Annotated in this window: 55 protein-coding genes (2 of these 55 only partly in view); 22 read left to right on the top strand and 33 right to left on the bottom strand. The window is 60.7% G+C overall.

Annotated elements, in window-relative coordinates; all coding sequences use genetic code 11:
* The 3 genes from ACZZZU_RS12415 to lhpI all read left to right on the top strand — a co-directional run.
* Nucleotides 1-666, top strand: partial view of an ATP-binding cassette domain-containing protein gene (locus tag ACZZZU_RS12415; protein ID WP_163016485.1) — the 3' portion only. Its footprint begins 174 nt before the window's first position; the window shows 666 of its 840 coding nt (coding positions 175-840); its start codon lies beyond the left edge, outside the window; it ends in the stop codon at nt 664-666.
* Nucleotides 663-1,379: an ABC transporter ATP-binding protein gene (locus ACZZZU_RS12410; RefSeq protein ID WP_463550758.1), complete on the top strand. Its 717-nt coding sequence runs from the start codon at nt 663-665 to the stop codon at nt 1,377-1,379. The genes ACZZZU_RS12415 and ACZZZU_RS12410 overlap by 4 nt, the downstream gene beginning before the upstream one ends.
* 152 nt (nt 1,380-1,531) lie before the next feature.
* Complete coding sequence (gene lhpI / locus ACZZZU_RS12405; protein ID WP_463550757.1) at nt 1,532-2,470, top strand: bifunctional Delta(1)-pyrroline-2-carboxylate/Delta(1)-piperideine-2-carboxylate reductase; 939 nt, start codon at nt 1,532-1,534, stop codon at nt 2,468-2,470.
* Between the two features lie 1,330 nt (nt 2,471-3,800).
* Here the strand turns inward: lhpI and ACZZZU_RS12400 are convergent.
* The 5 genes from ACZZZU_RS12400 to fabR all read right to left on the bottom strand — a co-directional run bounded on the left by ACZZZU_RS12400 (nt 3,801) and on the right by fabR (nt 8,684).
* On the bottom strand, nt 3,801-4,181 hold the full coding sequence (locus tag ACZZZU_RS12400) for a hypothetical protein (RefSeq protein WP_463550756.1): 381 nt from the start codon (nt 4,179-4,181) through the stop codon (nt 3,801-3,803).
* A gap of 248 nt (nt 4,182-4,429) precedes the next feature.
* On the bottom strand, nt 4,430-5,608 hold the full coding sequence (locus ACZZZU_RS12395) for a hypothetical protein (protein WP_463550755.1): 1,179 nt from the start codon (nt 5,606-5,608) through the stop codon (nt 4,430-4,432).
* A gap of 111 nt (nt 5,609-5,719) precedes the next feature.
* Complete coding sequence (locus ACZZZU_RS12390) at nt 5,720-6,355, bottom strand: hypothetical protein (RefSeq protein ID WP_122491921.1); 636 nt, start codon at nt 6,353-6,355, stop codon at nt 5,720-5,722.
* Nucleotides 6,356-6,433: 78 nt separating this feature from the next.
* Nucleotides 6,434-7,654, bottom strand: coding sequence for a glycerophosphodiester phosphodiesterase family protein (locus tag ACZZZU_RS12385; protein ID WP_463550754.1), 1,221 nt, complete (start codon nt 7,652-7,654; stop codon nt 6,434-6,436).
* Between the two features lie 400 nt (nt 7,655-8,054).
* Entirely contained in the window at nt 8,055-8,684 is a 630-nt protein-coding gene (gene fabR / locus ACZZZU_RS12380; protein WP_122491919.1) for an HTH-type transcriptional repressor FabR, read from the bottom strand.
* Nucleotides 8,685-8,855: 171 nt separating this feature from the next.
* Here fabR and ACZZZU_RS12375 point away from each other — a divergent pair, with 171 nt between their 5' ends.
* The 3 genes from ACZZZU_RS12375 (at nt 8,856) to ACZZZU_RS12365 (ending at nt 13,198) form a co-directional block, all read left to right on the top strand.
* The gene (locus ACZZZU_RS12375; protein WP_463550753.1) at nt 8,856-9,941 is read left to right on the top strand and encodes a ferredoxin reductase; all 1,086 of its coding nucleotides are present in this window, start codon (nt 8,856-8,858) and stop codon (nt 9,939-9,941) included.
* Between the two features lie 10 nt (nt 9,942-9,951).
* Nucleotides 9,952-11,037, top strand: coding sequence for a fatty acid desaturase family protein (locus ACZZZU_RS12370; protein ID WP_463550752.1), 1,086 nt, complete (start codon nt 9,952-9,954; stop codon nt 11,035-11,037).
* Nucleotides 11,038-11,131: 94 nt separating this feature from the next.
* Nucleotides 11,132-13,198: an AsmA family protein gene (locus ACZZZU_RS12365; RefSeq protein ID WP_463550751.1), complete on the top strand. Its 2,067-nt coding sequence runs from the start codon at nt 11,132-11,134 to the stop codon at nt 13,196-13,198.
* A 100-nt stretch (nt 13,199-13,298) separates the two neighbouring features.
* Here ACZZZU_RS12365 and ACZZZU_RS12360 read toward each other — a convergent pair whose 3' ends face one another.
* Nucleotides 13,299-14,576: an MFS transporter gene (locus ACZZZU_RS12360; protein ID WP_463550750.1), complete on the bottom strand. Its 1,278-nt coding sequence runs from the start codon at nt 14,574-14,576 to the stop codon at nt 13,299-13,301.
* Nucleotides 14,577-14,705: 129 nt separating this feature from the next.
* Here ACZZZU_RS12360 and ACZZZU_RS12355 point away from each other — a divergent pair, with 129 nt between their 5' ends.
* A complete protein-coding gene (locus ACZZZU_RS12355; protein ID WP_463550749.1) occupies nt 14,706-15,623 on the top strand; it encodes a LysR family transcriptional regulator in 918 nt (305 codons plus the stop codon).
* A gap of 178 nt (nt 15,624-15,801) precedes the next feature.
* On the opposite strand, the gene ACZZZU_RS12350 is transcribed toward ACZZZU_RS12355, so the two are convergent.
* Genes ACZZZU_RS12350 through ACZZZU_RS12250 form a run of 21 tightly spaced genes read right to left on the bottom strand, consistent with a single transcriptional unit; the run spans nt 15,802 to nt 34,374 of the window.
* Nucleotides 15,802-16,245, bottom strand: coding sequence for an excinuclease (locus ACZZZU_RS12350; RefSeq protein WP_122491913.1), 444 nt, complete (start codon nt 16,243-16,245; stop codon nt 15,802-15,804).
* 42 nt (nt 16,246-16,287) lie between these two features.
* The gene (locus tag ACZZZU_RS12345; protein WP_463550748.1) at nt 16,288-17,514 is read right to left on the bottom strand and encodes a beta-ketoacyl-ACP synthase; all 1,227 of its coding nucleotides are present in this window, start codon (nt 17,512-17,514) and stop codon (nt 16,288-16,290) included.
* On the bottom strand, nt 17,514-18,242 hold the full coding sequence (gene fabG, locus ACZZZU_RS12340; RefSeq protein WP_463540314.1) for a 3-oxoacyl-ACP reductase FabG: 729 nt from the start codon (nt 18,240-18,242) through the stop codon (nt 17,514-17,516). The genes ACZZZU_RS12345 and fabG overlap by 1 nt, the downstream gene beginning before the upstream one ends.
* Entirely contained in the window at nt 18,235-18,690 is a 456-nt protein-coding gene (locus tag ACZZZU_RS12335) for a hotdog family protein (protein ID WP_122491910.1), read from the bottom strand. The genes fabG and ACZZZU_RS12335 overlap by 8 nt, the downstream gene beginning before the upstream one ends.
* On the bottom strand, nt 18,687-19,892 hold the full coding sequence (locus tag ACZZZU_RS12330) for a beta-ketoacyl-[acyl-carrier-protein] synthase family protein (protein ID WP_463550747.1): 1,206 nt from the start codon (nt 19,890-19,892) through the stop codon (nt 18,687-18,689). The genes ACZZZU_RS12335 and ACZZZU_RS12330 overlap by 4 nt, the downstream gene beginning before the upstream one ends.
* Nucleotides 19,889-20,380 (bottom strand): DUF3261 domain-containing protein, encoded by a 492-nt coding sequence (locus tag ACZZZU_RS12325; protein WP_122491908.1) that lies wholly within the window; start codon nt 20,378-20,380, stop codon nt 19,889-19,891. Before ACZZZU_RS12325 ends, ACZZZU_RS12330 begins: the two co-directional genes overlap by 4 nt.
* Entirely contained in the window at nt 20,377-21,132 is a 756-nt protein-coding gene (locus ACZZZU_RS12320; protein WP_122491907.1) for a class I SAM-dependent methyltransferase, read from the bottom strand. The genes ACZZZU_RS12325 and ACZZZU_RS12320 overlap by 4 nt, the downstream gene beginning before the upstream one ends.
* A 16-nt stretch (nt 21,133-21,148) precedes the next feature.
* Nucleotides 21,149-22,387, bottom strand: coding sequence for an NAD(P)/FAD-dependent oxidoreductase (locus ACZZZU_RS12315; RefSeq protein ID WP_463550746.1), 1,239 nt, complete (start codon nt 22,385-22,387; stop codon nt 21,149-21,151).
* Nucleotides 22,374-23,540 (bottom strand): sodium:proton antiporter, encoded by a 1,167-nt coding sequence (locus tag ACZZZU_RS12310; protein ID WP_463550745.1) that lies wholly within the window; start codon nt 23,538-23,540, stop codon nt 22,374-22,376. Before ACZZZU_RS12310 ends, ACZZZU_RS12315 begins: the two co-directional genes overlap by 14 nt.
* Complete coding sequence (locus ACZZZU_RS12305; RefSeq protein WP_463550744.1) at nt 23,537-25,873, bottom strand: MMPL family transporter; 2,337 nt, start codon at nt 25,871-25,873, stop codon at nt 23,537-23,539. Before ACZZZU_RS12305 ends, ACZZZU_RS12310 begins: the two co-directional genes overlap by 4 nt.
* Entirely contained in the window at nt 25,857-26,450 is a 594-nt protein-coding gene (locus ACZZZU_RS12300; protein WP_463550743.1) for an outer membrane lipoprotein carrier protein LolA, read from the bottom strand. Before ACZZZU_RS12300 ends, ACZZZU_RS12305 begins: the two co-directional genes overlap by 17 nt.
* Entirely contained in the window at nt 26,447-26,872 is a 426-nt protein-coding gene (locus tag ACZZZU_RS12295) for an acyl-CoA thioesterase (RefSeq protein ID WP_463550742.1), read from the bottom strand. The genes ACZZZU_RS12300 and ACZZZU_RS12295 overlap by 4 nt, the downstream gene beginning before the upstream one ends.
* A complete protein-coding gene (locus tag ACZZZU_RS12290; protein ID WP_463550741.1) occupies nt 26,865-28,409 on the bottom strand; it encodes an HAL/PAL/TAL family ammonia-lyase in 1,545 nt (514 codons plus the stop codon). The genes ACZZZU_RS12295 and ACZZZU_RS12290 overlap by 8 nt, the downstream gene beginning before the upstream one ends.
* The gene (locus tag ACZZZU_RS12285) at nt 28,402-29,325 is read right to left on the bottom strand and encodes an LpxL/LpxP family acyltransferase (protein WP_463550740.1); all 924 of its coding nucleotides are present in this window, start codon (nt 29,323-29,325) and stop codon (nt 28,402-28,404) included. Before ACZZZU_RS12285 ends, ACZZZU_RS12290 begins: the two co-directional genes overlap by 8 nt.
* Nucleotides 29,322-30,080: a glycosyltransferase family 2 protein gene (locus tag ACZZZU_RS12280; RefSeq protein ID WP_463550739.1), complete on the bottom strand. Its 759-nt coding sequence runs from the start codon at nt 30,078-30,080 to the stop codon at nt 29,322-29,324. The genes ACZZZU_RS12285 and ACZZZU_RS12280 overlap by 4 nt, the downstream gene beginning before the upstream one ends.
* Nucleotides 30,067-31,749: an AMP-binding protein gene (locus ACZZZU_RS12275; RefSeq protein ID WP_463550738.1), complete on the bottom strand. Its 1,683-nt coding sequence runs from the start codon at nt 31,747-31,749 to the stop codon at nt 30,067-30,069. Before ACZZZU_RS12275 ends, ACZZZU_RS12280 begins: the two co-directional genes overlap by 14 nt.
* 24 nt (nt 31,750-31,773) lie before the next feature.
* Nucleotides 31,774-32,319 carry a COG4648 family protein gene (locus ACZZZU_RS12270; RefSeq protein ID WP_122491897.1) on the bottom strand — a complete coding sequence of 182 codons (546 nt, stop codon included), beginning with the start codon at nt 32,317-32,319 and terminating at the stop codon, nt 31,774-31,776.
* Between the two features lie 22 nt (nt 32,320-32,341).
* Nucleotides 32,342-32,599, bottom strand: coding sequence for an acyl carrier protein (locus tag ACZZZU_RS12265; protein ID WP_122451522.1), 258 nt, complete (start codon nt 32,597-32,599; stop codon nt 32,342-32,344).
* 11 nt (nt 32,600-32,610) lie between these two features.
* Complete coding sequence (locus ACZZZU_RS12260) at nt 32,611-32,871, bottom strand: phosphopantetheine-binding protein (protein ID WP_122451521.1); 261 nt, start codon at nt 32,869-32,871, stop codon at nt 32,611-32,613.
* Nucleotides 32,852-33,661, bottom strand: a complete 810-nt coding sequence (locus tag ACZZZU_RS12255; RefSeq protein ID WP_122491896.1) for a lysophospholipid acyltransferase family protein — start codon at nt 33,659-33,661, stop codon at nt 32,852-32,854. Before ACZZZU_RS12255 ends, ACZZZU_RS12260 begins: the two co-directional genes overlap by 20 nt.
* A complete protein-coding gene (locus tag ACZZZU_RS12250; protein WP_463550737.1) occupies nt 33,634-34,374 on the bottom strand; it encodes a beta-ketoacyl synthase chain length factor in 741 nt (246 codons plus the stop codon). The genes ACZZZU_RS12255 and ACZZZU_RS12250 overlap by 28 nt, the downstream gene beginning before the upstream one ends.
* Nucleotides 34,375-34,682: 308 nt before the next feature.
* Here ACZZZU_RS12250 and ACZZZU_RS12245 point away from each other — a divergent pair, with 308 nt between their 5' ends.
* The 6 genes from ACZZZU_RS12245 to ACZZZU_RS12220 all read left to right on the top strand — a co-directional run bounded on the left by ACZZZU_RS12245 (nt 34,683) and on the right by ACZZZU_RS12220 (nt 41,695).
* Nucleotides 34,683-35,456 carry a ParA family protein gene (locus tag ACZZZU_RS12245; RefSeq protein ID WP_122491895.1) on the top strand — a complete coding sequence of 258 codons (774 nt, stop codon included), beginning with the start codon at nt 34,683-34,685 and terminating at the stop codon, nt 35,454-35,456.
* A gap of 341 nt (nt 35,457-35,797) precedes the next feature.
* Nucleotides 35,798-36,406, top strand: coding sequence for a hypothetical protein (locus tag ACZZZU_RS12240; protein WP_122491894.1), 609 nt, complete (start codon nt 35,798-35,800; stop codon nt 36,404-36,406).
* Between the two features lie 188 nt (nt 36,407-36,594).
* A complete protein-coding gene (locus ACZZZU_RS12235) occupies nt 36,595-37,677 on the top strand; it encodes a DUF6160 family protein (RefSeq protein WP_463550736.1) in 1,083 nt (360 codons plus the stop codon).
* Nucleotide 37,678: 1 nt separating this feature from the next.
* Entirely contained in the window at nt 37,679-38,716 is a 1,038-nt protein-coding gene (locus ACZZZU_RS12230; protein ID WP_463550735.1) for a hypothetical protein, read from the top strand.
* Entirely contained in the window at nt 38,706-39,323 is a 618-nt protein-coding gene (locus tag ACZZZU_RS12225; protein ID WP_463550734.1) for a hypothetical protein, read from the top strand. The genes ACZZZU_RS12230 and ACZZZU_RS12225 overlap by 11 nt, the downstream gene beginning before the upstream one ends.
* A gap of 11 nt (nt 39,324-39,334) precedes the next feature.
* Nucleotides 39,335-41,695 (top strand): DUF6160 family protein, encoded by a 2,361-nt coding sequence (locus tag ACZZZU_RS12220; RefSeq protein WP_463550733.1) that lies wholly within the window; start codon nt 39,335-39,337, stop codon nt 41,693-41,695.
* A gap of 273 nt (nt 41,696-41,968) precedes the next feature.
* Here ACZZZU_RS12220 and ACZZZU_RS12215 read toward each other — a convergent pair whose 3' ends face one another.
* The 5 genes from ACZZZU_RS12215 to ACZZZU_RS12195 all read right to left on the bottom strand — a co-directional run bounded on the left by ACZZZU_RS12215 (nt 41,969) and on the right by ACZZZU_RS12195 (nt 45,928).
* Complete coding sequence (locus ACZZZU_RS12215) at nt 41,969-42,766, bottom strand: Crp/Fnr family transcriptional regulator (protein WP_463384013.1); 798 nt, start codon at nt 42,764-42,766, stop codon at nt 41,969-41,971.
* 105 nt (nt 42,767-42,871) lie between these two features.
* On the bottom strand, nt 42,872-43,144 hold the full coding sequence (locus tag ACZZZU_RS12210; RefSeq protein WP_122491889.1) for a TfoX/Sxy family protein: 273 nt from the start codon (nt 43,142-43,144) through the stop codon (nt 42,872-42,874).
* 36 nt (nt 43,145-43,180) lie between these two features.
* Nucleotides 43,181-43,933 carry a class I SAM-dependent methyltransferase gene (locus ACZZZU_RS12205; protein ID WP_463384012.1) on the bottom strand — a complete coding sequence of 251 codons (753 nt, stop codon included), beginning with the start codon at nt 43,931-43,933 and terminating at the stop codon, nt 43,181-43,183.
* On the bottom strand, nt 43,930-44,280 hold the full coding sequence (locus ACZZZU_RS12200) for a pentapeptide repeat-containing protein (protein ID WP_122491887.1): 351 nt from the start codon (nt 44,278-44,280) through the stop codon (nt 43,930-43,932). The genes ACZZZU_RS12205 and ACZZZU_RS12200 overlap by 4 nt, the downstream gene beginning before the upstream one ends.
* Before the next feature lie 85 nt (nt 44,281-44,365).
* Complete coding sequence (locus ACZZZU_RS12195; RefSeq protein ID WP_463550732.1) at nt 44,366-45,928, bottom strand: bifunctional aminoglycoside phosphotransferase/ATP-binding protein; 1,563 nt, start codon at nt 45,926-45,928, stop codon at nt 44,366-44,368.
* Nucleotides 45,929-46,045: 117 nt separating this feature from the next.
* On the opposite strand from ACZZZU_RS12195, the gene mrcB reads away from it, so the two are divergent.
* From mrcB to ACZZZU_RS12180, 3 genes are read left to right on the top strand one after another with little or no spacing between them, the layout of a single operon-like run.
* Nucleotides 46,046-48,373: a penicillin-binding protein 1B gene (gene mrcB, locus ACZZZU_RS12190; RefSeq protein ID WP_463550730.1), complete on the top strand. Its 2,328-nt coding sequence runs from the start codon at nt 46,046-46,048 to the stop codon at nt 48,371-48,373.
* A 15-nt stretch (nt 48,374-48,388) separates the two neighbouring features.
* Entirely contained in the window at nt 48,389-49,138 is a 750-nt protein-coding gene (locus tag ACZZZU_RS12185; protein ID WP_463550729.1) for a tetratricopeptide repeat protein, read from the top strand.
* Entirely contained in the window at nt 49,138-49,470 is a 333-nt protein-coding gene (locus ACZZZU_RS12180; protein WP_463550728.1) for a YqcC family protein, read from the top strand. Before ACZZZU_RS12185 ends, ACZZZU_RS12180 begins: the two co-directional genes overlap by 1 nt.
* 25 nt (nt 49,471-49,495) lie before the next feature.
* On the opposite strand, the gene ACZZZU_RS12175 is transcribed toward ACZZZU_RS12180, so the two are convergent.
* Complete coding sequence (locus ACZZZU_RS12175; RefSeq protein WP_122491882.1) at nt 49,496-49,942, bottom strand: DUF4124 domain-containing protein; 447 nt, start codon at nt 49,940-49,942, stop codon at nt 49,496-49,498.
* A gap of 408 nt (nt 49,943-50,350) precedes the next feature.
* Here ACZZZU_RS12175 and ACZZZU_RS12170 point away from each other — a divergent pair, with 408 nt between their 5' ends.
* The 6 genes from ACZZZU_RS12170 to msrQ all read left to right on the top strand — a co-directional run.
* Nucleotides 50,351-52,075 (top strand): acetolactate synthase 3 large subunit, encoded by a 1,725-nt coding sequence (locus ACZZZU_RS12170; protein WP_463384007.1) that lies wholly within the window; start codon nt 50,351-50,353, stop codon nt 52,073-52,075.
* Nucleotides 52,076-52,077: 2 nt separating this feature from the next.
* Nucleotides 52,078-52,569 carry an acetolactate synthase small subunit gene (gene ilvN, locus ACZZZU_RS12165; protein WP_108099957.1) on the top strand — a complete coding sequence of 164 codons (492 nt, stop codon included), beginning with the start codon at nt 52,078-52,080 and terminating at the stop codon, nt 52,567-52,569.
* 48 nt (nt 52,570-52,617) lie between these two features.
* On the top strand, nt 52,618-53,634 hold the full coding sequence (gene ilvC / locus ACZZZU_RS12160; RefSeq protein WP_122451504.1) for a ketol-acid reductoisomerase: 1,017 nt from the start codon (nt 52,618-52,620) through the stop codon (nt 53,632-53,634).
* Nucleotides 53,635-53,783: 149 nt separating this feature from the next.
* Entirely contained in the window at nt 53,784-54,599 is an 816-nt protein-coding gene (gene pssA / locus ACZZZU_RS12155) for a CDP-diacylglycerol--serine O-phosphatidyltransferase (protein WP_122491881.1), read from the top strand.
* Between the two features lie 64 nt (nt 54,600-54,663).
* Nucleotides 54,664-55,671 carry a protein-methionine-sulfoxide reductase catalytic subunit MsrP gene (gene msrP, locus ACZZZU_RS12150; protein WP_463550727.1) on the top strand — a complete coding sequence of 336 codons (1,008 nt, stop codon included), beginning with the start codon at nt 54,664-54,666 and terminating at the stop codon, nt 55,669-55,671.
* Nucleotides 55,671-56,212, top strand: partial view of a protein-methionine-sulfoxide reductase heme-binding subunit MsrQ gene (gene msrQ, locus ACZZZU_RS12145; RefSeq protein ID WP_122491879.1) — the 5' portion only. 52 nt of this gene lie beyond the right edge of the window; 542 of the gene's 594 nt are visible here — the first part of the coding sequence; it begins with the start codon at nt 55,671-55,673; its stop codon lies off the right edge, out of view. Before msrP ends, msrQ begins: the two co-directional genes overlap by 1 nt.

Raw genomic sequence — 56,212 nt, 5'->3', positions numbered from 1 at the left:
CTCACCAGCGTGGGCAAAATCATGGGCGAACCGTTCCAGGTCACTGACTTCGTGTCGCCGCCGAAATTTGCCAGCCGCCTGTTCTACAAAATGTTCGGCGGCACCCACCTGGTCAACCGCGCCGGCCTTGCCCGGACGTTCCAGAACATTCGCCTGTTCAAAGAAATGTCCGTGGTGGAAAACCTGCTGGTGGCCCAACACATGTGGGTTAACCGCAGCATGATCGCCGGCGTACTCAACACGCCTGGCTACCGCCGCGCCGAAGAAAAGGCCCTGGACACCGCGTTCTACTGGCTGGAATTGGTCGACCTGGTCGACTGCGCCAACCGCCTGGCCGGTGAGCTTTCCTACGGCCAACAGCGCCGTCTGGAAATCGCCCGCGCCATGTGCACGCGCCCGGAAATCGTCTGCCTCGACGAGCCGGCTGCCGGCCTCAACCCCGCCGAAACCGAAGCCCTGAGCGGCATCATTCGGCGCTTGCGCGAAGAGCACCAGATCACCGTTCTGCTGATCGAACACGACATGGGCATGGTTATGAGTATTTCCGATCACATCATCGTGCTCGACCACGGCGCGCTGATCGCCGAGGGCAACCCGGAAGAAATCCGCAACAACCCGAAAGTGATTGCCGCCTACCTGGGCGCCGACGAAGAGGAAGTGGCATGAGCAAGCCGATCCTCGAATTCAAAGACGTAGACGTGTTCTACGGGCCGATTCAGGCGCTGAAGAAGGTCAATCTGCACATCAACGAAGGCGAAACGGTGAGCCTGATCGGCGCCAATGGCGCGGGTAAGTCCACGCTGCTGATGTCGATCTTCGGCCAGCCGCGCGCCACCGGTGGCAGCATCGTCTATGGCGGTATCGACATCACCGACAAGTCCTCGCACTTCGTGGCGTCCAACGGCATCGCGCAATCGCCGGAAGGTCGCCGGGTGTTTCCCGACATGAGCGTGGAAGAAAACCTGCTGATGGGCACCATTCCGATTGGTGCCAAGCACGCCGACGAAGACATGCAGCGCATGTTCGACCTGTTCCCGCGTTTGCTGGAGCGGCGCAACCAGCGCGCCATGACCATGTCCGGCGGCGAGCAGCAAATGCTCGCCATCGCCCGGGCACTGATGAGTCGGCCGAAGTTGTTGTTGCTGGACGAACCGAGTCTTGGCCTGGCGCCGATTGTGGTTAAGCACATTTTCGCCACCCTCAAGGAACTGGCGAAAACCGGCATGACCATCTTTCTGGTGGAACAGAACGCCAACCACGCCCTGCGCCTCTCAGATCGCGGCTACGTGATGGTCAACGGCGAAATCCGCATGACCGGCACCGGCCAGGAACTGTTGGGTAACGAAGACGTGCGCAACGCCTACTTGGGCGGGCACTAATAGCGCGCCTCTTCTGAGGCGCTTTTTGAATCTCGATACTGCCCTTTGCAGCGTCGCCTGCATCGCGGCTAAAGCCCCTCTACAAAACTTGTAGGAGCGGCTTTAGCCGCGAGCTCTTAGCGTCCACACAAGGGCACCAGGAGCACCGTCACATGCACACCCTCCGTTTCTTCACCAACGCCGACGTCGCTCGCGCGCTGGATTACGCCCCGCTCATCGAAGCCCTGCGCACCGGCTTGGCCGTTGCCTGCGAGGCGCCCGTGCGCAGCTGTCACGACCTGCCGCACGATGCCAGTCTGTTGCACATGCCGGTGTGGCAGAAAGGGCAGGGCATTGGCGTGAAGCTGGTCACCGTGTTCCCCCACAACAGCGCCCGCAAACTGCCCTCGGTTGCGGCGGTGTTCACCTTGTTCGACGACGAAACCGGGCAGCCGCTGGCCTTGTTGGAAGCCTCGGAAATGACCGCCCGCCGCACCGCGTGCACCTCGGCATTGGCGGCCGACTATTTGGTACGTAACGACGCCGAGCGATTGCTGATCGTCGGCAGCGGCACCCTGGCTGCCCATATGGTCCGCGCCCATTGTTGCGTGCGGCCTTACTGCCACATCGAAATCTGGGGCCGCAGCCCGGAGAAGCTGGCGCCCCTGGTCGCGCAGCTGCAAGGCGAGGGCTTCCCCGTCTCCGCCAGCGGCAATCTGCAAGCCAGCGTCGAGCAGGCCGACAGCATCACCTGCATCACCACCTCGCGCGAACCGCTGGTGCTGGGCGCCTGGCTAAAACCGGGAACGCATTTGGACTTGGTCGGCGCCTTTCTGCCGAGCATGCGCGAAACCGACTCGGCTGCCGTGGGTCGGGCGCGGATCGTGGTCGACACCCGTGAGGGCGCGTTGGAAGAAGCGGGCGATCTGCTTTTCGCCCTGGCCGACGGTGTCATCAGCGAGCAAGTGATTGCCGTGGAGCTGCGGGATTTGCTCAATGGGCGCGGCCAGCGTCTCAACGCAGACGAAATCACCCTGTTCAAATCCGTCGGGTTTGCGCTGGAAGACCTGATCGCCGCCAAGACACTGCTGGCTCAGCAGCCGGCCCTGTGAACTGTCTCCAAAACCTGTGGGGCATTCTGTGGATAAGGTGGGTAAAGGTGGCAAGGAGCCTCTGTTCATGGGCTCTGGCGACTTCTGTGGGTTTTTTGTACAGCGCTGCGTTTTGCGCCAATTTCGACCTTAAAACAACGCCTTAGCGCGAATTTCACGGTTTGCAGTGCCAAGGTCGTCTTCGTCGCACAACTTGCCCCCAACAACTGTGGGCAGTGCTGTGGATAAGCGCGGGAGCAATCTGTCCAGACCACGGGGGACAAGCCCTCCAGCGCTTTGCGCAGTTATTGACCAATCCTCCGGAACCGCCCGTTACGGCATATCCACAGCCCTGGAACAAGCTGTTTCCAAGCTGCGCCCCCGCTTTTGCACATCGTCGACTTTTGGCTGTGGACTGACCGAAATATCTTGCGCCTTTGCCACAGATTTGTACGCGCCATTGGTGACTGAAATAACTGTCCCCAAAACCTGTGGATAATTCTGTGGGCAAAATGGGGAAAGCTCTGGCTTAGCGTGAAATCGCGCGGGCTGGCGGGAATTGTAGATTTTTTGATCGCCGTAATTTATTCCCGCAAAACAGCGATTTACCTGGCTTTCCGAGCGTCAGTGCAGTAGTTCAGTCGGTTTTTGTGCGAAGCTGTGGATATGTACAGTGGTTTTCGCCAGCTGTGAATATCGGGCGACAATACGGGCAAAAATCAAGGGCTTTTCGACGATCTATCCACAGCTTCGTCGGGACGCTGTTAATACTGTCCCCAAAACCTGTGGGGCTTTCTGTGGATAAGGTGGGTAAAGGTGACAAGGAAGGCCATTTGACGGGGCCTGTGGGAAATAGGCTATTTTTTGATCAGGCGCGTTTGTTTCGTAAAAACAAGAAGTTATTCACGCTTCGGCGGAGCAACTCGCCGTTTGGCGAGTTTCCCCCAATCTCTGTGGGTAGGGCTGTGGATAAGCATTGGAGCGTTAGCTGGCGTCGAGGAGTGGCGTGGCCTGGCGGGATTTGTACGTTTATTGAGCGGGTCGCCGAGCGCCACATGTCGCTCAGTTATGCACAGACACTGTCAACTGATATTCGCGCATTTTCAGGGGTTTACGAGAAATGGAGGCGCGCCTGTGGAGAAGTTATCCAGCCAGGCTGTGGATTGACTTGTGGATAAGCTGGGGAGCGGCCGCCGTGAGCCTATTCGGCCGTGGCCTGGCGGCAATCGTATGTTTTTTCACCATAACGAGGCCCCACCATGTTTAAACCTTGGGCGGCCTCGTACGGCCTCCTATGTTTGATGAGCTCGGTCACCGCGCTTCAGCGGCTCGGCGACTGGCCCGTCCTTAATTATTCCAACGTGAGGCCGTTCCAACCCCTCACCCACACCTGTTTGTTCAGTGTGTGCGTGTTGGTGCATATATCAACGACGCCTACGCGCACTCGGGACTGAGCCACCAGCGCCGTAGTTGCCTGCTGCAAAAGAGAGCGAACCACCGCGTCATCCAGAGCGTGGAAGCCATGGGTGTTGTAGTACCGGGTCTGGCCGTCATCGTGCTGCACACGGATGCCAATGACACCCTTGTAATTGAAGTCGGCAAGGTTGGTATAAACGCTTTTTATATATCCGGTTGTAAAACAGGTCTGCGATGCATAAACAGTATTCGGCAGTGAGAGAGCAAGTAGTGGGAAAATCATGCACTTTAGGCTGACACCAAACATAGGTTTCATGAGATAACTCCAAGAGGTTATAGCGACCCGTTGTGGCCATTTTGTTAATCGTTGCTGGTTAATAGGCGAGCTAATTGCGAGTTTTTTTGTTGGTTATATAGGCACTCAGCATAAGAAAACAATAAAACTGAAATTTGTATTCAAGTGTCGAGTCGTCTCCATGTTCTCTAGGTGTGCACTTGGTTGTCCATTCAGGTGCAGGGCGGTGGTTTACTGATAAAACGCTACGGACTTTTAGCTTATGAATATCATCGTGGAGTTGGGCTTTCCGTCATCTCTATGTACCACTCCGGCCGGTCGCTAATAATCGCCAGATGCGTCGCGAGCTTGTAGCTAAGGTTTCGCCATGGATTGCCGCGGGTATCTTCCGACGTGTTTGCCCAGAAATTCCAGGTGTAGTCGCTGTGTAGCCAGCCTTTATCGCCCATGGTAGTAAGCGCCCACATGCTGGTGCGTTTACCCGTAGGGTTGAGTTGTTTTATATAGTCAATAAGATTGATGTAATCGCGCCCCTCGTCAACAAGCGGCCGTGTGCTCCAGTGTGTGTCGCTGTATAAATAGGCTTGGTATGCAAGCACCTGTCTGGACTGCGAGGTATTAACGTGCCATTCCTTAATGAGTGTTTTGGCACTATCCCAGCTAACGTTGACGGCGGAATTAACTTGCGGCTGCCATAGAAAACGGCCTTCATACACAGAATATAAATTTGGCAAATGGCCTTCCAGATCCATCAGGGTCTTCCGGTAACCTTGAACATCCGGTCGAACTGCAATATTGGCCAGGGCGCCAGTTGATCGCGCATGTTCCAATATCTGCGCCCTGGCATACCCGGTAACCGGGTCGATGATCAATAGAACCTGATTATCCACCGCCCATTTAAGAAGGTCCGCAAACAGAACGAGATTTTCGTCAGTTCCAAAACTTAGCGATTGATCCCGCTTGCGCATCCGGTACGTGGTCAGCACGTCCTGCGGATAGTCCCACACGTATTTTCCCGCTGGCCCGCCATAAGCGACCATAGGCACGTGGCGTCCGGTGAGTAGCTGATGGTTACCCGTTTTGTCGAGTCCGGTAAAAAATACGTTGAACCGCATGATCCTGTAACCAGCGTTCAACGCTTCTTTGGCCGCTTTAAGCGTGCCCTCGGGAGCGTTATTAGCGGCTGCACGCCCCCAGTAACCACGCTCTGGAATGCCAACGATATCCGCTGTCGCTGACCAACGCGGCACCATCATTCGATTGATCGCGCCGCAGAGCAGAGGCTTCTCGCGTTGGCCTGCACAGGTTCCGCATTGATGACGATCGTCGTATACAACGACCGGATCAAATTGAATACCTGCGCTGGTTGCGCAATTGTTTGCTGATGCCGGGTTGAAGAGTAGAAACAGTAAAAACGCTGCGAATGACTTTAGGGTCGGCGAAACCATCAGCTGAATCTCGATGTGGGAATGTTATGGCGCCGCTTATTGCCTCGCGGATCCGATACTGTCGGTCTGAACAATAGTTACGTGCGCGATTGAAGCGACACGCCTTTCAATTCAACGGGTGCGCAAAAGCATGTTTGTAAGAACGGCGTTGCGCCCTGCGACGGGGTACTGGATCAGGTTGATAAAGTCCGGATTGTATTTGGATGCGTAATTTTTCTGTATGTCATCCACTAATTCTTTCTGATTGGCGTATCGGGTTCCGCGGGTATCATGGCGTTGATAGTACTCGTAGGTTTCGCGATCTGACCCCGACAGCTGATATGTGCTTCTTACCGGCGCGGTTTTGCTGCCGCTTGGCCAGACTTCAATCCACATGAAATCTTCGTTGAAGAAGGCCCTCATGTCGTAGGTCTGCCCATGCTCTTGGCCCACCCTGAGGTCATGCAGTTTGTCCAGTGAATCAATATCGGAAGCCCTTTGAACTAACCCTGGCAAGTTCAGCGGTTTTCGCCTAAATCCTAGTGAATAATCGACCAGATGGATGTTAAAGCTGTTGCCCATCTGCTCGGTTATGAACCACTGTGGGTCCCTGCTGCCATTGTTATATGTTTCGACGACAATCAAGTCGTCTGATGGCAGTTTGTTGGAGTACGATCTTAGGGCCACGTTTGCCTGGTAGGCCAAGGCCGGTGGCAAGAAACTTGTGGTCAATAATATTGCTACTGCAAGAGTTTTGAGATTAATCACCTAGGTCTCCCCGGCAAGCTTGAAATGTATTCACGGATAGTTCCGATAGGGTTTTATATGTTCAGGGCCAATGCGCGGCTAGTTGTTCGAACCCTTGATGACCGCGCGCTCGTACCACTCTGGTCGGTCGCTAATCACGAGAAGGTGTGTGGCGAACTCGTAACTTAGGTTGCGGAACGGATTTCCACGGGCGTCGGTGCTTGAATTGGCGGCAAAGTTCCAGGCGTATTGGCTATTGAGCCTGCCTTTGTCGCCCATCGAGTCCCTTGACCAGATCGCCGCACGTTTGCCCAATGGCGTTAACTTCCTGAACCGGTCAATGAGGTTGATCCACGTGGCTGCCGGTTCCAGCGTGATGGTCTCCGAATATGACTTGGTGCTCCAATGGTTGGGGCTATACAAGTTAATGTTATAGGCCAGTATTCCTTTGGATTCGCTGGTTTCTCTGTGCCAGCTCCCGATCACAATCTCTGTGGAAATTGCGGCAAGCTCAGGGGTTTCGTTTATGGTAGGTAGCCAGAGAAACCGGCCTTCGTAATGTGCGTAATACGGGTACCAAGTACCAGCGCTTATTGAGACTTTCAGTTGTCTTGCATAGTCGCCCCCTCCACTATTTGGCGCCCTCAAAACAACGTTACCCAGCGCGCCAAGATAGTGTGCTCGATTGAGGACCGCGGCGAATGCTTTTACGTCGCGGCCGTAGGGGTCGATAATAAGAAGTACCTGATGGTCCATGGCCCATTGGAGCAGATCATCTATTAGCAGCAGATTATTTCCTGGCTCATGGTTCCTTGTTTGGTCGCGGTTACGCATATAAAGCTTGTGAAGTTCTTTTTCTTCATAGTCGTAGAAGCGCTTGCTATTCGGTTCGCCGGCGGCACTGGCTGATGTGTAGCGACTCAAAAGCGCTTTCTCGTTAATCGCTGTGTTTTCATCCAGGACGAGCGCGTCGAACTCCATTACCCGGTAGCCGGCGTCGTATGCCGCCTGAGCCGCTGCAAGGGTGTTTTCCGCAGCGCCGTGTCCTGGAAGACGTCCCCAGAGGCCTCTATGGGGAACGGCCACCAAATCGGAAGGGGCTGACCAGTTGGGCACCATGATGTGATTAATGGTCGCGCAGAGCTGCGGCTTTTCGAGTTGTCCGGCGCATGTGCCGCATTGATGGCGGCTGTCGTATATCTGGGCGGGATCAAGTTTCTTTCCTGCAGCTAAAATGCACTCGGCGGCATGCAACAGGGAAAGTGGTGAAACAACAAAGCAAAGTGAAGCCATTAACAAAGAAGTCTTGAATCTCGACATTTACAATGCTCCTGCTCTTTCGCGTTTAGGCTCGCGACTTCCTGTTTAAGGGATGACGGTCAGTAATGTTGTTTTGCTGAATTAAAGTTAAAGCGGGGCTGGTCTTTTGTCGGCATTTACAATTCAAACAAGAGTGTTTTTTCGATGCGAAACAGGTTGCTCTTAATTGCTGCGGCGATCAATGCTAAAGGGGCGCGGTCGGAAGTTGCCTGCGTTAAGAAGCGCAGTTTTTTACAAGAGTGATGGCGAGGCGATTACTGAACGTTTCGCTGATGTTCGGAATAACGCGTTTATGGCGGCTTACACTTGGGTTTAGTTAGGATTTTTCTATTCTTATTTTGGATAGTTTCTCGCCGGTGATTTCGTATTTTCAAGCGAAATTGCACCAGCCTGGCATCTGTTAAACGCTACCCAGCCCCTGCCAGTGCTTCGAGCCAATAAAGATAAAGCGCAATTGCTGCGTCATCTTGGCTTGTGGGGTGAGGTGTTCAGGGAGTTCCAGTGCTAGCGGGTCGATCAGTTCGGGCAGGGTGGCGAAAACGGTTTTCACCACCAGGTCGGCAATCACCGCGTGCGCGGCTTCGTCCAGATGCGGCAGTTTCGGCATATGGCCCAAGTCGCTGACCAGGTCGGCGGTGATGCCTTCGCGTAGTGCACTGATGGCTTGGCGCACGTTCTTCGAGCCACCGTACTGCTCGCGGGCCAGAAACAGGAACTGCGAGCGGTTGGCTTCGACATTGGTGAGAAAGATGCGCACCGAGGCGTCGATGACGCCGCCCATTTGCATCTCGTTGTGGCGCACCTGGCGGATGGCTTCGCGGAAGGTTTCGCCCACCTCGGTTACCAACGCCAGGCCCAGTTCATCCATATCGCTGAAGTGCCGGTAGAAACCGGTGGGCACGATACCCGCGTGCCGCGCCACTTCGCGCAGGCTCAGGCTGCCGAAGCCACGGCCGCTTTCCATCAGGAACCGCGCGGCATCCAAGAGCGCTTGGCGCGTCTGCTGCTTCTGTTCGGCACGAGGTGACATGCGTGGCGCGGTTCCCTGCGGTGGTGTGCCGCGCACTCTAGCAAAAGCATTTACGTGGCGTCGAACGAGGCGGCCATCCGCTCGTTCAGTGCACGACTGTTGACTGAGATTCGCCGCTCTGGCAGTTTGGTGCACGCTTGTGCACTCAAAGCTCTTTCCTTAGGTAAGTCCATGACCCTAATTCCTTTTGTCGTTGCGCGTCGTAGCGCTCGCCTGTTGGCGCCGCTGCGTGCGTTGGTCGCGCGCGGTTGGCTACGCGAGGCCAGCGTCGACGCCGTGCTGGCGCAGCTGCATCCGGCATGGCGGCTGAACCGCGTCTTCTCCCGCTTAGTGAGCAGGCGCTGGGTGGCTGACGACATGCTCGCCCTGACCCTGCAACCGAACGGCAACTGGCGTGGCGCCGAGCCCGGCCAACACATTCAGGTGTACCTGGAAGTGGACGCCGTCCGCCTGAGCCGCAGCTACAGCCTCACGGCAGTGATGGCAGACGGCAGTGTGGAGATCGCAGTCAAACGCCAGCCTGGCGGGCGGCTGTCAAATCGCCTGCTTGACCATCTGGCCATCGGTGACGCCGTGGAGCTTGGCGAGCCCTTCGGCGAGCTGACCTGGCCGCATCAGGCGCAGGCCGTGCTGTTGCTGGCGGCGGGCAGTGGTCTGACGCCCCTGCTGGGCCTGTTGCGTAACGCGCTGGAAAAAGGCTTTGGCGCGCCGGTGGAGTTGTTTCACTACGTGCACGACGCCGGCCAGCACGCGTTCGCCCGCGAGCTGCACGCGTTGCAGCAGCGCCACCAGAACCTGCGCGTGCGACCGATGTTGACCACCGAGACCGGGCGCTTTTCGCCTGCTCATCTGCACGCGTTTACCGCGAGCGATGTGCTCACGTGCGGCCCGTTCGGGTTTGTGAATGCGGTGAATGAATGGTGGAGCAGCACGGCAGCAGAAACGCCGCTGCAAGCCGAATCGTTTAGCCCGCCCGAATTAAACAGCAACGCCAGCCACCGCCCTGTGCTCATGCGTTTCGCCCGTGCCCAGCAAGACGTGCTCGGCAACACAGCCACCTCGCTGCTGCAACAAGCCGAAGCTGCCGGACTGCGGCCCGCGCACGGCTGCCGGCAGGGCATTTGCGCCAGCTGCACCTGCCTGCTGCTCAGCGGCACGGTGCGAGACCAGCGCAGTGGCATGGTGCTAAACGAGCCCGGTCAGGCGATTCGCCTGTGCGTCAGCGTGCCCATGGGCGACGTGGTTGTGGATATTTAAGGAGAGCGCCATGCGCAATGATCGCCCGTTAACCGACAGCGAGCTGTCCGCCTTCGCCGCTGAACTCGACGACCTCGGCCGCCGCACGCGGGCCGACCTGGGCGCCGTTGATGCCCGCTACATTCGCCGCCTGCGCAACGTTATTCGCCTGTGCACGGCCGCCGGGCGCGGCCTGTTGTTGCTGGGCTGGTTTCCGCCGACGTGGCTGCTCGGCACCCTGTTGCTGGGGCTGGGCAAGATTCTGGAAAACATGGAGCTGGGCCATAACGTGATGCACGGCCAGTACGACTGGATGAACGACCCCGAATTCAGCGGCCGCACCTACGAATGGGACATCGCCGGCCCTTCGGACTTCTGGCGCCACACCCACAACCATATCCACCACACCTACACCAACGTGCTGGGCATGGACGACGACATTGGTTACGGCGTGGTCCGCCTGTTCCCTGAACAACGCTGGAAGCCGTTCTACCGCTGGCAGCCGCTGTGGGTGGCGTTGCAAGCGCTGCTGTTCCAATACTCCGTGGCGGTGCAGCACCTGCGGTTGGATAAAGTCTACAAAGGCAAGATGAGCCGCGACGAGTTGCGACCTTTGCTTCGCGTATTCACCGCCAAAATCGGACGCCAATGGTTCAAGGATTACCTGTTCTTCCCTGCCTTGGCCGCGCTGATCGGTGCCAATGCCCTGGCGGTACTGGCTGGGAATGCCGTGGCGAACCTGCTGCGCAATCTGTGGACCTTTTTGATTATTTTCTGCGGGCATTTCACCGAGCGAGCGGCGGTTTTCCCGCGAGAGGTGGTGGAAAACGAAATCCGCGGGCACTGGTATCTGCGTCAGCTGCAAGGCTCCAGCAACCTCAAAGGTGGCAAGCTGTTCCACATTCTCAGCGGCAACCTCAGCCACCAGATCGAGCACCATCTGTACCCCGACGTGCCGGCCCGACGCTACGCCGCCATGGCCGTCGAGGTGCGCGAAATCGCCCGGCGCTACGGCCAAACCTACAACTGCGGCAGCCTCGCCGCGCAGTTCGCCACGGTGCTGCGGCGCATCTGGATTTACCGCAAACCCAACGGCCTCGGCGCGAAGCCGACCTAACGGCGGTTGAATCATTTCGCCATCAAACCGTCGATACCTCTATAAGACGGCCCCCCGCAGTTCGCCACGGGCTGCGGTTTATGGAGTGGTATGAATGACGTTGGCCCGTAAAGTGTTGCTGTGGTTTCTGGCTATTTTCTTCGCAGTGATTGCCATAGCGCTGGTGGTAATCGCCACCTTCGACTGGAACCGCATAAAGCCGCGCCTCAACGACACCGTCAGCGAACAGCTGGGCCGACCGTTCGCGATTAACGGCAACCTTGCGGTGGTGTGGGCGAGGGAGCCGGAAGAAGGCGGATGGCGCGCCTGGCTGCCCTGGCCGCATTTTTCCGCCGAAGACATCACCCTCGGCAACACCGAGTGGGCCAAGGCGCCGCAGATGGTCAGCCTGCAGCGCGTGGAGTTTCGCCTGGCACCGCTGCCGCTAATCTGGCGCACCGTGAGCATCCCGCGTATCGATCTGACCGGCCCGACTGCCAGCCTTGAGCGCCTGGCGGATGGGCGCAACAACTGGACCTTCACCCTCAAACCCAGCGACCCCAACGAGCCGCCGTCCGACTCGCCGTGGGTGGTCGACATCGGCGCCATTGGCTTCGATAAAGGCCAGGTTGAGGTTAACGATCAGAGCCTGAAAACCCAGGTGCAGCTGGTGATCGACCCGTTGGGCAAACCGGTGCCGTTCACCGACATCGTCAACAAGCCAGGCACCGACAAAGCGGCTCAGCCCGAGGCGACACCGCAGGACTACGCGTTTGGTTGGACGCTCAAGGGTCAGTACAAAGGCCAGCCACTCAATGGCTCCGGCAAGGTCGGCGGATTGCTGGCGCTGCAAGACAGCCGCCAGCCATTCCCGGTACAAGCCAACGTGCAAATCGGTGCCACCAAAATCGCCTTGGCCGGCACGCTCACCGACCCGAAAAATTTCGGCGCGCTTGACCTGCGTCTGCAACTGGCCGGCACCAGCCTCGGCAATCTGTATCCGCTAACGGGCGTGACCTTGCCGGACACGCCGCCGTTTGCCACCGACGGGCACTTGCGCGCCCAACTGCGCGACCCTGCCGGCATGCAGTTTCACTACGAACAGTTCAACGGTTCGATTGGCGACAGCGACATCCACGGCGATCTCAGCTACGTCGCCGGCCAGCCACGGCCCAAGCTCAGCGGCGCCTTAACCTCCAACCAATTGCGGTTCGCCGACCTGGCGCCGCTGATTGGCGCGGACTCCAAATCCGAGCAGAAAGCCCGAGGCGTCACCAGCAAACAGCCCAGCGACAAAGTGCTGCCCGTGGAAGAATTCCGCACCGCGCGCTGGCGCGACATGGACGCCGACGTCAACTTCACCGGCAAGCGCATCGTCCACAGCGAAAAACTGCCCTTCACCGACCTCAACGCGCACGTGCTGCTCAACGACGGCACCCTCAGCCTGGAACCCCTGCGCTTCGGCGTGGCGGGTGGCCAATTGAACGCCACCATCCGCCTCGACGGCAGCCAGACGCCGATGCAAGGCAAAGCGAAGCTGAGCGCGCGCAACTTCAAACTCAAAGAGCTGTTTCCCACTTTCGCACCGCTGCAAACCAGCTTCGGCGCGCTGCAAGGCGACGTCGATATCAGCGGCACCGGCAACTCCGTGGCGGCCTTGCTGGGCACGGCCAACGGCGATGTGCGCATGTTGATCAATGACGGCGCCGTCAGCCGTGAGCTGATGGAACTGGCGGGCTTGAATGTCGGCAATTACGTGGTCGGCAAACTGTTCGGCGACAAAGACGTGCGCATCAATTGCGCCGCTGCCGACACCGGCGTCAAAGACGGCCTGCTGACCACGCGCCTGGTGGTGTTCGACACCGAGAACGCGCTGATACACGTCGACGGCACTGCCAACTTCAAAACCGAACAACTGGACCTGACCATCGACCCGCAATCCAAAGGCGTGCGCATTATTTCCCTGCGTTCGCCGTTGTACGTAAACGGGCCGTTCAAAAGCCCCAACGCTGGGGTGAAAACCGTGCCGCTGCTGGCCCGTGGCGCAGGCATGTTGGCATTGGGCGCCATCGTTGCGCCGGTGGCCGGGTTGGTGGCGCTGGTGGTGCCGAGCGGCGGTGGCGATCAGGTGAACGAATGCGCACCGCTGCTGGAAAAGATGAAGGCCGGCAAGCTTCGCTAGCCGGTAGGAGCCAGCTTGCTGGCGAATCCTGGAAACAACGGTTGCGGCTGCCTTTGCCACGGTTTGCCAGCAAGCTGGCTCCTACAAAAGCCCTGATGAATCAGGCATTCGCCGGCAACACCGGCAGTCGCGCCAAACGCACCGACACGGCCAATGCGCCCACCAGCAGCGCGCCGATAAACACGCCAACGCCCAACCAGCCAAAGTGATGCCAGAACATGCCACCCACTGTGCCGGCCACGCTCGAGCCCAGGTAATAGCAGAACAGGTACATGGACGAGGCTTGCCCCTTGGCCACGAACGCGCGCCGGCCAATCCAACTGCTCGCCACCGAGTGGGCGCCGAAGAAGCCGAAGGTGAACAGCAACATTCCGACGACGATCACCGGCACCTGCGGCAGTAAGGTAAGCAGCAAGCCGGCGAACATCAGCACGATCACCGCCCACAGCACTTTGCGGCGCCCGAGTTTGTCGGCCAGCGAACCGACCCACGCCGAGCTATAGATGCCCGCGAGGTACACCGCCGAGAGCAAGCCGACCACCGCCTGGCTCATGTGGTACGGCTCGCCCAACAGCCGATAGCCGATGTAGTTGAACAGCGTCACGAACGCGCCCATCAACAGAAACGCCTCAAGAAACAGCCACGGCAGCCCAGCGTCGCGCAGGTGCATGGCGTAGTTGCCCAGCAGGCTTTTCAGGTTCAGCGGCGTGGCGCGAAAGTGTTTGGACTCCGGCAAGATGCGCCAGAACAGCAGGGCGCCGAGCAGCGACAGGGCGCCTAGCGAACCAATGGCGACGCGCCAGTTAACGAAGTCGACCATCACCCCTGCGATCAATCGCCCGCCCATGCCGCCAATGGCGTTGCCACCGATGTACAAGCCCATCGACAAGCCGATGAAGCGCGGGTGAATTTCTTCGCTCAAGTAGGTCATGCCCACCGCCGCCAGGCCACTCAGTGACAAGCCGAGCAACCCGCGCATCAGCAGCACGCCGTGCCAGGTCGGCATGCACGCGCTGGCCAGGGTGAACAGCGCGGCCGAAAGCAGGGAAATCACCATGATCTGCTTGCGCCCCAAGGCGTCGGAAATCGGCCCGGTGATGAGCAGCCCGATGGCCATCATGATGGTCGAGATCGACAGCACCAAGCTGCTCTGCGCCGCGTTAAGGTCGAACTCGGCAGACAGCACCGGCATCAACGGCTGCACGCTGTACAGCAAGGCAAAGGTGGCGAAACCGCCGGCAAACAATGCCAGCGACGTGCGGACAAATTGCGGCGTGCCTTTTTCGATAAAGGCTTCGGTTTGTTCGACCGTGCTCGTTACGTCGGCCGCCGCATCGCGAGCGGCTTCGAGCACAGTGGGGGAAGCGGAAGGGCGCACACAGACCTCGTGAAACAACAGGGTTCGAGAAGCAGTGCGCACAGAATAGTAATCGGGCTTTATTATCTCCAATATATTGTTCGTGTCGTTTGATCTGTTTTTCGACCTAATCGTCTGCGGAGACTGCCCATGGAATTGCGCCACTTACGCTACTTCGTCGCGGTCGCCGAAGAGCTGCATTTCGGCCGCGCCGCCGAGCAACTGGGCATTTCCCAGCCGCCGCTTAGCCAGCAGATTCAGGCATTGGAAGAAGAGATTGGCGCGCGGTTGTTTGAACGCACCAATCGCCGGGTTGAACTGACTGAAGCGGGCCGTTTGTTCCTCGACGAGACCCGACAGATTCTCGCCCATGTCGAAAAGGCTATGCAGATCGCCCGCCGCGCTCAGCAGGGCGAAATCGGCGAGCTGAATGTGGGCTTTACCGCGTCGGCGCCCTTCACCTCGACGATCCCGCGCAGCATCCTCGCGTTCCGCCAGGCCCACCCGGACGTGCACCTGAGCCTGCGGGAAATGAGCAGCCGCGTGGTGATCGAGGCGCTGTTGGAGGAGACGGTGCAGGTCGGCGTGATTCGGCCATTTGCGTTGCCCGATACCATCACCGCCGTCGAACTGTTTCGCGACCCGCTGGTGGCGGTGCTGCGCGCGGATCATCCGTTGGCACAGGGAAGCGACGAGGGCATTTCCATTGCCGCGTTGGCCGATGAGCCCTTTGTGTTTTTCCCGCGCAGTTACGGCACCGGCCTGTATGACCAACTGATTGGCTTGGCACGCAACGCCGGGTTCAGCCCACGCATCGCCCAGGAGGCGAGTGAGGCCATGACCATCATCGGCTTGGTGTCAGCAGGGTTGGGGGTGTCGATGTTGCCGGCATCGTTCCGGCGCACGCGGGTGGATGGCGTGGTGTATCGGACGTTGCTCGATGAAGGCGCCACGAGTGCGGTGTGGCTGGTGGTACGCAAGGATCAGCAAGCGCCGCTGGCCTTGGCCTTTGTTGAGCAGGTGACGCGGGAGGCGGCCGCGTTGCAGGCCGACCGACGATTTGCATAGGTCTGACTGAAGACCAAAGACTCATCCGAGATTCTGCATCCCGAATCGTCGGACCGCCGCGTGCGCGAGGATGACGGAGTTTGTCTTAAACCCACCGTCATCCCCGCGCAGGCGGGGATCCAGACTCTCAAGCCGAGCGCAAAAGCGCATCACGGCTTTTCAGCCGTGACACGTGGGCTTACTTAACCGAAGCCAACTGCGCTTTCAACGCAACGCCGGCCATGATGGCGCCAGCGTGGCATTCGTAGTTCTGCGGGTTTTTGTATTCAACGCCTTTGTAGTTGCTGGCGATTTCGATCACCGCATTGGCGCCGGCTGCCTTGGCGGCGTTGGCCAGTTTGATGATGGCCGATTGCATGGCCCAGGCGCAGGCTTCTTCGTCAGACTTGTTGAAGGCGTTGGTCTTCTGGTTGGTGGTGATCTGCGGGTTGATCACGTTCACTTTGCCAGCGGGCTTCTGCCCTGCCATGTAGAACTTTACCGAGCCATCCAGCTTGCCGGCAGCGGTCGCCTGAGCGATCGCGGTTTCCAGTGGCAAGTAGTGCGTGGTGTCGCGCGCCTGGCTGATGCCGGGAATAGCGGCCAGAAGCAGGGCTGCGGCGGTGAGGCTTTTCAAGTGCATAGTCGTCTCCTTGACGGCGGTGGGGTAGGTCGGTCGGTTCTGTCAGCGCCAGCGGCGGAAGATCAGCGAGGTATTGACCCCACCGAAGGCGAAATTGTTGTTCATCACGAATTCATTGTTCATCTGCCGCGGCTCGCCGCGCAGGTAGTCGAGGTCCGCGCACTGCGGGTCGATGTTGTCCAGGTTCAGGGTGTGGATATAACGGTCGCTGTTGAGCATTTCGATGCTGAACCATGACTCCAGTGCCCCGCACGCGCCCAAGGTGTGACCCAGGTAGCTTTTTTGCGAGCTGATGGCCATGCCCGAGCCGAACAGGCTGGCGGTGGCGTGGGTTTCGGCGATGTCGCCTTGTTCGGTGGCGGTGCCGTGACCGTTCACGTAGCCGATGGCGTGCGGGTCCAAACCAGCGTCTTGCAGAGCCAGTTCCATGGCGCCGCGCATGGTCACCTGTTCCGGTTTGGTGGCGTGCTGGCCGTCGGCGTTGCAGCCGAAGCCGACGATCTCGGCGTAAATCGTGGCGCCACGCGCTTTGGCGTGTTCCAGTTCTTCAAGCACCAACATGCCGGCACCTTCACCGATCACCAGGCCGTCGCGGCCGCTGTCGTAGGGGCGTGGCGAGGTGTGCGGTGCGTCGTTCTTTAGGCTGGTGGCGTACAGCGCGTCGAACACCATGGCTTCTGTCGGGCACAGCTCTTCGGCGCCGCCGGCCAGCATCATCGGCAGACGGCCAAACTTGATGGCCTCGTAGGCATAACCAATGCCTTGGCTGCCGCTGGTGCAGGCGCTGGACGTGGGAATCAGGCGGCCTTTGAGGCCGAAGAAAATGCTGATATTGGCCGCCGTGGTGTGCGGCATCATGCGGATGTACGAGTTGGCGTTGAGGCCGTCGGCCACCGAGTTGAGCAGCATATTGCCGAACGCTTTGATCTCTTCGGTGCTGCCGGTGGACGAGCCGCACGCCACGCCCATACGGCCATCGCGAATGCTTTCATCACCGAGCAAACCAGCGTTGGCCAAGGCTTTTTCGGCGGCCAGCACCACCAGGCGCGACACCCGGCCCATGCTGCGCAGCTGTTTGCGGTTCCAGGTTTTCGGCACCACGAAATCATCGATGGGGCCGGCCAAACGGGTGTTCAGTTCGGCGAAGCGATCCCACTCGTGCATACGGCGAATGCCGCTTTTGTTGGCGCTGAAGTTGGCTTCGATGCTGGCCCAGTCACTGCCAAGGGATGTGATGCCGGCCATGCCGGTAACTACCACGCGTTTCATCAGCACAGGCCTCCATTGACCGCGAGCACTTGGCGGGTGATGTAGGCGGCTTCGTCCGACATCAGGAAATTCACCGCGCCAGCCACTTCTTCCGGGGTGCCCATGCGTTGGGCGGGGATCATCTTCATCATTTCTTCAATCGGCAGATCGTCATCGAGCATGGCCGTGTCGATCAAACCGGGGGCCACGCAGTTGACGGTAATTTTGCGTTTGCCCAGCTCAACCGCCAGCGCTTTCGCCGCGCCGATCACGCCGGCTTTCGAGGCGCTGTAGTTGACCTGGCCACGGTTGCCGATCATGCCGGACACCGAGGTGATGCAGACAATACGTCCCGGTTTGCGTCGGCGAACCATCGGCATGACCAACGGGTGCAGGATGTTGTAGAAACCGTCCAGATTGGTGCGCAGCACCACGTCCCAATCTTCTTCGCTGAGGGCCGGAAAGGCGCCGTCGCGGGTTAGGCCGGCATTGCACACCACGCCGTAATAGGCGCCGTGGGCTTCGACATCCGCTTCAAGAATTTCCCGGCACGCGGCGCGCTCGGCCACATCGAATTGCAGAATGCGTGCCTGCTGGCCGAGGGCGACGATTTCTGCCTGCACGGCTTCTGCTTCAGCGCGGCCACTGCGGCAATGCAGCACCAAGTCGAAGCCGGCGCGGGCCAGGCGCAAGGCGATGGCGCGGCCGATACCACGGCTGGAGCCGGTGACGAGAATGGTGTCAGTCATGTGCAGGTTCTTCCAGATAGCTGGCCACGTGGGGCGGGCGGAAAACGTTGAGGCGCGCGTGGGCGTGAATGCCCGGGCCGGTCAGGTTGCATTCGAAAACGCCCATGCCGTTGTCGTCTTGCAACGAGCGCAGGGCGTGAATGTGCAGCTCGGCGCCGAGGGGAAAGGCCTCGACGTTGCATTGATAATTGCGCGTGCCGAGCAGGAAACCCAGCTCCACTGGAAGGCCAGCCTGGCGCGCCTGGCAGCCGGCAAACGCCGCCACGCTTTGCGCCATCAGCTCGATGCCGACCCACGCCGGCAGGCTGCCATCGGCCTGGCTGAACAAGCCACCGGCGCGCACGACCAGGCGGGTGTGCACGTCTTCGTCGGCGAAGCTCAGCACTTCGTCCACCAGAATCATGTCGGCGGCGTGGGGCACCAGCTCAGCGATAGGCCAGACGTTCATGGGCGCACCTGAGCGGTCGGCGTGGTGCCCAGAATCAAGCTGATGTTGTTGCCGCCAAAGGCGAAGGAATTGCTCATCAGGCGCTGTGGGCCTGGGCGTTCCAGACTTGAAGTGGCGTCTGTAAACGTAAGGGCGGGCAGTTGCTCATCGCGCTGGCCATCCCAAATGTGCGGCGGCAGGCGCTTGGCGTTCAGGCTTAACCAACAGAAGGCGGCTTCCAACGCGCCGGCCGCGCCGAGGGTGTGGCCGGTCATGGGTTTGCTGGAGGAACACGGCACGCCGTTGGGGAACACCGCCGATACGGCCAGGCTTTCCATGGCGTCGTTGTGCTGCGTGGCGGTGCCGTGCAGGTTCAGGTAGGCGATGTCGTCTGCGCCCAAACCAGCGTTGGCCAGGGCCTGGCGCATCACCTGTTCGGCGCCGCGCCCTTGCGGGTCGGGGGCGGAAATATGGTGAGCGTCGCAGTTGGCGGCAGCGCCCAGCAGGGCGATGGATTCGGTGCTGACGCCGGCGTCGCGGGTCATCAGAAACAACGCCGCCGCTTCGCCGATATTGATACCAGAACGGTTGCGCGAGAACGGATTGCAGCGTTCATCCGACAGCGCTTCCAGCGAGCCGAAGCCGTTAAGCGTCAGTTGGCACAACGAGTCCACACCGCCGCACAGCACGGCGTCGCACAAGCCGCTTTGCAGCAAGCGACGGGCGCTGAGCAAGGCGCGGGCGCTGGAGGTGCAGGCGGTGGAAATGACGTAGGTCGGGCCGCCCAGTTGATAGTGCGCAGCCAGAAATTCTGCCGGCGCCGAGAGTTCTTGCTGACCGTAGTGGTAGTCCGCCGGGAATGCGCCTTCTTGCAGGAACGTGCGAATGCTCTGGGTCGCTTCGTCGATGCCCGACGTGCTGGTGCCGAGCACCACGCCGATGCGGCCATGACCGTAACGGGCGATGGCCTGCTGAATGTCCACATCGATTTGTTCAGCCGCGGCCAGCAGCAGTTGGTTGTTGCGGGTTTGGTAGGCGCGGTGGGCGCCGGCAATGGCGGGCAGCTCGGCGTTGACCGCGCCCACGGGCAGCGGGCGCTCAGGCACCCAGCCGGCTTGCACCTGCATGCCATCGGTGTCGCCGGCGAACAGGCGCTCAGCGACGTGGTGTTTGTCATTGCCCAGGGCGCACAGCAGGCCCAGGGCATTGAGGTAGGCGGTCATGGCAACGTCTCGACGCGGTAGCTCAGCCCCGTCTGGGTACTGAGCTGAAAATTCAGGGGTTGCTGGTAGTCCACGCGCCAGCGCGCGGCGCCCGCTTCCATCAGGCGGCGTTGTTGCGCCTGTTGCTGCCAATCCGCCTCGGGGTAATAAGCGGACACTTGCTCGGCCGGGGTCAGGGCAAACAGCAAGGCAGCAAACAGCTCGCGCGCCTCGGGGTTGGGCGGCAGCAGGCCGTCATTCTGCCATTGGTTGCCGGTCAGCAGTTGGCGCGCCACAGGAATGCCCATGGGATCGATCAGCGACCAGCGCAGCGCCGGGCCTTCCTGTTGCAGCACCAGAAACCAGTCCTGGGTTTGCCCGGCCTGTTCACGCTGCACATGCAATTGCAGCGGCAAGTCCAGACGCGGCGCGTGCGCTGGCAGCGGCGCCTGATGGGCGCAGGCGCTCAACAGCAGAGCCAGCAGCAGGGGCGCGAGGAAGCGTTTCATGCGCTGTGGCTCGCCAGTGGTTTGCGCACGGCGGCGTTCACCAGGGTTTCATTGCGCTGGCCCACGGCTTTGGGCTTCACCAGCTTCCAGCGTTCCAGCAAGCCGAAGTCGGCGGAGCGGCTCCACCACAAGTACGGGTACGAAACGTTCTGCGGGCCGAACTCGAAACCCTGCTCGCGCAGCATGGCCAGGTATTCGTCGGCGCTGCGTTGCACGTGCATGGGGTGACGGAACAACCAGCGAATCACCCAGGTGTCGATGTAGTACCGGGTCGACTCGGCAAACAGCAGCCAGCCGCCGGGTTTAAGCACGCGCCAGAATTCGGCCAGCGCCGCTTCCTGTTCCACCAAATGGTGGAACGTCTGGTGGCAGAAAATCACATCGACGCTGGCGTCCGGCAGTTGGATAGACGCGCAGTCGCTGCTCAGCAATTGAACCGCCAAGCCTTCACGTTCGGCCTCGGCGCGGCTCATGGTCAGGCTGTGCGGGTCGGCGTCCAGGCCAATCAGCTGCGCCGGGGCAAACGCGTTTTGCAGCAGACGGAACGACTTGCCCTGCCCACAACCGGCGTCCAGCAATACCGCATCGCTGGGCAGCGCCTGGCCGAGCAGGCCCTTGAGGTCGTTGATCGCCACCCGCAGCACGTGGTGCTGCCAGACGTGACTCTGCAAGAACCAGAAACCGAAGCGGGTTTCCTCAACGTAGTTGCGGCCCGCTGGGTTGTGCGGCGACGGCTGGATCGGTGCGTTCATCGGCTTATCGTCCTTGTTACGCGGTGGCGCACAGCTCGGCCAGCACACGCAGGCGGCGCTTGGGCTCGGCGACGTAGGGGTTTTTCAGGTCCCAGGCGTAGCCGGCCAGAATCGAGCAGATCATGCCGCGAATTTCCGGGGCGGCGGCGGGGTGGTAGATCACGTTCTGGAAGCTCTCGTCGTACCAGCCTTCGACATAGGCGCGGAACGCATCCACCCCACGCTTGAGCGGCGCGGCGAACTCGCTTTGCCAGTCCACCGTTTCACCGTTCAACTGACGGTTGAGCAAGCCGGCCGCCATGCTCGCCGAACGCATGGCGATAGTGACGCCGGAGGAGAACACTGGGTCGAGGAATTCTGCCGCGTTACCCAGCAGCGCAAAGCCTGGGCCGTGCAGGGTTTTAACGTTGGCTGAGTAGCCGCCGAGGCTGCGCACGGGGGTGTCCCACTGGGCGTTTTTAATCAGGTTGCCCAGGCTTGGGGTTTCCTCGATAAAACTGCGCAGCGCCGCTTCCATATCCTCTGGACGACCCTCGTAGCGCTCGCTGGACGCCACCACGCCCATGGAGCAGCGGCCGTTGCTGAACGGGATCAGCCAGAACCACACGTCACGCATGGTCGGGTGGGTGGTGACGAGGATTTTCTCGCGGTCGAAAGTCGTATCGTCGATGCGGTCTTCGATGTGGGTAAACAAGGCCTGGCGCACCGGGAAGGCCGACGGCGCTTCCAGGTCGAGCAAGCGCGGCAGCACGCGGCCGTAACCGCTGGCGTCGAGCACGAAGTCGGCTTGCACGCGGTATTCGCTGCCGTCCAGACGGCGCACGGTGGCAATCGGCTTGGCGGAAAAGTCGGTAGCGATGATCTCTTCTTCGTAACGGATTTCCACGCCTTGCAACTCGGCCTGATCGGCCAGCAATTTGTCGAACGTGGCGCGCTGCACCTGGAAGGTCCAGCCCTTGCCGTCGGTGAATTTTTCGCGGAAATCAAAATGCGTGCGGCGCTCGCCCCAGGCAAACGCGGCGCCGTTCTTGCGCTGGAAGCCAGCGGCTTCGACGGCTTCAAGCATTCCGGCTTCTTCGACGAAATCCAGGCAATGGGACAGCAGACTTTCGCCGATGGAAAAACGCGGGAATTGCTGACGCTCGATGATCAGCACGTCATGCCCGTTGCGTTTCAGCAGAGCCGCGGCGATAGCGCCGGACGGGCCTGCGCCGATGACCAGTACGCGGCGCTGTTCCAATTCAAGCGACACCATGGGGACTCCTTGTGGCGGACTGTTGCGAAGAAATTCGGGATTTGCCCACGCCCAACAGGGCGGGCAGCAAGGTAGAAAACAGGCTCATCAGCAGCAGGCTGAAATAGGTCAGGGCGTCGATCAGGTGCAGTTGCAGCAGCAGATTGAGGAACACCACTTCGGTCAGGCCGCGAATATTCAGCAGCACACTTTCCGACCATTTCAGCCGCTGGCTGGCGCCGGGCATGGCCCAATGCAAACCGAGCCAACTGCCGAGCAATTTGCTCATCACCGGCAGCGCCAGCAGCGCGCCAAGGTGCAGCCAGGAATAGCTGGCGCCGATGCCGTGGAAATCTACCCGCAGTACGCCGCAGGTCAGAATCAGCGGAATGGCCAGGCCGTTGAGCAGCCACTTCCACTGCGCGGCGGGCAGTGGCAGGGCGAAGGGCTGTTTCAGCCACGCCAGGCACAGCATGTAGCCGATGCCAAACACCAGCGCGTTCAGTTTGAGCTGTTGAAAAACCAGCATCAGGGCGAAGAACGGCAGGCTGTAAAACAGCGCATGGCGCAGGCCCAGTACCTTGTTCAACAGCAGCGGCAGACCGGCGGCCAACAGCGGCCAAAACAAGGTCTGCGGGTCGGCGCTGCCCTGGGCCAGACCGAACAGGCTCCAGCACATCAGGTCCATCAGAATCGCCGCGTGCAGCAGACGTTTGATGCCCTCGGCCGGGTAGCCGATGTTTTGCAAATACAGAAACAACACCGGAATCGCGGTGATGGAAAACAGCAAGCCGATGCCCACCGCGCTCAGCCAACCGCTTGTGTCCGGCAGCAGCCACAGCGAGGCGGCGATGCCGGCCAGCAGTGGCACGGCGAAACTGGGCAGGGCGATCTTCAGGCTGGCGCTGCTGACGTGAAGGTCCACCACATCGCTGAGGATGTAACCCAGCAGCAGGGCGAAACTCAGGTTGTACAGCAGGCTCAGCCAGGTCGGCGCCAGCAGTTCGTTGGCGCTGAGTTGCCAGTGCGGTTCTACCCAGGCCAAGAGCAGCAACGGAATCGCCAGGCTGGCGACCAGCAATTGACCGACGATGGGAATCAGCCGTTGGCGCCCCAGCAGCGCGACGCCGCCGAACAAGGCCAAGGCCAGTAGCCAGAACAGCATCACCATCATGACGCCAGCTCCTTGTGCGCGGGGCTGTGCGGTTCACCGGCCCAGGGCGAGAGCAAAAAGCTGAAGGCCAAGCCGATGGTGATAGTCAGACCGAAGTTACTCACCGCTGGCGTGCTCGACACGGCCAGCAGGCCGAACGACAGCCAGGTGGTCAGCGCCGACATCAAGGTGCCCAGCAAACTGGTGGCTTCGCCGCCGACCCGCTCGCGCATGATGATGGCGTAGTCCACGCCAATGGCCGTCACCAGCAGCAAGCCGAACAGGCTGAACAAGGTCAGCGGCTGCCCCAGCCAACCCAAACTCGCCAGGCTGGCCAGCGCCGCCAACAGCGACACCGCCAGCACTCGCGCCGCGCCGCGTGGGCCAAAGGGCAGGCAGAGCAGGGCGAAAATCAGCAGGCACGACGCCAGCTTCAGTTCTGCCGCGCTGATTTGCGTGGCGGCGAACAAACGGTTGAGCTGGCCCAGGCGGTCGATCAGTTTCACCCCCGGCAAGCCGTCGGCTTGGGCAACCAGCAGGTCAGCGTTGCTCAAGCCTTGCAAGCTCACCAAGCCAGCCACTTCGCCTTCGCCGGTTGGCCCCAGCCACAGCGTGCGCCACGGCTCGCCAAGTGTGCCGGCCAAGGCTTGTTCAATGGTGCGGTTGGGCAGGGCTTGCAGTTGGCGTACTTCGGCTTCGACCTGTTGCGGCGTAACGCCGAGCGCTTGCAGGGCTGCACTGTTAATCGGCACGGCGCTGAGCGAGGCGCGCAGGTTGTTTTGCTCCGAGGCCGGCGCTACCAATTGGCTGAGGGCCATGTAGCTTTTCAGTTTGCCGTCGGCAACCAGGGCGTCGAGGCGCTGGCCGAGCAGGTGCTGGCGTTGCAGCAGTTGTTCTTCGTCTTTGCCGCGCACCAAATAGAACTGGCTGGTGGGCTGAAAGCCAATGATCTTGCTGATTGCCTGCGACTGTTGCAGCAACTGCGGCGGGGTACTGGCCCATTGGCGCAGATCGTCCTTGTGCTGCAGTTGCAGCACGCCGCCCACGCAGAACAGCACGAAAATCAGCAGCAACCACGGCGTGCCGATCCGCGACAGCAAGCGCCGACGCCAAGCCAGCAAACGGGTGGCCAGGCCATACGGTTTGGCCCATGGCACGATCGGCCCTTTGCCGAGCAAGGTCGGCAACAGGCACACCGCACACAGGTACGAACCCAGCAGGCCCGCCGAGGAAAAAATCGCCACCTGGCTCAAGGCCGGAAACGGCGTGAACGCCAGCGCCAGGTAGCCGATCACGTTGGTGGCCAGGCCCAGGGTCAGGCCGAGGAAGGTGGCGCGCAACGCTTGCCAGCTGTTCCACGGTTGCAGCGTCCAGCTTTTGGACAGCAGGTGCAGCGGGTAGTCGATGGCCACGCCAATCAGGCTGGCACCGAGCACCAGCGTCAGTACGTGAATTTGCCCGAACACGGCAACGCACGCGGTAAGCCCGGCGAGCACGCCGACGGCGGCGGGCAGCAGCGCCACCAGCACGCGCAAGCGGCGGAAGGCGACCAGGATCAGCAGCAAGGCGCCAATGCTCGACACGCTGCCCATAAAGCTGATTTCGCGGGTGGCCTGACGCTGGCCGTGGGCCGAGTACAGCAGGCCGCTGGTGGCCAGCAGCTCGCCGCCTTGCGCTTGAACCTCGGCGCGGGCGCTGGCTACCAGGGTTTCCACGGCCAACGGCAAATTGCCGTCGAAGGCATCGCCACGGGTGCGCGCGCGCAGCAGCGCCCAGGTTTTGCCGTCACTTTCGGCCAGCAGTGCGCCGCTCAGATCGACCTGCACGTTGTGGGCACGCGGCAGCTTTTTCTCGATCAGTGCGCCAAGGCCCAGCCAATCCTGGTCGGTGGCGATCAGGCCCTGGCTGCGGAACGGGTCGAATAAATCCTGCACGCGGCGTTCGACGAAGGCGCGGGGGTCTTGCTGAAGCAACTGGCGCTCTTCAGTGCCGAGCAAAGCCAGGCGATTATCGAGCACCTGCTGGCGCACCTGGGCGAGGTCGTAGCTGACGTCCCACTGCACTTTTTCGAACAGCTTCTCCTGCTGCCATTGCTGGCCGATGGCGGCCGCCTGGCTCAGGGCTTTCTGCCGGTCGGCAAAGCTGATCAGCACCACCAACTCGCGGTTCAGCGGTTCCTGAATGATTTTTTCCGCGCGCTGTTCGAGCGCATCTGGCGTATCGCTGGGCACCAATTCCAACAGGTTCGCGGAAATCGGCGCACCGCCGCGCCACTGCCAGGCGGCCACGGCGAGCAGCGCCAACAGCGCGACGGTAAAGAGCCGGGGGCCCCAGTGATCAATCCGCGAAAGCATGACGGTCCGTGTCGCTGAGTTGGCTCTCGGCGTGGCTGTCGGTCAGGCGCAGCACGGTGCTGTCGCCCTGGGTTTCACGCAGTTCGATGCGCGCCACTTGCTCGCCGCCCTGAATCTGAATGGCGCTGAAAATTTGCTTGAGCATCAGGCTGCGCGGCGTCAGGTCCAGCGTCCAGGCGCTGGCGTCGCCGCTCAGTTGCAAGTCGAAGTCCTGGCGCAAGCCGCTGCTGTCGCCTTTGAGCACGGCCAGAAACAGACGGTTCTGCTGGGCGCTGGCGCTTTGCTGTGCCACGGACTGCCAACCTTGTGGCGTGCGCTTGGCGATGCCGCTGCCGTCGATGCGGTATTCCTGTTGCAGCGGCGTTTGCAGTTGCCAGAGCAAACCGAGGTCTTTGCTCAGCACAAACTGGCCCGTGCTGGTCAGCGGCTTGGGCAACGCGCGCAGGTGTTTTTCCTGCACGAACGGGCCGCGCACCACGGCGGGTTTGGCCAGTTGCGCGGCCAGTTGGTCGAGGTCGAAGGCGTGGGCCAGCGGCGCCAGCGCCACGCTCAACAGCAGGGCAAGAAAGCGCTTCATGCGATGGCGCGCTCGACGGCCTGAACGAACACGGCCGGTGAGGCCAGCTGCATTTCCAGGCTGGCGATTTCCACCGCCACTTGCACGCTGCTGGCGCGGGTCATGCGCTCGCCGGTGGCGGCGTCGCTGATCAGGTAATTGATCTTCAGGCGGCTCTCCCACTCCACCAGATCGGCGCGCACGATCAGGCGCTGACCGAACTTGGCGCCGCGCATGTAGCGCAGTTGCAGGTCGATGATGGGCCAGGCGTAACCGGCCTCGCGCATGTTCGCGTAGTTGTGGCCGATCTTGTCGAGCAGCGCGCAGCGCGCCACTTCGAGGTATTTGACGTAGTGGCCGTGCCAGACGATTTCCATCATGTCGACGTCGAAGAACGGCACTACGACCTCGATTTCGGTTTGAATCACGCCATGGCTACGCATACAGGCTCCAATGGCGGCTGCGGATGCGCGTCAGGCACAGGCGCAGTTCGCGTTCCAGGGCGCGGTCTTCGATCACCGGCGGGAAGTCTTCGCCCAGTTGCTGGTGCATGGCGGCGAGCGACGGTGGCAGCGGCCGGGCGTCTTGCTCGTGGCCACGCAGCCACACGCCCTGGTTGGCGGCGATCAGGGTGGCGGCGGCCACTTGCTCGGTGAGCTCCAGGCTACGCAAGGCGTCGCGCGCGGCAATGGTGCCCATGCTGACTTTGTCCTGGTTATGGCATTCGGTGGAGCGCGAGAACACGCTGGCCGGCATGCTGTTTTTCAGCGCCTCGGCGGTCCAGGCGCTGGCGCCGATTTGCACGGCTTTGAAGCCGTGGTTGATCATCGCCGTGTGTGCCGGCGCGCCGGACAAGTTACTGGGCAGGCCGTGGTTGTAACGGGTGTCGACCAGCAGCGCGAGCTGACGGTCGAGCAGGTCGGCAACGTTGGCCACCAGGTTTTTCAGACCGTCCATGGCAAAAGCGATGTGCCCGCCATAGAAGTGCCCGCCGTGCAGCACGCGCTCGGCCTCGGCGTCGATGATCGGGTTGTCGTTGGCGCTGTTCAGTTCAATTTCGATGAACTGGCGCAACCAGCCCAGGCTGTCGGCCAACACGCCGAGCACATGGGGCGCGCAGCGCAGCGAGTAGCGGTCTTGCAGACGATGCAGCGGTGCGGTTGGGGCGTCGATGGCCAAGTCTCTGCGCAGCCAGGCGGCGACTTGCGTTTGCCCCGGATGCGGCTTGGCGGCGAACAGGCGCTCGTCGAAGTGCTCCGGATTACCTTGCAGCGCCACCACATTAAGGGCGGTGATACGCGTGGCCAGTTGCAGCAGGTAATCGGCACGCGAATAGGCCAGGCAGGCGAGGCCGGTCATCACGGCGGTGCCGTTCATTAACGCCAGGGCTTCTTTGGGGCGCAGGGTCAGCGGCTGCCAGTCGAGCTCGGCATGCACCTCGGCGGCGCTGCGCACTTCACCACGGAACAGCACGTCGCGCTCGCCAGTGAGGGTCGCGGCCACGTAGGAAAGCGGCGTGAGGTCGCCGCTGGCGCCCACCGAGCCTTCTTCCGGAATCAGCGGCAGCACGTCGTGATCGAGGAAGGCTTGCAGGCGTTCCAGCAGTTCGATGCGCACGCCGGACACGCCCTGGCACAGCGACTGCAACCGCGCCGCTAACACCGCGCGGGTGGCGACCGGGTCGAGCAATTTGCCCAGGCCGCAGCCGTGGAAGGTGAACAGGTGTTGCGGCAAGGCCTCAACGTGCTCCAGCGGCACCGCCACCACGCAGGAGTCGCCGTAGCCGGTGGTTACGCCGTAAATCACGCCTTCTTTGTCGAGCAACGAGTCGAGAAACTGCGCGCCTTTGGCGATGCGCTGGCGGAATTCGCCGTCGCTCTGCAGGGCGGTTGGGCTGCGTTGTTCGGCCAGGTTGACCACCTGCTCAATGCTCAGCGGTTGGGCGCCGAACACCACGGTGGAGGCGTGCGTGTTAGTCATGGGCTATCCAGAAGGGGAAGAAGTTGAACCATTGCTGCGGCGCTCGCAGGCAGTAGTGCGCCAGCCGCTCGGCATACGCTTGGGCGTGCCGCTGGATCACCTGCTCGCGGTCGCTGCGGCGCCATTCAATGCGCTCAGCGAAAGGCTCGAGGGTGACCTGGTAACGGCCGTTGAGTTTTAGACAGAACAGCAAATTGATCGGGCATTGCAGCAAGCCCGCCAGCAGCCACGGGCCTTGCGGCAGCTCGGCTGGGTGGCCGAGAAAATTCACCCGCGCGCGGCGCCCGCCATGCAGCGGCACGCGGTCGCCGGCAATCGCCAACCACTCGCCGCGCTCCAGGCGCTGGCTGAGTTGCAGCATGATCGCGGCGTCCAGCTCACTCACCTGAATCAGGCGCAAATGGGTAGCGCCGGCCTGGTTGAGCAAGCGGTTGAATTGCTCGGCGTGCTTGGTGTGCACCAGCACATTCATCTGCACTTTTTCGCCCAGTTCGGCCAGGGCGCGACAGACTTCGAGGTTGCCCAGGTGCGCGCCCACCAGCATTTGCCCGCGCTGTTCACGGTGCAGCTTGCCGCGCACATCGGTGTTGTCGATCAGGGTGACTTGCTCAAGGCCCAGACGCCCGCTCCAGACGTCGAGCTTGTCGAGCAAGGTATCGGCGAAGGCCATGAATTGGTTGAACACCGAGCGCCGCGTGGGTCGCAGTTCGGGGCGCCCGCTCCAGTCGGCCAGCCGTTGCTGGTACTCCTGCACGCTGTGCCGCGCGCTGCGCCCGGCCAGGTAGAAATACAACACGATCACATGCAGCAACGGGCTGAGCACGCGGCGCCCCAGGTTGCGCGCCAGCCAGGCGGTGAACGCCATCAGCAGGTAACTGCCGCGCTCGTTGTGCCGTGCCCAGTGGCCGTTTTTCATCGCAACCACCGGCGGGCGAGAATCGCTGGCGAACGCCAGAGCATGCCGAAGAACAGGATGGCGTGCATTTTCGAGATCAGCACGTTGTCGAGCAGCACGCGAAAATGCGAGAGGCCGTCTTGCGGGTACTGCACCTTGACGGGCAGCCAGATCATGGCCTGGTTACGCCAGCTCAGGCGCACCAGCACTTCGGTGTCGAAGTCCATGCGCTTGCCCATCTTCACCGAGTTGATCAGCGCCAGCGTGGAGGCCAGCGGGTACACGCGAAAGCCGCACATGGAGTCGCGAATCTGCAGCGACAGGCTGTTGATCCACACCCACACGTGGGTGATGTAGCGCGCATACAGCCGGCCTTTTGGAACACTGTGATCGAACTGCGGGTAGCCGCAAATCAGATGGTCCGGCTGCGCCGCTGACTGCTGCAAGAACTGCGGCAGGTTGGTCAGGTCATGCTGGCCGTCGGCGTCTACTTGCAGGGCGTGGGTAAAGCCCAGCCGAGCGGCTTCGCGCAGGCCCGCCATGACGGCGCCGCCTTTGCCCTGGTTTTCCGAGAGGCGAACCAGGTGGGTGTTTTCACGCGTGGCGAGTTGATCCATCACCGCCGCGCAGGCCGGGCTCGACGCATCGTCCACCAGCACGCATGGCAGGCCGCTGGCGTGCAGCGCCTCGACCACCGCGGGCAGCGCGTGTTCGTGGTTGTACACGGGGATGACCGCGCACACGGCGTGGCTGGCGGACGGGTTAGGCGTCGACACGGGCCGCCTCCAGCAAAATGCGCCCGGACGAGCACGCGGCCTCGCCATTGCGGTAGCTGAAATACAACTTGCCGCGCTCGGCATCGAAGCGCAGGTGCAACTGCAAGCGGTCGCCGGGGCGGGCCAGTTGCTGGAATTTCAGCACTTCCATGCCGCAGAAACGCGGCGGCAACACCATCAGTTGCCGCGCCAGATTCTGCGCCCAATCGACCTGCACCACGCCGGGCAAAATCGGCGTTTTCGGGAAGTGGCCGGTGAAGTGCGCGAGGTCCAGCGGCACGTCCAGCTCCAGGTGCCATTCGCCATTTTCTTCTCGCTGGCTGACCACATCCGGCAGCAGCGTGCGCGGCGCGTGCAGCAGTTGTTCGAGCGACGCTTGCGGCAGTTTGCCCTGGGCGTTCAGCGGTAAATGGCGCACCAGACGCCAGCGACGCGGCAGCGCCAGGGCGATGCAGTGCGGGCTGAGGTGCTGACGCAGGCTGTCGGTGACAGCGCGGCGGCCTTGATTGCGCAACGCGTGCAAGCCGGCGTCGTTCAACGCCACCAGCGCGCCGAGGTAGGCACGCTTGTCGTGCACCACGCCAAAACGCGCCTCGCCCACCCACGGGTGAGTGGCCAGCGCCTGCTCGAGCATGGGCAGGGAGATACGGTTTTCTTCCAGTTTGACGATGCGGTCCAGTCGGCCCAGCAGCTCGAAACGGCCGTCGTCATGCAACGTGGCGCCATCGGCGGTTTGTTCGGTATGACCGGGCGCGAGGTAAGGCGAGCGAACGTACAGCGCGCCGTCATCGTTAAGGCCGACCTGCACATCGGCAAACGGCTGCCACTGCGAACCGCCCTGGCGCCAGGCGATACCGCCGGTTTCCGAGCTGCCAAAAATTTCGGTAGGCACCTGGCTCAGCAGTTCGCCCAGTTGCGCGCCGGTTTCTGCGGGCAGCGGGCCGCCTGAGGAAAACACCCGGCGCACGCGGCTCAGCGCCTGCCAGTCGAGGTTGTCGCCCATGCGTTTGAGCAAAGCCGGGCTGGCGATCCAGGCGAAATTCGCCTGCGGCAGACTCCAGCGTTGCAAATCTTCCGGGAAGGGTTGTGGGCGACGTACAAATACGCGGCCCGCACACAGCGGCCAGAGCACGCGGAATAACAGGCCGTAAATGTGCTGCGCGGCGACGCTGCCGACGATCACCGCATCGCCCAGCTCTTCGCCCCACAGGGCTTGCAGGGCGGCGACTTCGTTGTGCATCTGGCGCAGGGTTTTGTCGATCAGCTTGGGCTCGCCGCTGGAGCCGGAGGTGCATAGTGTCAGGCCGATAAAATCGAGATCGAGCGTGGCGGCCGGCAGTGGTTCGGCGTGCAGCTCGGCCAGGCGCGTGTCACCGTCCTGGTCGCTGAGCCAGAGATCCACCCGCGGCGCCAGGCGTTCGCGGCTTTGCGCTTGCAGGTCTGCTGGCAGCAACACGCGCACGCCGGCGCGCCAGGCGCCCAGCAGGGCAATGGCCAACTCGGCGCTGTCTTCCAGGTGCACGGCCATGTTGCGCACACCCCGGGCCTGCAGGCCGGCGGCGACGCTCAGCGCTTGCACGCACAGGTCGGCATGTTGCAACGCGGGCTCGATGGCGACCGGGCGTTGCAGCACGGGGCTGAGCAGGTCTTGCAGGTCTAACCATTTCATAGTCGGCATTTCATAGCTGGCACTTCATCCCTGGGCTCGCACACGTTGGCGCACCAGCCATTCACCGGCGAACAACAGGCCCATCAACACGTAAGAAATCACGCCGGTGTAGAGCGTCCACCAGCTCAACGGCGCCCACAGCGTGAGGGCGCTGACCAATAGCGCATTGAACACAAAGAACCCACACCACACTTTGGTCACTTGCCGCGTGTAGACGATGGCCACTTCAGGCAGCTCCGGTTCACGCAGCCGCGCCAGGCGCTCGACCATCGGCGGGCCGTATTTCAGGCTGAGGCCGAACAGGCCCAGGCCGAACAGGCTGATGAGCGCCGGGTACCAGCGCAGCACCTCGTGACTGTCCGCCAGGCCCAGCAACACGCAAAAACCCAGCGCAGCGATGGCCATGCCACGGCTGCCCGGACGTTGCCCCTGTGTCAGGAAGCGCGCCAGCCACAAGCCGCCGAGCAGCAGGGCAAAGAAGCGCGGCGACAGGTGTTGCTGGCCGTAATACACCGCGAAGGGGTAGGCCAGGCCGGCCACCAGCAGCACCAAACCAATCAGGCGGTTCATGCCTTGTCCACGAACAACACCCTCAGGCAGCGGGCGCGTTGACCAGGCGGAACACCGCCTCGACCACGTCACCGACGGTGCGCACGGCCTTGAAGTCTTCAGCGGCGAGTTTCTTGCCGGTTTTGCGCTTGATGTGGTCGATCAGGTCGACGGCGTCGATGCTGTCGATTTCCAGGTCCTGGTACAGGTTGGCTTCCAGGGTGACGCGCTCGGGCTCAAGCTCGAACAGCTCGACCAGCGACTCGCGCAGGGTGGTGAAGATTTCGTCACGGTTTTGCATGGTCGTCTCTCTTACGCGGCTTGCTGTGCAGACACGAACACAGCAAGGCTAGCCACGTTGGCGAAGTGCTTGCGGGTGTCTTTGGCGTCGGCGTCAATCTTGAAGCCGAAGCGCTTTTGGATAGCCAGGCCCAGCTCCAGGGCGTCGACCGAATCCAGGCCCAGGCCTTCACCGAACAGCGGCATCTCGGCGTCGATATCGTCGGGACCGATGTCTTCCAGGCCCAGGGCCTCAATGATCAGGTTTTTTATTTCAAGTTGCAGATCGCTCATCTTTGGCGAGCTCCTTAATAAAGTGTTGGTGCAGATGTTCGTTGAGTTTGCGCGAGGCGATAGGCGCCGAGCTGTGGGCAGCGAATTGCTGCGGGTCGATGTCCTCGCCCACGCGCATTTTGAAATGGAAGCGCCGCGCCGGAATGCGGTACCAAGGCTCGGCCTTGGTCAGCGTGGTGGGCGTTACGCTGATGACCACGGGCGTCACCACCGTTGCACCGCGCAAGGCGATAGCGGCGGCGCCCCGGTGAAACTCCGGTGCCTGCCCCGGCGTGGTGCGCGTGCCTTCGGGGAATATCACCAGGGTTTGCCCTTCACGCAGCGCGCCGGAGGTTTCGTCGAGCATGTCCATGCTGCCGCTGTTGCTGATGTACTCGGCAGCACGAATCGGCCCACGCATGCTGGGGTTGTCCCACAGGCTCTGCTTGACCACGCAGTTGGCGTCGCGGATGAAGGCAATGAGCACCACCACGTCGATCAGCGACGGGTGATTGGCGATGACCATTTGTCCCGGACGCCCAAGGCGCTCGATGCCTTGCACTTCAAACGTCAGCACGCCGGTGCGGTGCATGAATTCCACGAACGCGCGGAACGTCCAGCTCACGGTGGCACGGGCGCGGGTGCGGCGCGCCACGGCGTCGCCCGGCAGCAGCGACAGCAGCGGAAACACCACGATGCGCAGCAGTACGCCACCGACCCCGAACAGCGTGAAGCTCAGGGCGGTTGCGATCAGGCGCCACCAATAGGGCGCGCTGTAACGGCTCAGGCGCTGTTCTGTTGCCAGCTCCATTGTCGATTCCTCCAACGATGCTCCAAGGTGGTTGCGCCATTATTCAAGGCGCGAACCAGGTTAAGTGCGTGCGGCCACTCTGCGGTGGCTGTATCGGCAGGTGTTGCGTGTGCTTGCGTTTTGGTACTCAGGTGCAGGTTCCAGCGCTCGCCTGGCGTCAGCAGCAGTGCGACGGCGTAGGGAAACGGAACATCACTCACCCAACCGGCATAGGCGGCGGGCGGTGTGTCTTCGGCGATCACCAGCAATACCGCGGGCGCACCATCGGCCAGTAACAACTGCGCCTCGAGCACTGCATGTTCCAGGCCATCGGCTTCGCCGGCCAGCGCCGTCATTTCGCTGGTGTCGCTGCGCATGATCGACCACTGGCCGATGATGGCGTTGTGCACAGAAAGGCTGAATTGAGTGGGCGACAAGGGCGCGCCGGCACTGACATCGCTGAGCAGGGCAAAGGTGCGCGGGGTTTCACCGTGACGGGAGACGAACACCAGCGGCAGCGGCGCGCCATGGGCGTCGGCCAGTGGCCAGGCGACGCTGAAGGCCATGCGCGCCAGCGGGCTGAGGCGGCGGCGCTGCATGGCCGGAAGAAAGCTGACGTCGGGCAGCGAATCGCTGACGGCAGGCGGCTCGGACTGTTGGCTCCATGCCAGCCAGTCAGCTTCCTGCTCCAGGCCGGGGGCCCAGGCACGCCATTGTTCGATTGAGAAATGCATCGGCAGCTTTTGCGTCCATGTAAAAAAGGCGATCGCTCCTGGCTTGGCCAGGTCCATCGAACAGCCGCAGCTGTGTTCGCCGGTGGAAAAGTCGCAACCGCGCTAGCGCCATAGCAAAGTGCCGGCATTATCCCGACGTGGCGGGGCTCAAGCAAACATTGGTTACAGGTGCGGATTGCGGGCGCTATTTTGCCCATGTTGCGGAGAAATATCCGCGCCGCTGGTCACTGTTCACGGTAGTGCCTCGCCCTAGCGGTGCGCTTTGCATAGAATCCGGGACTATTCGAGGCTCAGGACGAGGTGGGGATATGCGACGCGTAGTGTTCAACCAGAAAGGCGGCGTGGGGAAATCCAGCATCGCCTGCAACCTGGCGGCGGTGAGTGCCCAAGAGGGCTATCGCACGTTGCTCATCGACCTGGACGCTCAGGCCAACTCCACCCAGTACCTCACCGGGCTGACCGGCGAAGACATCCCCATGGGAATCGCCGATTTCTTCAAGCAAACGTTGTCGACGGGGCCGTTTTCCAAGAAAGGTCAGGTAGACATCTACGAAACGCCGTTCGACAACTTGCACGTGGTGACCGCCACTCGTGAATTGGCCGACTTGCAGCCCAAGCTGGAGGCCAAACACAAGATCAACAAGCTGCGCAAATTGCTTGATGACTTGTCCGAAGACTACGACCGCATTTATCTCGATACGCCGCCCGCCCTCAATTTCTACACCGTTTCGGCGATGATCGCGGCCGATCGTGTGTTGATTCCTTTCGATTGCGACAGTTTTTCCCGCCAGGCGCTGTACAGCCTGTTGGCCGAGATTGAAGAGCTGAAGGAAGACCACAACGAGGGGTTGGAGGTTGAGGGGATTGTGGTCAACCAATTCCAGGCACGGGCGAGTTTGCCGCAGCAGTTGCTGGATGAATTGATTGCCGAGGGCTTGCCGGTGTTGCCGGTGTACCTGGCCAGCTCGGTGAAGATGCGTGAATCGCATCAGGTGTCGGTGCCGCTGATTTTCCTGGAGCCCAAGCATAAGTTGACGTTGCAGTTTGTGGAGTTGCATAACTTGCTGGAGGCTGGGGTTTAGGGGCCCATTGATTATTCATTCGCGTGTTTTTCAGCCTTTAGGTATGCCGAGCGATTCTGGATCCCCGCGTTCGCGAGGATGACGGATGTTTTTGAGAGAGACCACCGTCATCCTCGCGAACGCGGGGATCCAGAATTCTGCGTCGTACTGGGGTTTGAATCACGCGCCAACTCCGCCTGTCCCAAGCCCCCACCCCCACCTGACCATTTTCGGCAGTTTCCGCCCCCTCAAGGTCGCACCCTTCCCATCTCCCGCCCCCACCGCCCCCGTTTTAAGTACTTGAATCCCTTGGCATGTTTTCTGCGATAGCCGTGTGTCTGCCTTTCTTCTACGGATTGCCCATGTCCACTTCCACCGCCGCCTATGCCCAAGCCCGTTGGGACGAGTTGGAGCGTCAAAGCGACCTCGACTGGGACCTGGACGCAATCACCGACCGCCGCGAGGCGGTGGCATTTTTGCAGCGGTTTGAGAATCGGTTGTGCATCTATTCCAGCTATGTGGAGAAGCTGTACAGCAATTACAGCTTCGTGGTGCCGGAGTCGGAGGAGGGCAGCATCACGATTCTTCCGGATGAACAGGCCTGGCACGACACGTTCAATGACGTGCCGGCCGATGCCGTGGAGCCCACCGGTATTCACATTCTGCCGGGCGAAACCATGGGCTATACCGGGCTGTATTTGAAGATTCCCGGCGAGCACCGGTTGGTAGCGTCGAAAGAGTTGCCGTTTCAGGAAGGGCTCAAGCTGCTGATTCAGCGCTACGCGGCCAAGGGCGAGACCTTTCTGCCGGTGTTGATCAAGGGCGATCTGCGCGAGTACGAGGCGCGTATGCCGTCGCTGCATCTGCATCGCATCAATCCGGACAAGCTGGGCAACAGCTCCAAACTCAGTGTCGACGCCATCAAGGGCGCCATTGCCGATCACCTGATCGCGCTGTTCCGTCAGCACTGAGCGCAGTGGCGTTACGCCAGTGTGGTGTCTCGTAACAGTCGCCCCACACGCCCCTCGAACTCCCTGTTACAGACTCGACTATGGGTCGGGCGCCGGTTGCAGCCCAGGTTCTTATAGTGATGCCGTAGATTCTTGCCGCGCCCGCGCGCTGCCAAGGGTCCGAACACAATAAGAATAAGGAAATCGCCATGCGCTCGCCCCGTAGCCTTGCCGCAGGTCACCGGTCCCCTCTGCGTTCGCTGTTTGCGCTGGCGCTGCTTGCCGTCGCCGTGCTGCCGGGTGCTGCGCAGGCCAAGCTGGAGGCGCTGGCTGACAGTGAACTGTCGAACGTCACCGGGCAGGCATTCATCAACCTGACCACCGACGCCAATGCGGGCATCAACTACACGCGGGTGAACCTGGGCGTAAACCTCGACACCCAGCTGAATATGAAGAAACTTCAGCTCGGGCAGTACAACGATTCCCTGACCCGGCCGGGCGAAGTGGCGGGTTCTTCCGACATTCTGATCAACAACTTTGCCCTCGGCACGGTGAATGCCGACGACAGCATCAATGCGTTCAAAATCGCCAATCCGTTTATCGAGCTGGCGTACGAGGGCAACAAAGTCATCGGCGTGCGCATCGGTTTTGGCGAGGCCAAGGGCACGCTCTCCGGCGACATCGCCAGCCTGACCGGCAACGTGCCGGTGCATATCAAAGGCACCGGCCAGGCGATTTACGACCAGGCCAACGTCGGCCAGAAACTCATCTTGGGCATCGGCGGCATTTACACCTCCAGCGTGCTGGAGGCAGATGCGCAGTTGGTGAACAGCAGTGGCGCATCCGACCCGATTCGCGGCACCCAGGCCGGCGTCAAGAATGGTGACGGCCTGACGTGCACCAGCGGCTGCCTGCCGATTCTGACCGACGCCGCGCTGGGCATTATCAAGTCCAACGGCTGCGCGCTGCTGGGCATCCAGACCTGCTTCAACCTCGACCAATTCAAATCGCTGCCGGTGGGCAACCTGGGCATTGCCGATCAGGCCGGCACGGCTGCTATCGAAGGCGCGGCGAAAGGCTTTTTCATCTCGCTGCAGACCAAGGATGTGGCCTGGCGCGACCTGGACAGCAACAGCTTTATGACTGCCCTCAAGGGCGCGTTCATGAACATGCCCAAGTACCGAGATGCCAACGGCAATATGGTTTCGCCGATCAACATCGACTTCAACCAGGCGTTCAACGGCATTCCGCGGCAAGACACCTGCCTCGGCAGCGCCACTGCGGGTTGCTGACATGAGCGCCCTCTGGCGGTTCGCTGGCTTGGCCTTGTTGGGCTTCAGCTCCTTGGCGCAGGCCGAGATGAAGGCGCTGGACGATCAGGAATTGTCTGGCGTGCAAGGTGCAGGCTTCGGTTTTGTGCTGGAAGACATTCTGCTCGACGCCAATAACGCGACCATCACCATCAACGACATCACCAACGGCAGCGGTCAGAACGTGCCGATTTCGGTGAAGGAGTTCTACCTCGGCGCGGCAGGCAGTAATAAAGGTGCCAACCTCAACCCGGTGACCATCGGCCGCCTCAGTTCGCCGTTCACGCTCGACCTCAACAAGGGCGAAAACCTGCGCACCCTGCGCGACGACGGCGTGTGGGTGCAAACCACGCCGAGCAATGTCGCGGTGCTGGCGCTGACCTTTCCCGAGCGGCTGACAGGCGCTGCCGGGCAAGCCTGTATTTCCGGCTACGCAGCGGCAGGCAGCAACTGTTCGAGCCGGGCCAGCGAGAAGGCAGACCTGGGCATTCGTTTTGACTTTCAGGTGGCCGCGGGCCGCACCGACATTTTGAATATCGACATCGCCGAGCTGGCCATGGACGGCTCGTACCTACGGCTGTGGGGCGATAGCGCCCGTAGCCAACTGGTGGGTGAGATGCGCCTGAACTTGTATGCGAAAGGGCTGACCGTGATGTCGTGCGCGGCCGGCGCTACTAACTGCGCCACGGCGGCCGACCAAGAGGCGCGCACCATCACGCTGAGCAATATGTACGCGAACATCTCCCTGGGTTACGGCAAAACCCAGCCCCTGCTGTTCGATGTCAACAGCAACGGCCAGTTTGTGCTGGAGCTGCCCAACCCCACGGCGGGCGGCACCACGGCGGCGCAGCGCAACACGTTGGCCACCGACTTCTACGCCAATGCGCCGCGCACCAATATCGTCATCGACAACCTCAAAGTCGGCAGCGGCAACTACAGCACCGGTGGCTACAACTTTGGCTACAACACGCTGCAGGGCTTGAGCATTAATTACCTGAAGGTGACCAGCCATGACCTTTAAGCGCATCGAGTGGTTGGTGTTGTGGCTGGCCTTGCTGCTGCCAGCGCTGGCGCGCAGTGAGTTGCAACCCATGGCCGATGACGCGTTAAGCGCCACCAGCGGCCAAGGCGGCGTGTATCTATCAGGTGATTTCAGCGTGAATAAAAACGGCGGCGTGTTGTGGTCGACGCCAACCACCAATACCTCCAGCGCCTGGACGGCCAACCAACGCAGTTGCGCCACCCTTGGCGCCAGCTCGCCGGAAGATTGCGGCATGCGCCTGGCCATTCGCGCTGAGGCCGCCGGCGGCTGGTACGTGCTGGACAATATGAAAGGCGTGTTCAGCTTTGACGGTCTGACCCTTCGCACACGGTTTATCGACGGCGGCTTCAATGGCGATGGCGCCACGTTCGCCCAGGACACGCTGGAGTTCGGCCTGCCCAACGAAGTGAAGTTTCAAGACACCCGCTTTACCTTCGCGGTGGCCAACCAGGGCGGCTGGCGCAACAAGGCCGGCACTGCCGCTAACGGCGGCGATGCGAGCTATCAGCAAACCAACATTTTCTCGGCGAAAATCGACGGCAGCATTCGTATGCAAGGCAACGTGCTGGTGTTTCCTAAAAACTGAGGGGTAAGCCGATGCGCCGTTCGTTGCTGCGTTTACCACTGTGCATGGTCTTGCTGGGCCTCATTGCGCCGGCGCTGGCCATGCAGGCGTTGGACGATGAGAGCCTGGCCGGTGTGAACGGGCAGTCCGGCATCAGCATGGAAATCAACGGCGGCGGTTGGTCGGCAAGTACGGTCAGCTACAGCGAAGACGGCAAAACCGTGGCGCTCAAAGATGTCAGCAATCGGCCGGCCAGTGGCGCCACGGCCACCTCCACCACCAAGGTCGATGTGGTCGGCAATCAGTTGGTGGTCGAGCACAAAGCCAGTCCACAAGTGCTGGCGGTAAACAACGTCGAGATGGCCGGCAGCAGCAACAGCTTCGGCAGCTTTCGCGCGTTTTACACCTTGGGCGCGACACTGAAGGTAAAAGGCGGCGGCAGCAGCGGCGTGAGTGGCATCGGCCTCGATGACAGCAAGCTGTCGCTGACCGACGTGACGTTTTACTACCGCGATAACGGTTACGACCTGATCGTCAACGGCATGTCGCTGAACGCCTACCTCAATGCCGCGTATGTCGACATCGTCAATGGCGGCAGCGGCAAGGAAGTGAAACTGGACCTCGGCAATTCGCGGGTGCTGGCGAGCATCGCTGGCATCGGCCTTGACCTGGCCCATGGCGATGCGGTGAACGGCGTGCTGGCGACGCCGACAAATCCGGACACTCGCGACCCTAACGCGAGCATGAGTTTTGGCTCGCTGACGCTTGACCTGCGTCTGGGCGGCAGCCTGAGCATTGCCAGTGGCGGCGCCAGCGGGCAGGGCATCCGCATTCGGCCGAATATAGCGATCACCAACAGCCTGTTTCAGTATCAAGACGAAGGCGTGCTGCGGGCCGAGAATTTTGCTGGCGTGCTGAGCAGCACCAGTGGCCTGACGGTGGACTTGGCGAGCGACACGGTGGGGACATTTGCTCAGGTGAAGTTTCCTGATTTGCGTCTGAATGCGACCTTGGGTGGTCTCATTATTGGCAATGCCAGCAACCAGAAGCTTGGCAGCCTTGGGATTGATCTGAATTTCCTGGATGACGGCGCGAAGCAGAACTGGCTGAAGCTGCGGCCGGGCGGCGACGTTAACTCCGGGCTTAAGGGCGTGACTGCGGATGTGAGCTGGAACATGGTCAACAGTTCGGTATCGCTGACCGATAACGGCAACAGCATGTGGTTCAGCGGCCTGCGCACCAATGGCAGCGGCCAGGTGACGCTCGATGTGACCAAAAGCTGCGCGGCCGGGGCCAGCACCGGCTGCTACGCCGGCACCCAGAGCGACATGAGCCTGGGCAGCTATAACGGCCATTACGACGGGCTGCGCGTGGGCCTGAACAACGTCAAGGGCAGTTACAGCTTCGATGGCCTGCGGGTCGGCAGCGCCACGGCGCCGTTGCAGGGCGGCACCGAGTTGCTGGTGCTGATGGAGATTTTTCCCGCCTACGACTTCACCCTGAATGGCCAACTGACCATTCAACCGGGCGGCAACGTGGGCAGCGGTGTGCGCTATAACGCTGACTTCTATGTGACCGAAGCGCGGGCGGCGATTACGGTCGACGAGGCCGGGCGCGGGTTGTGGTTGTCGGGCACCAGTTACGACATGCATTTCCGTGACGGCACGCTGGATATCAGCAGCGGCGCGGCGGGCGAGAAGGGCGGCGTCGAACTGCGTAAGGGCACGTATTGGTCGAAGCTCGACGTCAGCGATGTGCGCTGGGGTGACCGCGCCACGGGCACCAGTCTCGGGCGGATCATGCTCAAGCGGTACGAGCAGGGTTCGACCCTGGCGCTGAGTTCAGGCGGCGCCGGTGCGTTGTGTGTCGGCGGCAGCGGCGCCACGGCAAGTGCCTGTGGCGCCAGCGGCGGGCGCTGGGAAGATCGCGGCAACGAAGGTGTGTCGGTGAAACTGAAAAGCGTGTTCGTGCGTGATACGGCGGTGGACAGCTCGGTCAACGGCGTCGCCACCGACGAGAAGCGCAACCAGGTGCTGTGGGAAACCAACCGCACGGCAGGCAACGGCACCGGGGCGCAGTTGGTGATCGACAACTTTTCCACGTCCGACGGCGATCCGAACAATCCCAACGTCAATACCTATGGCGTGAATGCCGACTTGAACCTGGACGTCGCACCGACCACGGTGAAAGTGAAAAGCGGGGCGAACGCGGGCACGACCGTGACGCCGGATCCGCTGGGGTTTGCGGTGAACGGGCGCATTACCTTCAAAGAGGTGAATGTGGATCGCTTGCAGAATGTGCACCCAACCGGCGGTGCGGTGACGGCCATGTATGGCATCAAGGCGCAGAACGCCGACATTCGCGCCAACCTCACCGCTACGCCGATTAACTAAGCGCGCGGCTTTTATCGGCGCGCATCGCGCACTTTTTCGCGGGCAAAAAAAGACCCGGCAAGAGCCGGGTCAAAAACCGTGATTAGCCTGATGAGGAGATAATCTGAAAGGCCGACTGAAGGTCTCTCAAAATATCGACTGATCTCGCGACCAGTTGCGGTAATAATAACAATTCTCATTTCTCAGTCAACCCCTTCCCCCAAACTTTTTTCTCGCCGGGCTTTAAAAGCACAAAACCCGGCGCTTGGCCGGGTTTTGCGTACAGCGTACGGCTTACTCGCTAGCGGGCAAACGCAGCTGGGTGACTTCTTTGTTCAGCAGATCGATGCGCCGCGCCATGCTTTCAATCAGGCTGTGGGCGATACGCGGATTGCTTTGCGTGAGGCTGAGGAATTGTTCCTTCGGAATTACCATCACCGTGCACGGCTCGCTGGCCAGAACGGTGGCGCTGCGTTTCTCGCGGGTGAACACCGCCATGGCGCCGAAGATTTCATCTTTCTGAACATCGCCGACCTTATGGCCGTCGACGTAAGCCTCGGCGTGGCCTTCGATGATGATGAATACGTGGTCGGCTTCGTCGCCCTGGTGAATAAGCTCTTCGCCAGCAGCAAAATGCTGGAAGCCGGTGGCGGGGCGGATTTCCGGCTGCTTCAAACGCGCCAGCGCGTCGGACAGCAGCGCCGTATGGCCAATCAAGTACTGAACGAATAGTTCCAGCCGCATTTCGCTGGCATAGATATGTTTGAACACTTCGCTGCGGGTGTACGGCACCAGGCTCAGGGGTTCTTCGCTGCTGTACCGGCAGGTGGGAAATTCGATGCCTTGGCGCAGGCCGAACAGATCGCCTTCCTGCAGATAGAACAACGGACGCTCATCGACCAACGCATGCAGTAAGCCGTTTTCGATGATGAACAGCTGATTTCCCGGCACTGCTAGCGCGAGGTCGTCGGTGCGCTCCAGACGCAAGGTCGCGCCCGAAGGCGCAAGCCCTTCCAGCAGTTGCGTGGGGATGCCTTGCAGTCGGTTGATCAGCTGGTCGGCGTACGCCGGTTGCTCCCCGAGTAGGTACATACAGTAATTCCTTGAACTGGCTGGGCTTTCGAGAACGCACGAAGGTCCCTGAAACAATAGTTCGTGGCCGCCTCGGCGTAAATCTTCGAGCGCAGAGGATGTGAGCTAGCTCTTATTGTGCGGGGGCATAGCGTCGAGCTGGCCATTCAACTCCGCTTTGTGGGCCGGAGGCAACTCATTCCAGTGCACATCCAGCAATGCACCTTCGATTGCATAGAGTAAGACCTTCGACGCCCTGAACCCGCGCGCCTGCACGGCACGGTAGGCGCCCACTGCACCCAGGCGGCGTAGGTCGGTTGCGCTATGGATGCCGACGGCATGCAGCCATTGCGATGAGGTTTTACCCAGGTTTTTGAGGTGTTGCAGTTCGTCGTTCATCGCGCCTCCTTGGCTGCCGTGCTTAGTCCCCCGCGGTTAGCGCGACGGGGACCCTGCCAGGAAGTGTAGCGGCCAGTTCACAAAACGTGGCTGTTTGACATCTCTCCATGCTTTTTCCAGTGCCGGGGCGACGTCGGCGACCGGATCGCGGCCATTTTTGCGCTCCCACAGCTGGCAGGCCGACCACGTGCGCAAGTACCCCAACAGATGGTCGAAGCTCCACTGCGCCTGCATGGAAAAGGCGGGCATCGCTATTGGTTGCAGCGGTGAGTGAATGTCGCGGTAGCCGGCCTCGATGCTGGCCCGCCCGGCTGGCCAGTAGCCGCCCAGCGTGTTCCAGTAGAAATCGTTGACCACCTCGTCAATCGCCTCGTCGATGCTCATCAGCCCATAACACCAGGCGCAAAACAGCCCGTCCGGTTTCAGCAGCCGTTGCACTTCATCAAAGAAGGATGGGCCGGCGAACCAATGCAGCGCCTGGGCGACAATGATCAGATCCAGGCTTCGGCTGGCCAGCGGGATGGCCGTTGCGTCAGCGGCAAACACGGACGTCGCCTGGAGCGTTTCGCTGGCAGCGAGTTGCTCAACGCTGGCGTCACAGGCCAACACCTGGCGAAAGTGGGCAAGCAGCGGTTCGCTGGCCTGACCAGAGCCGCAGGCGATATCCAGTGCGCGTTCGGTGCTGGGACTTTGCTGCGCCAGCCATTGAAACAAGGCATCCGGGTAATGCGGGCGGAAGCTGGCGTATGCGGCAGCGCGGTTACCGAACAGTTGGGCAATTTCGCTCATGAAGTCGTGGACCGATAGCGCATGCGCGTGCCGTACGTAAGCGACATGACGATTTCATCCGCACTCAGTTCGATGGGGAAGAACACCCCGGAGATTTGCGCGTGCGCGATGCTCGCGCCGTCCATGCGCGTGTTGCGCAAGTCCAGGCCGCGTAAATCGGCGCCGCGAAAGTAGCCGTTGGTGAAATTGAAACCGTTGGCGTCGAGCAGCCTGAGGTCCAGGCCGCGGAAGTCGCCGTCGGATAGATCAAAGTCGCCACCTTGGGCCTTCAAGGCGTTCACGCCTTCGATGTCTTCGTTGTGCAGCAGCACGTACAGCGGATTTTCCAATTGACGCGGCTTGCTCATGGCGGACTTCCGATGTGGGGTTCATCGGCAGTATAGAAGCCGCGCTCAGCTCTGCCCGCTGGCTGAGCGCGGTGATCGCGGAGGCTTAGAGGCCTGGCAGGCGCTGGCGGATGCGTTCGATCAGGGAGTCGAGGCTGGCGCTCTCATGGGTGTCGACGCGTTTGGTCAGCACCAGTTCTTCTGCATTAAGCGGCTCGCGGCTGTTTTGCTGGGCGCGGATAACCTCGATGGTGGCATCCGAAGGATCTTGCGCGGCCGCCTGACGCTGCGCCAACCAGCTGGCGATAACGGTTTCGGGAGCCTGGCAATCCAGAATCACGAAGGGGGCACCGGTTTCCTGCGCAACGTCCCACGCGGCCTGGCGCTGCGCCTGTTTCAGGTAAGTTGCGTCGATCACCACCGGGAAGCCGGCGCGCAAGGCCGACTCCGCCAGTTGATGCAGGCGCTGGTACGTGGCAACGCTGGCGTCTTCGCTGTAGATACCGGCGGTCAACTGACCTTGTTCGGCCGATTTCTGCTCGCCAAATAGACGTTTACGCTCGACGTCCGAGCGCAAGCGAATGGCGCCGAGGGCTTCAACCAAGCGCATTGCGACATGGCTTTTGCCCACGGCCGAAACGCCATGGGTGATCGCCAGCAAGCGCGAGGGAATGGCGCTGTAACTTTCGGCCAGGGCGGCATAGCTGCGGTACTGACGCAGAATCACGGCGCGTTGCACGGCGCTTTCTTCCTGGCCGAGGCGGAAAAGGCCGACCTTGCCACGCACCATCGCCCGATAGGCTTTATAGAAGTTGAGAATTTCCAGCGCGTCGTAGTCGCCAGTTTGTTCCAGCCAGGCGCTGACGAAACGGCGCGACAACGGCTTGAGGCCACGGTCTTCCAGGTCCATTGCCAGGAAGGCGGCATCGGCGGTGACGTCGGTCAGGCGGAAGGGCTCATTGAATTCGATGCAGTCGAACAGCACCACTTTGCCGTCCAGCAGGGTGGCGTTGCCCAGGTGGATATCGCCGTGGCATTCACGAATATAGCCCTCAGCTTTACGACGCTCGAACAGCGGCTGCAGGCGCTCGAAGCTGGCTTCGGCCCAGGCTTGCAACGCGTCGAGCTGAAGCAGATCGGCTTTTTCCGAGAGCATGGGGCGGATCTGTTCGAAGTTTTGCGTGACCGGCGCCATGATCGCGGCGGCGCTGCCCAGCGGATGGTCTTGCGGCACGCGCGGCGCGCTCAGGTGGAACTGCGCGATCTGTGTGGCGAGTGCGTCGATGTGGTCGGTAGTCAGCTCGCCGCGGCTCTGCACTTCGGCCAGTAGCTGGCTTTGCGGGAACTGGCGCATTTTCAGGGCGTAGTCGATTACCGGGCCGCTGCCGTTGATCTGCGGAGCATCGGCACTGCCGGTGATGGGCAGCACTTCGAGGTACAGCCCTTCGGTCAGGCGCTGGTTCAGGCGCAGCTCTTCGTTGCAGAAGTGCTCGCGGTCTCTAAGAGATGTGAAATCGAGAAAGCCGAAGTTGACCGGCTTTTTGATTTTGTAAGCGAAGGGACCGGTCAGCACCACCCAGGAGATGTGCGTTTCAATGACCTGGAAACCTTCTACCGGATGCGGGTAAAGGGCCGGGTTCTGCAAGGCGGCAATCAGGGTTTGGCTCACGGTCTTTCCTTGAATAACGGACTGAATTCAGGCGGCCATTATGGCGGCTGTGAGCAAGTGTGCAAACCGCTGGGAGGCGTCTGTCTGGCCCAGGCAAAGTGCGTATAATGCGCCGCCATGACACGTACCCGATCTTCTCGCCCCTCTCGTTCGCGCCCTAAATCCCGCTCTGGTGGCATGCGCCGCTGGCTGGGTTGGCTGCTCAAACTCAGCATCGTCGGCCTGGTGGTCGTGGCCGGTTTTGCCGTGTACCTCGACGCCGTGGTGCAGGAGAAATTCTCCGGCAAACGCTGGACCATTCCCGCCAAGGTGTACGCCCGGCCTTTGGAATTGTTCGTCGGCCAGAAGCTGGCAAAAGACGACTTCCTCACCGAGCTGGATGCCCTTGGCTATCGCCGCGAAACCTCGGTGACCGGACCCGGCGCCGCAGTGGTGGCGGGCAATAACATTGATTTGAATACCCGCGGCTTTCAGTTTTATGAAGGTGCGGAGCCTGCGCAGCGCATTCGGGTGAAGTTTTCTGGCGACTACGTGGCCGGGCTCACTCAGTCCAGCGGCCAGGATCTCGCCGTGGCACGCCTGGAGCCGCTGTTGATCGGGGGCCTTTATCCAGCGCACAACGAGGACCGGATTCTGATCAAGCTCGATCAGGCTCCTCCTTATTTAGTGGAAACATTGGTAGCGGTTGAAGACCGCGAGTTTTTCCACCATTTCGGCGTGTCGCCAAAATCCATTGCCCGTGCGTTCTGGGTCAATGCCAGCGCCGGGCAGATGCGCCAGGGCGGCAGTACGCTGACGCAGCAGTTGGTGAAAAACTTTTACCTGACCAGCGAACGCAGCCTCAGCCGTAAAGCCACTGAGGCCATGATGGCGGTGTTGCTGGAGCTGCATTACAGCAAGGAGGAAATTCTCCAGGCTTACCTCAACGAGGTATTTCTCGGTCAGGACGGGCAGCGTGCGGTGCATGGCTTCGGTCTGGCCAGTCAGTACTTCTTCAGCCAGCCCATGGCGGAGCTGAAGCTCCATCAGGTGGCGTTGCTGGTCGGCATGGTGAAGGGACCCACTTTCTATAACCCGCGCCGCAATCCGGATCGCGCCCTCGAGCGCCGAAACCTGGTACTCGATCTGTTGGCTGCGCAAAACGTGGTCACCGTCGAGCAAGCCGAAGCGGCCAAGAAAATGCCGCTGGGCGTGACCAAACGCGGCAGCATGGCGGACAGTTCCTATCCGGCGTTCCTCGATTTGGTGAAGCGCCAGTTGCGTCAGGACTACCGCGATGAAGACTTGACGGAAGAAGGCCTGCGAATCTTCACCAGCTTCGATCCGATTCTTCAGCAGAAAGCCGAAAACGCACTGCACTCCACCCTGAAGGGCTTCAAAGGCCGTAAAGGCGCGGACGAAGTGGAGGCCGCCATGGTGGTGACCAATCCGGAGAGCGGCGAAATCCAGGCCATGCTTGGCAGCCGTCAACCGCGCTTCGCCGGGTTCAACCGCGCGTTGGACGCGGTGCGGCCAATTGGCTCGCTGGTGAAGCCGGCGGTGTACTTGACTGCGCTGGAGCGTCCGAGCCAATACACGTTGACCAGTTGGCTGGAGGACGAGCCGTTCTCGGTCAAGGGGAAAGACGGTCAGGTGTGGACGCCGCAAAACTACGATCGCAAGGCTCACGGCACGATTTATCTGTACCAAGGCCTGGCTAACTCCTACAACTTGTCGACCGCCAAGCTCGGGCTGGAGCTGGGTGTTCCGAATGTGTTGAAGACGCTCCAGCGATTGGGTGTTTCCCGTGAGTGGCCGGCATTCCCATCGATGTTGCTGGGCGCGGGCGCGCTCAGTCCGATCGAAGTGGCCGGCATGTACCAGACCCTGGCCAATGGTGGTTTCAACACGCCATTGCGCGGTATTCGGAGTGTGTTGACTGCCGAAGGGGAACCTCTCAAGCGCTATCCGTTCCAGATTCAACAGCGTTTTGATCCAGGTGCCATTTACCTGGTACAGAACGCGATGCAGCGCGTGATGCGCGAAGGCACCGGGCGCTCGGTCTATAACCAACTGCCGTCGACGTTGAACCTGGCCGGCAAGACCGGCACCAGCAACGATTCACGGGACAGCTGGTTTGCCGGTTTCAGTCAGGATTTGTTGGCTGTTGTGTGGATGGGGCGTGACGATAACGGCGGCACACCCTTCACCGGCGCAACGGGTGCTTTGCAAGTGTGGACAGGCTTTATGAAGCAGGCTGACCCACTGCCACTGAACATGCCGCTGCCCGATAACGTGGTGCAGGTGTGGGTCGACGCGAACAACGGCCAGGGCTCCGATGCCAACTGCCCGAATGCGGTTCAGATGCCGTATATTCGCGGCAGCGAGCCGGCAGCCGGTGCGGCCTGCGGCGGGCAAACGCCTGCGGGAGAAGTGATGGACTGGGTGCGCGGTTGGATGAATTAAGTGATGAGGTGCTCAGTGAATAAGTGGTTGATCCCTGCATTAATAGCCACCAGCCTGCTGACCGGTTGCGCCAGTGTTCAACGTGGTTCGATTCCGGTGGTCGACTCTGGCGCGCCGCTCTCGGCTGACCGTCCGCCCGTTAATGGGCGTGCGACCACTGGCGGCTATGCGCAAACGCCAGCCCAGCCGCAGACTCAAGCGGTCCCGCAGGATTCCGGCGTGGTGGTGATGGTGCCTGGCCAGGGGCGCGCGCCTGCGCCCATTCAAACTTACCCAAGCGGCTCGTCGGTGAGCAGTGCGCCGATCTCGTCGGGCGGTATTACGCCTGGCCCGATCACGACGGGTCCGATTACACCCGGGCCGAGCGCCAGTTACAGCGTGCCGACTCCTGTTGCGCCAAGCGGTATCCCGTCATCGGGCGGTCTGGCCGCTGATGAACAGTTGGATGGCCCGGTGCTGGCCTTGCTCACCACGGCGCAACAGCAGCAGAGCAGTGGCGATCTCAATGGTGCCTCGTCCAGTCTGGAGCGCGCACAGCGCATCGCCCCAAGCGAGCCGCAAGTCTTGTATCGACTGGCTCAGGTGCGTTTGGCTCAAGGTGATGCTGCGCAAGCCGAACAAGTGGCGCAGCGTGGTCTGACTTATGCCAGCGGCCGCCCCACGCTGCAGGCCAGCCTGTGGGGGCTGATCGCCCAAGCGCGGGAAAAACAAGGCAACGCCTCGGGCGCCGCCCAGGCTCGCCAGAAGGCTCAGGTGAACCTCTGATGGATCAGCGGCTGCCTGCGCTGGCGGATCACTTGCTGCTGATTGAGCGGGAATTGCGTGCTCAAGGATGGTGGGCGGCGACGCCTCCGTCCGCTGAAGCTTTGGCTAGCGTCGAACCGTTTTGCGTCGATAGCCTGTCGTTCGAAGAGTGGCTGCAGTGGATTTTTCTGCCGCGCATGAAGGTAATTATCGAAAGCGGGCAGCCGCTGCCGTCGGTGTCTGGCATTCGGCCAATGGCGGAAATGGTCTACAGCGCCAAGCTAGGCAAGGCGACCGGCTTGCTCGTGTTGCTTGGCGAGTTTGATGGCTTGATCGGCGCGGCAACTTCCTAGGAAGTTGCCGGTGTGGCGGGAGGCGTCAGTCGCTGCACGTGTCGGTAATGGCTTTCATATCTTCGGCAATTTTGCTTTGCCGCTCTTCCTCGGTGAAGCGGCGTGTTTCGCCGTTCACTTGCACCATCAAGCGCGGATTGTTCTGAAGTTGCGACAGGTGGGTACGCACCGCCTCGCAGTACTTCGCGCGCTCTTCCTCTTTCGCGGCAATTTCTTTCTTCACTTTTTCATCAATGGCTTTCTGCGCCGGATCATCGACCGTCCCGGGTGCCGGTAATTTGGGCAGTGCCGGGGGAGGCGTTGGCTTCGGCTGGGAAACTTGGGTGCTGATCGGCGTAGCGTCCTGGCCCTGCGGCGGCTGGGCGCCAAAGTGGGTGTTGCCCTGTGCATCGACCCATTTGTAAACCTGGCTGGCCGAGGCGGCTGCGCTTAGGGCCAACAGCAAGCTGCCGGTGATGATCATGCGTCGCATGCGGTGTCCTTCTGATTAGCGGCGGAACGTGCTGCTAACTATAACCAAATCCAGCCACTCGTCACCCTGCACCCGGTCACAGCTGCAATTCAAAGAAAGCACCACGGATGACTTGACTTGAGAGCGTTGAATCCGAACAATTCGACGTTCGCTGTAGTGGAGTCGGCCGCAAGCAGGCTTTAGCTCAGCAGACATGAGGCGCATACCCGTGCCGACCTGTTACACCCGCAACGCGTTACCTCGCGCTGGGTGGGAAAACCCCGAAACACTTAGGGGCGTTCCCAATACTTGCTCAAGTAGTAGCTGGCGTAGTCGGCGACCACCGTCGCTCATGCTCTGCTTGGCGGTAAACCTATTCGGACCCGTTCGTTTGTGAGCGGTTCTCTAAGCGTTTTAGAGGTGAACAACGTGGAGCTTTTATCTGGCGCTGAAATGGTCGTCCGCTTTTTGCGTGACGAAGGCGTTAAGCATATCTATGGGTACCCAGGCGGTGCCCTCCTGCATATTTACGATGCGCTGTTCAAAGAGCCGGAAGTGACTCACATCCTGGTTCGTCACGAGCAGGCCGCGACCCACATGGCTGACGGTTACGCCCGCGCCACCGGTAAAGCCGGCGTGGTGCTGGTGACGTCCGGCCCTGGTGCGACTAACGCCATTACCGGTATTGCCACTGCCTACATGGACTCCATCCCGATGGTGATCCTGTCTGGCCAGGTGCCTAGCAATATGGTCGGTACCGACGCGTTCCAGGAAACCGACATGATCGGTATCTCCCGGCCGATCGTGAAGCACAGCTTCATGATCAAACACCCGTCCGAAATCCCCGAAGTCATGAAGAAGGCTTTCTATATCGCTCAGTCCGGCCGCCCAGGTCCGGTAGTTGTCGATATCCCGAAAGACATGACCAACCCGGCGGAAAAGTTCGAATACGTTTATCCGAAGAAAGCCAAGCTGCGCTCCTATAGCCCAGCTGTGCGTGGCCACTCCGGGCAGATCCGCAAAGCCGCTGAGATGCTGCTGGCGGCCAAGCGCCCAATTCTGTATTCGGGTGGCGGCGTGATCATGGGCAATGCATCCGAGCCGCTCACCGAGCTGGCGAAAATGCTGAATCTTCCCGTGACCAATACCCTGATGGGCTTGGGCGGTTTCCCTGGTACTGACCGCCAATTCATCGGCATGTTGGGCATGCACGGCAGCTACACCGCCAACCTGGCGATGCACCACGCCGATGTGATTCTGGCCGTTGGCGCGCGCTTTGATGACCGTGTTATCAATGGCCCGTCGAAGTTCTGCCCGAACGCCAAGATCATCCACATTGACATCGATCCGGCGTCGATCTCGAAAACCATCAAGGCCGACGTGCCAATCGTAGGTCCGGTCGACAGTGTGCTGACCGAGATGGTCGCCATCCTCAAAGAAATCGGCGAAACCCCGAATAAAGAAGCGGTGGCCAGCTGGTGGAAACAGGTTGATGAGTGGCGTGGCGAAGGCGCGTTGTTCCCTTACGAGAAGGGCGACGGCAGCATCATCAAGCCGCAGACCGTGGTTGAGACCTTGTGCGACGTCACCAACGGCGATGCCTTTGTGACCTCCGACGTGGGCCAGCATCAGATGTTTGCGGCGCAGTACTACCGCTTCAACAAGCCGAACCGTTGGATCAACTCCGGTGGTCTGGGCACGATGGGTTTTGGCTTCCCGGCTGCGATGGGCGTGAAGCTCAACTTCCCGGACGCCGACGTGGCGTGCGTGACCGGCGAAGGCAGTATCCAGATGAACATTCAGGAACTGTCGACCTGCTTGCAGTACGGCTTGCCGGTCAAGATCGTCAACCTGAACAACGGTGTGCTGGGCATGGTTCGCCAGTGGCAGGACATGACCTACAGCGGGCGCCATTCGCACTCGTACATGGAATCGCTGCCGGACTTCGTCAAACTGGTCGAGGCTTATGGCCACGTGGGTATGAAAATCACCGATCTGAAAGACCTGAAGCCAAAAATGGCTGAGGCCTTTGCGATGAAAGATCGTCTGGTATTCCTCGATATCCAGGTGGACACCAGCGAGCACGTTTACCCGATGCAGATCAGAGATGGCTCCATGCGTGACATGTGGCTGAGCAAGACGGAGCGGACATAATCATGCGACATATCATCTCTCTGCTTCTGGAAAACGAACCGGGCGCGCTGTCCCGCGTGGTGGGGCTGTTCTCTCAACGTAACTACAACATCGAAAGCCTGACCGTGGCGCCGACTGAAGATCCGACCTTGTCGCGTCTGACGTTGACTACTGTCGGCCATGATGAGGTGATCGAGCAGATCACCAAAAACCTGAACAAGCTGATCGAAGTCGTCAAGCTGGTAAACCTGTCGGAAAGCGCCCATATCGAGCGCGAGCTGATGCTGGTGAAAGTGAAAGCGACGGGCGCGCAGCGTGCCGAGATCAAGCGTACTACCGATATTTTCCGCGGCCAGATTGTGGATGTGACGAGCAGCGTCTACACCATCCAGCTCGCTGGAACCAGCGACAAGCTGGACAGCTTCATTCAGGCAGTGGGCACCAGTTCGATTTTGGAAACGGTCCGCAGCGGCGTCACCGGCATTGCCCGTGGCGACAAAGTTCTGAGCATCTAACTCATTTAGCGCGAGGCCCTGACGGGCCTCAGAAATCAGGGGAAATTCATGAAAGTTTATTACGATAAAGACTGCGACCTTTCCATCATCCAGGGTAAGAAAGTCGCCGTTATCGGTTACGGTTCGCAAGGCCACGCTCAAGCGTGCAACCTGAAAGACTCCGGTGTTGACGTGACCGTTGGCCTGCGCCCGGATTCCTCTTCCCGCGCCAAAGCTGAAGCTCATGGTTTGAAAGTAGCTGACGTGCCTGCTGCCGTTGCTGCTGCCGACCTGGTCATGATCCTGACCCCGGACGAGTTCCAGTCCCAGCTGTACAAAAACGAAATCGAGCCGAACATCAAGAAAGGCGCCACCCTGGCCTTCTCCCACGGCTTCGCGATTCACTACAACCAGGTTGTGCCGCGCAAAGACCTCGACGTGATCATGATCGCGCCGAAGGCTCCGGGTCACACCGTGCGTACCGAGTTTGTCAAAGGCGGCGGTATTCCTGACCTTATCGCTGTTTACCAGGACGCTTCTGGCAATGCCAAGAACGTTGCCCTGTCTTACGCTTCGGGCGTGGGCGGCGGCCGTACCGGCATCATCGAAACCACCTTCAAAGACGAAACCGAAACCGACCTGTTCGGCGAACAAGCCGTTCTGTGCGGCGGTACCGTTGAGCTGGTTAAAGCGGGCTTCGAAACACTGGTTGAAGCCGGCTATGCGCCAGAAATGGCTTACTTCGAGTGCTTGCATGAGCTGAAGTTGATCGTTGACCTCATGTACGAAGGCGGTATCGCCAACATGAACTACTCGATCTCCAACAACGCTGAATACGGCGAGTACGTAACCGGTCCGGAAGTCATCAACGCCGAATCCCGTCAGGCCATGCGTAACGCTTTGAAGCGCATCCAGGACGGCGAATACGCCAAGATGTTCATCAGCGAAGGCGCCACCAACTACCCATCGATGACCGCCAAGCGTCGTAACAACGCCGCTCACGGTATCGAGATCATTGGTGAGCAGCTGCGTTCCATGATGCCGTGGATCGCTGCCAACAAGATCGTCGACAAAGCCAAAAACTAAGGCTGTTGCGATCCAGAAAAAACGCGGCTACGGCCGCGTTTTTTCGTTCTAGGCTAAGGCTCTGGTATAAAGCCTCAGTGCTGGAGCGGGGTGAACCCCGGATCAGCGTACTGGTCGAAAACTTTCCAAACCGTTGCAAGGTGTAGTTCATGAACGAACGTCCCGAGGAGCCGGCTAACGGTTCCGATGCAGAGAGCCTGCTGCCAATCGATGAGCATGTTGAAGAAGGTCATGACGCCGAAGGGCGCAAAGTCCGCCACCGCGGGGTTTACCTGCTGCCCAACCTGTTCACTACCGCCAACCTGTTTGCCGGTTTCTACTCGATCATCAATGCCATCAACGGCAACTTCTATGTAGCAGCCGCCACGGTGTTCGTAGCGATGGTGCTTGATAGTCTCGACGGTCGCGTTGCGCGTCTGACCAATACCCAGAGCGCGTTCGGCGCCGAGTACGACTCGCTGTCCGATATGGTCGCGTTCGGTGTAGCGCCGGCCATTCTTGCCTTTGAATGGGCGCTGGGAAGCATGGGCAAAGTGGGCTGGATGGTTGCCTTCATCTATGTGGCCGGTGCTGCGCTGCGGTTGGCGCGCTTCAATACGCAGATTGGCACGGTCGATAAACGCTACTTCATTGGTCTGGCTAGCCCGGCAGCAGCCGGTGTGGTCGCGGGCACCGTATGGGCGTTCAGCGACTTCGGCATCCAAGGTTCGAACATGTCGTTCGTGATCGCCTTGTTGGTGGCAGCCGCAGGCATGTTGATGGTGAGCAACATCAAGTATTACAGCTTCAAGGATCTCGACCTCAAAGGACGGGTGCCTTTTGTAGCGATTCTTGCGGTGGTGTTGGTGTTCGCCGTGGTATTCAGCGACCCACCACGTATTCTGCTGCTGATATTCCTCGCCTATGCTGCGTCCGGGCCTGTTCAATACCTGCTGCGCCTGCGCCGTCGTAAAACTGCGGAGTGATGTAATTTCCCTCAAGCTCCGCGGTCTATTGGCGCGTCAGTCACTGATAGTCGCGGAGTTTCCCATGTTGATCAAAATCCCTTCTGCTTCCGCGTCGAGTGAATCCGACGTCACGCCCGAGTCGGTTTACCTCTCACGTCGTTCCTTCTTTGCTGCAGCAGGTGGCGCCGCCGCGGCATTGGCGCTGCCGGCATACGTGCGCGCGGAAGCCTCGCGCTATGCGGATGTTGAAGAAGCCCCGGCGCCAGGTTGGTTCGCTGACAAGTTGAAGGCGGCTCGCTGGCAAGCCGTTACAGCCGGCAGTGAAACGATCACGCCGTTCAAAGACGCTACGCACTACAACAACTTCTATGAGTTTGGGCCTGATAAAGGCGACCCGGCACGCTACGCCGGCTCGTTTAAAGCTGAGCCCTGGACGGTGATGGTTGATGGGGAAGTTGCCAAGCCGGGTCGCTACTCGTTGGAGGATATGTTCAAGGAGCAGCAACTTGAAGAGCGAATTTACCGCCTACGCTGCGTCGAGGCTTGGTCAATGGTCATTCCCTGGATGGGGTTTTCGTTGGGCGACGTGCTCAAACGCTTCGAGCCGACGGCGAAAGCCAAATATGTTCGCTTCGAAACAGTGGTCGACCGTGAGCAAATGAAAGGGCAGAGCTCCAGCTTCTCGCTGATCGACTGGCCTTATATAGAAGGCTTGCGCATGGACGAGGCGATGCATCCGTTGGCGATTCTTGCGGTTGGCATGTATGGGCAGGTGTTGCCGGGGCAGAACGGGGCGCCGTTGCGTCTGATCGTGCCTTGGAAGTATGGCTTCAAGAGCATCAAGTCGATTGTGCGAATCACCCTGACGGAAGAGCAGCCTACTAATACGTGGCAGGCGCTGGCGGCTGACGAGTATGGGTTCTATGCCAACGTAAATCCGGCCGTTGACCATCCGCGTTGGACGCAGGCGCATGAGCGACGTCTGCCGAGCAGTCTGTTTAGTCCGAATGTGATGCCGACCCGTCTGTTCAATGGGTATGACGAGGTGGCCTCGTTGTATAGCGGTTTAGATTTGCGGACTAACTATTGATGCGATACCGGCTATGGCGTGTTGCGGTGTTTTGTCTGGCCCCGGTTCTTCCTTTGTATTGGCTGTATCAAGCCTGGGCGTTTGCGCTAGGGCCAGATCCGGGCAAGGTGCTTGTTGATCGCTTGGGGCTGGGTGCGCTGACACTGCTGCTTATTACCTTAGCGATGACACCGCTGCAGCGCTTGACCGCGTGGGGCGGCTGGATTGCGGTGCGGCGGCAGTTGGGGCTTTGGTGCTTTGCTTATGCGGTGCTGCATGTGTCGGCTTACGCCGTGTTTGTGCTTGGACTGGATGGCGGGCAGCTGTTGATCGACTTGCGCAAGCGCCCTTACATCTTCGTTGGGGCTTTGGCGTTTATCGGCTTGCTCGCGTTGGCCATTACGTCCAACCGCTGGAGTATTAGAAAGCTGGGCCGACGCTGGAAGGTGCTGCATCGGTTGGTCTACGCCGTGTTGGCTTTGGTGCTCTTGCATATGCTTTGGGTGGTTCGGGCGGATATAGAGGAGTGGCTGATCTACGCGGTAGTTGGCGCGCTGCTCAT

It is taken from the genome of Pseudomonas sp. AC136 (assembly GCF_979258585.1).
Note: the sequence above shows the minus strand (reverse complement) of the source record. Positions and strands in the feature narration are given on the sequence as shown.

Coding starts and splice junctions, on each gene's coding strand:
- ACZZZU_RS12410 (WP_463550758.1), top strand. CDS start 663: ATGAGCAAGCCGATCCTCGAATTCAAAGACGTAGACGTGTTCTACGGG.
- lhpI (WP_463550757.1), top strand. CDS start 1,532: ATGCACACCCTCCGTTTCTTCACCAACGCCGACGTCGCTCGCGCGCTG.
- ACZZZU_RS12400 (WP_463550756.1), bottom strand. CDS start 4,181: ATGAAACCTATGTTTGGTGTCAGCCTAAAGTGCATGATTTTCCCACTA.
- ACZZZU_RS12395 (WP_463550755.1), bottom strand. CDS start 5,608: ATGGTTTCGCCGACCCTAAAGTCATTCGCAGCGTTTTTACTGTTTCTA.
- ACZZZU_RS12385 (WP_463550754.1), bottom strand. CDS start 7,654: ATGTCGAGATTCAAGACTTCTTTGTTAATGGCTTCACTTTGCTTTGTT.
- fabR (WP_122491919.1), bottom strand. CDS start 8,684: ATGTCACCTCGTGCCGAACAGAAGCAGCAGACGCGCCAAGCGCTCTTG.
- ACZZZU_RS12375 (WP_463550753.1), top strand. CDS start 8,856: ATGACCCTAATTCCTTTTGTCGTTGCGCGTCGTAGCGCTCGCCTGTTG.
- ACZZZU_RS12370 (WP_463550752.1), top strand. CDS start 9,952: ATGCGCAATGATCGCCCGTTAACCGACAGCGAGCTGTCCGCCTTCGCC.
- ACZZZU_RS12365 (WP_463550751.1), top strand. CDS start 11,132: ATGACGTTGGCCCGTAAAGTGTTGCTGTGGTTTCTGGCTATTTTCTTC.
- ACZZZU_RS12355 (WP_463550749.1), top strand. CDS start 14,706: ATGGAATTGCGCCACTTACGCTACTTCGTCGCGGTCGCCGAAGAGCTG.
- ACZZZU_RS12350 (WP_122491913.1), bottom strand. CDS start 16,245: ATGCACTTGAAAAGCCTCACCGCCGCAGCCCTGCTTCTGGCCGCTATT.
- ACZZZU_RS12345 (WP_463550748.1), bottom strand. CDS start 17,514: ATGAAACGCGTGGTAGTTACCGGCATGGCCGGCATCACATCCCTTGGC.
- fabG (WP_463540314.1), bottom strand. CDS start 18,242: ATGACTGACACCATTCTCGTCACCGGCTCCAGCCGTGGTATCGGCCGC.
- ACZZZU_RS12335 (WP_122491910.1), bottom strand. CDS start 18,690: ATGAACGTCTGGCCTATCGCTGAGCTGGTGCCCCACGCCGCCGACATG.
- ACZZZU_RS12330 (WP_463550747.1), bottom strand. CDS start 19,892: ATGACCGCCTACCTCAATGCCCTGGGCCTGCTGTGCGCCCTGGGCAAT.
- ACZZZU_RS12325 (WP_122491908.1), bottom strand. CDS start 20,380: ATGAAACGCTTCCTCGCGCCCCTGCTGCTGGCTCTGCTGTTGAGCGCC.
- ACZZZU_RS12320 (WP_122491907.1), bottom strand. CDS start 21,132: ATGAACGCACCGATCCAGCCGTCGCCGCACAACCCAGCGGGCCGCAAC.
- ACZZZU_RS12315 (WP_463550746.1), bottom strand. CDS start 22,387: ATGGTGTCGCTTGAATTGGAACAGCGCCGCGTACTGGTCATCGGCGCA.
- ACZZZU_RS12310 (WP_463550745.1), bottom strand. CDS start 23,540: ATGATGGTGATGCTGTTCTGGCTACTGGCCTTGGCCTTGTTCGGCGGC.
- ACZZZU_RS12305 (WP_463550744.1), bottom strand. CDS start 25,873: ATGCTTTCGCGGATTGATCACTGGGGCCCCCGGCTCTTTACCGTCGCG.
- ACZZZU_RS12300 (WP_463550743.1), bottom strand. CDS start 26,450: ATGAAGCGCTTTCTTGCCCTGCTGTTGAGCGTGGCGCTGGCGCCGCTG.
- ACZZZU_RS12295 (WP_463550742.1), bottom strand. CDS start 26,872: ATGCGTAGCCATGGCGTGATTCAAACCGAAATCGAGGTCGTAGTGCCG.
- ACZZZU_RS12290 (WP_463550741.1), bottom strand. CDS start 28,409: ATGACTAACACGCACGCCTCCACCGTGGTGTTCGGCGCCCAACCGCTG.
- ACZZZU_RS12285 (WP_463550740.1), bottom strand. CDS start 29,325: ATGAAAAACGGCCACTGGGCACGGCACAACGAGCGCGGCAGTTACCTG.
- ACZZZU_RS12275 (WP_463550738.1), bottom strand. CDS start 31,749: ATGAAATGGTTAGACCTGCAAGACCTGCTCAGCCCCGTGCTGCAACGC.
- ACZZZU_RS12270 (WP_122491897.1), bottom strand. CDS start 32,319: ATGAACCGCCTGATTGGTTTGGTGCTGCTGGTGGCCGGCCTGGCCTAC.
- ACZZZU_RS12265 (WP_122451522.1), bottom strand. CDS start 32,599: ATGCAAAACCGTGACGAAATCTTCACCACCCTGCGCGAGTCGCTGGTC.
- ACZZZU_RS12260 (WP_122451521.1), bottom strand. CDS start 32,871: ATGAGCGATCTGCAACTTGAAATAAAAAACCTGATCATTGAGGCCCTG.
- ACZZZU_RS12255 (WP_122491896.1), bottom strand. CDS start 33,661: ATGGAGCTGGCAACAGAACAGCGCCTGAGCCGTTACAGCGCGCCCTAT.
- ACZZZU_RS12250 (WP_463550737.1), bottom strand. CDS start 34,374: ATGCATTTCTCAATCGAACAATGGCGTGCCTGGGCCCCCGGCCTGGAG.
- ACZZZU_RS12245 (WP_122491895.1), top strand. CDS start 34,683: ATGCGACGCGTAGTGTTCAACCAGAAAGGCGGCGTGGGGAAATCCAGC.
- ACZZZU_RS12240 (WP_122491894.1), top strand. CDS start 35,798: ATGTCCACTTCCACCGCCGCCTATGCCCAAGCCCGTTGGGACGAGTTG.
- ACZZZU_RS12235 (WP_463550736.1), top strand. CDS start 36,595: ATGCGCTCGCCCCGTAGCCTTGCCGCAGGTCACCGGTCCCCTCTGCGT.
- ACZZZU_RS12230 (WP_463550735.1), top strand. CDS start 37,679: ATGAGCGCCCTCTGGCGGTTCGCTGGCTTGGCCTTGTTGGGCTTCAGC.
- ACZZZU_RS12225 (WP_463550734.1), top strand. CDS start 38,706: ATGACCTTTAAGCGCATCGAGTGGTTGGTGTTGTGGCTGGCCTTGCTG.
- ACZZZU_RS12220 (WP_463550733.1), top strand. CDS start 39,335: ATGCGCCGTTCGTTGCTGCGTTTACCACTGTGCATGGTCTTGCTGGGC.
- ACZZZU_RS12215 (WP_463384013.1), bottom strand. CDS start 42,766: ATGTACCTACTCGGGGAGCAACCGGCGTACGCCGACCAGCTGATCAAC.
- ACZZZU_RS12210 (WP_122491889.1), bottom strand. CDS start 43,144: ATGAACGACGAACTGCAACACCTCAAAAACCTGGGTAAAACCTCATCG.
- ACZZZU_RS12205 (WP_463384012.1), bottom strand. CDS start 43,933: ATGAGCGAAATTGCCCAACTGTTCGGTAACCGCGCTGCCGCATACGCC.
- ACZZZU_RS12200 (WP_122491887.1), bottom strand. CDS start 44,280: ATGAGCAAGCCGCGTCAATTGGAAAATCCGCTGTACGTGCTGCTGCAC.
- mrcB (WP_463550730.1), top strand. CDS start 46,046: ATGACACGTACCCGATCTTCTCGCCCCTCTCGTTCGCGCCCTAAATCC.
- ACZZZU_RS12180 (WP_463550728.1), top strand. CDS start 49,138: ATGGATCAGCGGCTGCCTGCGCTGGCGGATCACTTGCTGCTGATTGAG.
- ACZZZU_RS12175 (WP_122491882.1), bottom strand. CDS start 49,942: ATGCGACGCATGATCATCACCGGCAGCTTGCTGTTGGCCCTAAGCGCA.
- ilvN (WP_108099957.1), top strand. CDS start 52,078: ATGCGACATATCATCTCTCTGCTTCTGGAAAACGAACCGGGCGCGCTG.
- ilvC (WP_122451504.1), top strand. CDS start 52,618: ATGAAAGTTTATTACGATAAAGACTGCGACCTTTCCATCATCCAGGGT.
- pssA (WP_122491881.1), top strand. CDS start 53,784: ATGAACGAACGTCCCGAGGAGCCGGCTAACGGTTCCGATGCAGAGAGC.
- msrP (WP_463550727.1), top strand. CDS start 54,664: ATGTTGATCAAAATCCCTTCTGCTTCCGCGTCGAGTGAATCCGACGTC.